This is a genomic window from Halanaerobaculum tunisiense (assembly GCF_054657635.1).
The window spans coordinates 57,672-115,342 of record NZ_BAAHYI010000001.1; the positions used below are offsets into that span (position 1 = coordinate 57,672).

Genomic DNA, 57,671 nt, shown 5'->3' on the forward strand with positions numbered 1-57,671 from the left:
GACATAATCTAAATCTGTATGCTTTTTCTCTAATAGTCATTGAAAAAGTGCCTCCTTTCTATTATAGTATAATTGTACTTTATAAAACATTCTTTTTCAAGTTATTTATATAAAAAACTATAAAAGAAAGGATGATAATATGGCTAGACCTAAAAATGAGATTAAAAGAGAACAAATTAGTACTACTATTGATGAAGAATTAATGAGTATTGTTAGAGACATTAGTAAAGATACTGGTATTCCAATTAATAGGCTTATTGAAGATGCTGTAAGAGAAAAATACCAAAAATAAAAATCAAAACCGTCCACTCTTACCACAGGGCATTATCAAGGGAAACCCTTGCTATAATAAATTCGCCACAGTGGTTTGCGAGTGGACTTACCTCTATAACTTCTTATCAACATACATTGTATTTGACATACTCCCCGCCCATTCATAAATTCATGAGCGAGGATTCTTAAGACCTATCAGGTCTCTTCCATAGCAAACTTCGTGGACTACCCCGCCTTCTGAAAAGGACTAGCATTCCACTTGCTATGACAACACAGATTAGAATTATACCTAATACCTGTGGGCGATGCCTATAGCATGGTAACCCCCACCCTGGCTATTGATGAAAGGCCGGGAGCATGTAACTGTTCTCAGCTCTCAAAATTAAGCTATAAAGCAGGGCGATTGTTGCCCTACCGCAAATTCGCCTTCTACTTGAGAAACCTCAAGATACTTTTTCCAAATATTAATTGCTCCTACACCATCACGATGATACTCAAAACCACATTCTGAACACTTATAGTTACGATTTTTAGGTTTATATCGATTACCACATTTAGGGCAGGTTTGACTAGTATATGCTTCATTTTGCAACTTAACTTCAATCCCCACTGATTCAGCTTTATATTCTATTAAATCATAGATTTTTCCTGCTAACCACTGGTGTAGCTTCTGGTTTATTTTTGAACTATAATTTATATCGGCTCTAATTCCTTTCACATCTCCGATTACTATCGTACTAACTTCTCCTTTAATACAAGAGCCAATCAAGGATGATGTGTATTTTTGCAACAAATCATTAATCTTGTTTTGACTCTTTTCTAAAAGTTTCCGTCGAGCCCGATTTAATTTCTTCCATCTGTTTGAATACTTCTCACATCGACTCATCTTCTGTTGTAGTTTATTTAATTCTTTATTTCTATACCTAAGATAAGAATTTAGTTCGCCTCCATTATAGATTTTAACTTCTTCTCCATCAAAAGTTACTAGCGGATGGATTACTCCTAAATCTATAGTTAAAATTCTATCAGTCTGATAGTCTATCTTTTTATTTTCAATATCTACTATTATATGCAATTGGTATTTATCTAAGTTGTTATTATAGATTAATTCGGCGTATTTTGGTTCTTGATTTAAAGAAGAAGTTTCAATTTCAAATGCTGTTCCTTTTCTACCATTAGATAGTCTTAAAATTCCATTATCTTTTAATTTTATTGCAGATTTTTTATAAATAACTTTGTTATATTTCTTCGTTCGATAAGGTGGTTTGCTGTTTTCAACTTTATCTTTAGATTTAAAATAAGATTTTAAATTGTCATAGTATTGTTGAACAATTCCTTGTTTAGTTTGAGAATGTAGCTCAAAATCTTCCGAGTATAATTTAATTAACTTTTCCATATCTCCCTTTTCTAACCAAAAGTTTTTATTTTGTTTTAGCTTAAAAATAGTAGAAACAACCTTTGAATAAATCCTTCCACTCTGTCTAGCTAATCTATAAGCTAATTCTTGTTGTTGACTAGAAACGCAAATTATATAAGTTTTGTCCATTTTCTCAACTCGCTTTTACACTAAATTTAGTATATCACAATTCCCTACTTGCTAAAAATAATTAGAAATTATTTTTTCGACAATTCATCCCTTCCTCTGTATACTCTTTTCCTGTATCTGGATCAGTCACAGTTCCTGAAAAAGCTACTACTGTATTTACATCTTTAAAGCCTTGTTTCTTAATATACTTGTCAAAAGCTAACTTATATCTAACTGCATGTAGCCTAGAGGACGTTACTACCATAGCTTTTGCCTTACCCTTACCATTAATTTTATCCTTAGTAACTCTATTATAATGCTCAGCCGTATGTACGAATAAAATATTTTTTATCCTCTGGCATAAATTTATCGCTCCTTTTATTCTATAACCTATCTAATTACAAGCTTAATATTAATTTTAGCCTAAATAGTATTATAACATAGAAAACAAACTTTACAAAAGGTACATTACTCTACATATAATAATCCCCAAGCTTATTCACTCGAGATTTATATAAATTAATTGTAGCATTTTTTAAATATTACCTCTTTACTAGATTTTACTCTATAATTTTAAGTGATTATCAGCTTTCTAAATTAAATAATTAAGGTGTAATTTAACTAATTTACCTTTCTCCATCTCTACTCCTCTTTTTAGTTGCGTCAAGTCTCTAATTTCAACTACATTATATGTGGCAGTTAGCGACTTGTCCAATTTATTTTAAAATATTCTTGCTTTATGTTACAATTGTTTCAATCCATACCTGAAAATAGTATAACTATCATTATTTGAGGTGGTATTAGAACAGGTTTCAAAGATAAACTTGTCTATTTTATATGAAGTAAGTTAAAAAGGACAAACAGTCTTTTTTATTATACCCATCTCAGAAACATTTAACTAATTTAGATATTTATTGTTGTATAATGTCGAAAATAAAATTTAAAATGAAGGGGGACATACAATTGGCTGTACTATTTAACAAAAAAGTATTATCCAAACATCTAAATGGCCATGAAATAGATAACCATGAACAAAAACTTAAAATCATAACAGATTGGCAACGAAATCTAGAAAATATTAAAGGAGTTAATGAACAAAGACTTCAATCAGCTTTCCTAACAGGTTTTTTTAGAGATGTTTTAGGATACCAAACAATAAATCAAGCTAATAAAAATAATAATTATAGTTTGAGAATTGAACCATCAACAGAAGTAGACTCTTCTCATCCAGATGGGAGCCTTGGTATTTTTACAGGTTCTGAAGATGGTAAAACCAAAGCAGTTATTGAGCTTAAAGGGCCAAAAATAAGCCTTGATAAAAAACAAAACCGTTCAGGTAAAGACTATGGTACACCTGTTGAACAAGCTTTTAACTATGCTACTAAACATGATGGCTGCAAGTGGATTATTGTCTCTAATATGATTGAAATTAGATTATACAAGTACACTCGTGGTCAAGGTCATTACGAAGAGTTCTTAATCAACAATCTAGATCAAGAAAAAGAGTTTAAAAAGTTTCACCTTCTACTATCTAAAGATAACTTGCTTAATCCTGAAAAAGGAAAAAGCTTGACATTAGAGTTGAGTGAAGAAACAGTACAACACGAAGAAGATATATCAACTGAATTTTATAACTTATATAAGCGTGTTAGGATAGACTTATTTGAACACCTTAAAGAAAACAATCCTAATCATGATGAAGAAATTCTACTAGAAAAAGCTCAAAAGTTTCTTGATAGAATTATCTTCATCTGTTTCTGTGAAGACCTAGCATTACTCCCAACTGATATAATACATAAAGTCATTGAGCAACAGAAAAATAGTTTTACCCCCTCCTCTACCCCAGTTTGGGATGGCATTAGAGGACTATTTAAATCTATAGACGAAGGTAATCCTAATCATAATATAAACGCTTACAATGGGGGATTATTTAAACATGATGAAGTTTTAGATAATCTCATAATTCAAGATGAATTCTTTGATGTAATAAATGAAATTTCTTCTTATGATTTTGATAGTGATTTAGATGTTAATATTTTAGGACATATCTTCGAACAGTCTATCTCAGATATTGAAGAATTAAAAGCTAATATTCAAGACAATGACTATAATAAACAAGAATCTAAACGTAAGAAAGATGGTATCTTCTATACTCCTGAATATATTACTAAGTACATAGTAGAAAATTCAATTGGCAAATATCTAAATGACATTAAAGAAAATCTAGGCTATAATGAATTACCTGATATTGAGTCTGCCTCTACCCCACAGGTGGAAGGTAAATATAAAAAACAACATCTTGAATTCTATGAAGAATACGAAAAAAGACTAAAAGAAATCAAAATACTGGATCCAGCTTGTGGATCAGGTGCTTTCTTAAACCAAGCTTTTGACTATTTATTACAAGAACATCAATGGATCCATAAGCAAATAGAATTTATTAAAGATGAACATGGGCAACGAAGTATCTTTGGTTTATCTTCTTTACAGAAAAGTATCTTAAAAAATAATATCTTTGGAGTTGACCTTAATGAAGAATCAGTAGAGATTACTAAACTTTCCTTATGGCTTAAAACTGCTAATAAGAATAAACCATTGGCCAATCTTGATGATAATATTAAATGTGGAAATTCTTTAATTGATGAACCAGAAATAGCTGGGGATAAAACATTTAACTGGAAAGAAAAGTTCCCTGAAATTATGGCTAACGGTGGTTTTGATATAGTAATTGGTAATCCTCCTTATGTTAGACAGGAAAAAATCAAATTTATAAAATCTTATTTAGAAAATAGTTATCAAATTTTTAGAGGACAAGCAGATTTATATTGTTATTTCTTTGAAAAAGGATTAAATCTTTTAAATCAAAATGGTTATTTAGCCTTTATAAGTTCTAAAAAATTTACCAGGGCTACATATGCAGATAAATTACGAAATTATATTTTACAATATCAAATATATTCTTATACAGATTATGATAAAAAAGTTGTTTTCAAAGAAGCTACTACTGATCCATGTACTATTATTATAAAAAAATCTCAATTTAATAATAATCATACAATAAATTATAATAATAAATACTTTATTCCACAAAAGAATTTAAGTGAAGATGGATGGAGTTTTATAACAAAAAGAAAATTCAAACTTAAAAATAAAATAGAAGAGAAAGGCATGAAATTAAAAAAATGGAATGTAAAAATAAATTATGGAATTAAAACTGGATATAATAAGGCATTTATTATAAATGAAAAAATCAAAAATAGATTAATAGAAAAAGATCCTAAATCTGAAGAAATCATTGAACCCTTACTTAGAGGAAGAAATATAGACAAATATGAAATAAAATCTGATTACCAATATTTATTATTTACTGGTTATGATTTAGATATTACTAAAAAATATCCAGCCATTTATAAATATCTGAAACAATTTGAAGAAAAATTAAAAAACAGATATGATCAAGGAAAAAACTGGTGGAATTTAAGAGAATGCAATTATTATAATCTTTTTAAAGAAAATAAAATAGTTTGGATGGAATTATCGGATAAACCTAAATTCGCTTTAGATACTAATAATTTTTATAGTTTAAATGGTTCTTTTATTATGACAGGGAATAATTTGGAATTTTTAATTTCTATTTTGAATTCTAAATTATCTGAATGGTATTTCGAAAAAATCTCTAATAGTTCTGGGGTAGGAACTACTCAATGGAGAAAATTTCCTATAATTAATTTACCTATACCTCAAGTTAATTCAAAAAAACAGATTCCTTTTATTAATAAAGTTCAAACAATAACTAATGGAAAGAAAACTTTAACAAAAAAACAAAAATTAGATTTCATAGATTTAATAGATAAATACACTTCTCAAACCGGGCCAACTCTATCAACTATAGTAGAACAAGATGGATTCTTCAATAAGATTTACTCTGGTAGGGCTAGAAAAATTAGAGATATGACAGTTAATATTAATGATAATATTATAACCATCTACTCTGATAAATCAAGTTCTGGCCAATATGAACTAATGAAATTTGAAGTTAAAAATAAATACAAACGTCAGTATATTAAATACTATCTTGAAAATTTAACAGAAGAACAATTAGAAGAATTTAATGAATTCAGTGGTGGATTAGTTAAAAGAATTCTACAAATTCAACTTCCAGACTATGATAAATATCAAGTAGTTCGTAAAGTAGTAAATGAATGGAATCAGCTACAGAAAGAAATTGAAGACTTAGAAAACAAAATAGAAAAGACTGATCAAGAAATAGATCAAATGGTTTATGATCTTTATAATCTAACAGATGAAGAAATTAAGATTGTTGAGGAAAGTTTAGATTAAAGTTCATTGTTCTTGATAAGTACTGATCTAAAACTATCCTACTCTTGAGGAAGTTGGCCAACTTAATAGTTGGCCACTGTATCTCTAAATTAACTATAAAAAACTATTAAAAATCTTGCTTGAATATTTTATTTTTCTCTGAATATTGAGCAATAACTTTCTCTTCTAAATTAAATTCTAGCTCTCCATGATTTCTATTAATCCATGTATCTCCTTCATTAGCAGTAAATATGTATTGAAACCTATACTGATCTGATAAATCATTCAATAAATTCATTGTAGCAACAAACTGATTTTTAGCCACACCATTAAAAACTCCATCATGAATTAAAAACCTAGGCATTCTTCTATTCTGTTTTATGGCATTAAAAAGCACAGTTAAATCATATACCAGCACACATCCTCTTGCCTTACCCCATCCATCACTATCTGATGACGTTGCTTTTATTGAAAATTTTGCTTGTCTTCTTCCTGAGTCATAAGAAATATTAAAAACACCTTCTGTATCATAACTATATAAAGAATAATAAATTTGATTAAATACTTTCCTAATATTATTAACTTCATCTTGAATGGAATCAATGAATTTCTTTATTTTAATATTAAGTTCTGCTTCTTCTTTTTCAATAGCTAACAATTCATTTTCTAAATCATTATATAATTTCAATTTCCCTTCCAATTCATTAATTTTTTCTTTCTTTTGGCTAATCCTATTCATCGCTTCAGTTAAATCTTTTATTGCTCCTTTATTATCTAAAATATTAAATAACTCACTTCTTTCTTTATCTAATTCTTGTATCTTTTCTTTTAAATTAGTAGCTTCTTCCCTTAAATTGTTAATTTCTGACTTTAAAAACTTTCTCCGTGAAGACACTAACTTTTTCTTAAACTCAATTGCTTCATTTAATGTCTTTCTAATATTAAAAGCTAGTTCTTCATTAATTTCTTGATACATTTCTTCAATTTCATTAAGAGAAATATTTATATCGAGATCAAAATTTGATTCATATTTTTTTGCTTTCTCTAACATTGAGTGTCTTTTAAAAGTTAATTTTTTTATTTTTTCAGTTATTTCATTAGCTTGTTTTTCTATATCAGAATAACTTTCATCTAATTTATATAATTTTATTTTTTCTTCAAGCTTATCCGTTTCTTGTTTTAAATTTGCAATTCTAGAATTTACATTATCTATTTCTTCTATCCCATATGTATTTTTTATAACTTTCTTTATTTCTTTTCTTGTATCTCGCTTTGCTTTATACTTTTCTTTTAGTTTATAGTTTTTTCGTGCTAATGTATTATCAATCCCCAATAAAAACAAGTTATATGGTATTAGCTCAAGCTCAGATGTATAATGTATATATTTAATAGGATTTTTCTTAAATCCATTTTTCTCATTTCTTGTAAATATTTTTATAAGCCTTCTGAACCATTCATTAGAATATACTCCAGAATAATTCTCATCTTTAAAAAACAAATCACAAAATAATTTTTTTAGATTTTTAATTTTATATTCTTCAAGTTTTCCTCCTTTAATTCCATATAAAATTCTACTTCTTTTTTTAGTGGTTCTTTTTACAATATGAATTTTTCCTTCAATTTCTATTTCTAAAACTACATAATAATCATCCATAATATCTTTAGCTTTATAAAACTCCTGACCTTTACGATAAGATGATAATAAACAAAAATTTATTAAATTAACTAAAGTCGTTTTACCTATACTGTTAAGTGAACTTTTATTTTCAGCTTTATTAGGATGTTTTCCATATATTATATTAATTCCATCATTAAATTGAATCTTATCAAATAATCCTCTGGGTTCTGAATAAATTGACTTTAAATAAATCATCTTTCTATTAACCTCACCGTATAGCCAGAAACTTCTATTGCTTCTATACAATAAAGAAAAGTAAGAGCATTGTAAAAAATATCTATATCTGGATTTTGATTTTCTTTACAATATTCTTCTAGAATTGATTCTATTAAAACCCTTCCATTCAATATCTTTTTTACAATATATGAACCTACTACCAATATGTTCATATCTAAATTTTCATGTTTAGTTGGTACTAACAAAAAAATCCCTCCGATTTAAACTAATAATATTAAAAATATTTTTCTTCTTCTATTTTTTCACCCCAAGTACAATCTTCAAAGAAAAAAAGTACTATAGCTCGAGCAATACGTTTATATTTAGGATTAGATTCTTTAGAATTAGGAGTATATTGATCGAATAAATTTAAGAGTATATCAAAAGTCTTATCTTTTTTTCTTCTTAATCTTATATATCTATCACGAATATCTCCATGAACATCTTTTTGATCAGATGGATTAAAATTAGTAAAAACTTCATCTATTAATTCTATATATTCATAAGCATTCTTTAAATATTCATAAACATCTTCTTGTTCAAAATCATTAAAGTTTAATTTAATTTTTTTAATTATATCAACGAATTCTCCATCTTTAAACTCTTTTTCCTTTTTATTATTTAAAATATATTCAAAAATATCTTTTATTATCCCTAAATCTTCTTCAGCTTGCTCGCTAATATAATAATTATTTTGTTCATTATTTATTCCGCCCTGCATAGATGGACTATGATCAAGTTTATTTTCTTTTTGTAAATTAGAACCCATAAACTATTTATTCCCTATTCCACTATTTTTCTTGTCACCAAAAATAATATTATCCTCAAGCTCATTATCTTTTCCAATATTTTTATCATTAGAAGAACTATTATAAGTAACCTGTCTATTATTATTTCCTCCTTGCATAATTGGACTACTTTCAAAACTACTATGGTTTATACTATTTTTATTTATGGGTTTAGCATTTGATAATATTTCATTAATAGTCTTATTATCATCAATAAAAGCTTCTAAATACTTTTCTGATTTTGTAGCATATTCTGGAGCCTCTTTTAATTCATTCACAATAGCTTTATAATCCTCTTCAGATAAAATAAAATCTTTCAACGATTTTTTTAAATAATCAACAGTTATATTGGCGCCTTTTTTGATCCCATCCCAAATTACCCCACTTAGTAATGTTGAAGTTAAAAAATCCATAATTATATCCTCCTCTGATAGTATAATAAATTAATTAAACTTTCTTATATTTAAAATATCTTCTACAAGACTCTATATAAACCCCATTGAATATCTACTAAAAATTTTTTAATGTAATATCTTTATGGAAAATAATTCAATAAAATCTACCTAATTTTAATCAACATATTTACAATATCTATTTTAATTTACAAATGAAAACAAAGTTTTTTCTAAAACTACTAATATTATAACATTTTAAAAGTAAAAATAAACCATTATAGCGAAATTTATGTATAAATTCTAATATAATAAGAATAAAATTTCAGAAATATAAAAAACAACAAACTGAAAAAAATAACAATACAGCATAACATTTATTCATTACCTATTTATTATCAATTAATAAAATTAATCCGCATTCCAACCTAAAATAAATGATATTTCCCTAAAATTCTGATATACTTAATTATAAAAGTAACCAATAATTCAGTTAATCTTTATATTGGAAAAAGTAGCTATCTACACTAGAGTATCTACTCATCACCAAGTAGATAAAAAATCACTTGACTTCAAAGAAAAAGAACTAAAAAACTACTCTAATTATGTATTAGATATAGATAATTTCGAAATATTCTCCGATGCAGGATATTCCAGCAAAAACACTAAACGTCCAGCCTATCAAGAAATGATAAATGAAATTGAAAATGGAGAATTCACTCACTTACTGGTCTGGAAGATAGATAGAAGCTCCAAAAATCTACTTGATTTCGCTCAAATGTATGAAGAAGGGTAACCTTTGTTTCTAAGAACGAACAGTTTGATACTAGCACAGCAATGGGCGAAGAAATGTTAAAAATAATCTTAGTATTTGCTGAACTAGAAAGAAACTTAGCTTCTGAACGTGTTACTTCTATTATGATTGATAGAGCTGAAAAAGGACTTTGGAATGGAGCACCTACCCCTTTAGGCTATAATTATGATCAGTGGACTACTAAAACCATCTCTCAAATATTAAGAAATCCAATTTATAAAGGTGACTATCGATATAATTATAAAGAATCTGCTAGAGGTAAAATAAAAGATAAAGAAGGATGGGTAGTAGTTGAAGATGCCTTCCCTGCTATTATATCCAATCAACAATAGGCCAAAGTTAACAAAATGCTAGATGAAAATTATATTGGTCAACGCTCTAATCGAGAGAAAGCTAAAAATGTTCATATCTTTAGTGGATTAATAGAATGCCTACACTGGGATCAAAACTTTCTTGCCTCCCCTGAACAAAACCGGAAGTCAGAATTTAAACCAAGCATTTATCGATATCAAGAGTATGCCCTAGGAAAAGCAGCTCATTCCGACTGCCCTGTTAATAATGTGATTTCAGAAACTAATCTAGGGCCATTCATAAAGATGATTGTAGATGATAAGAAGGTTATAGAGATAGAGTTTATCAATGGACTTAAACATAGATTTATATGGCAAGAAGATGCTAAAGGTTTAAAAGTATAAACCCTTACTCTCCCTCTACTCATAGGGAGAGCTTTTCTATATTATTTTATCATGCTAACTATAATAGACAGATAGCCGTATGTACGAACAAAATATCCTTTATCCTCTGGTATGAACTTATTGCTCCTTTTATTCTATAATCTATCTAATTACAAGCTTAATATTCATTTCAGCCTAAATAGTATCATAACATAGAAAGCAAACTTTACAAAAATTATATTAAACCTAAAATCAAAGTTAGGAGTGGATAATAAATTAAATTATAATAGTAAATACTAATCTATAAAAGCAAAGGAAGTGGTCAATTTGAATTACTTAAAGTATATTAGCCTTTTATTGTGTTTTTGCCTACTAGTAACTGGGATTGTATTATTTAGTACTGATATAGATTTAGTAAATAATTTAGAAAAAAATATACCCTATCAATTCTCTTTTTCATTATATCCTGGATTTAATCAACTATTAGAACTAGCAGGATATAACCCAACTACTGAAACTAAAAAAGAATTAGAAACTAAACTTATGAACTCTAAAAAAATAAAACAGAGACTACAAAAGAAGGGTAGAAAAATTTTATCAGATGTTGGCTATAAACAGGGAGTTGCTTATTTAAATTTAACACCAAACATTTATAAATTAAATACTTTTGAACAGTTAGAAATCATTGAATTATTGATTAATGAGGCTTCAAGTGTATCTGGAATAAAGTATATACAATTTCTAATTAATTCACAGAAATTAAGTTTATCACCTTTTTTAGATGTTACACAACAGATTAAAGCAAGAGAGAAAGCTGCTAAAATAGCAATCATTATTGATGATTTTGGAAATAGAGCCCAAGGAACTAAAAAAATATTTGCATTAAAACAAAAAATTACATGTGCTATTATGCCCTTTGAAAAACAATCTACTACTGAAGCCAGAAAAGCTATCAAACAAGATTTTGATGTAATTATTCATTTACCTATGGAAGCAGAATTAGATCGACCTAATTGGTTAGGGCCAAAACCAATTCTAACAGAGTTATCCGACCAAGAAATAAAGACTAGAATGAAAGAAGCTATAAATGATATCCCCCAAGCCATAGGATTTAATAACCACACTGGAGATAAAGCTACTGCTGATAGACATGTTATGGAGATGATTTTGAAAGTTGCCAAACAGAAAGGTTTAATAGCTATAGATAGTAGAACTACTCCTGATACTGTTGTGAAAAAAGTAGCCCACAAACTAAATGTACCAGTACTGGAAAGGGATGTATTCTTGGATCATCAAAAAAACTATGGATATATTCGCAAAGCACTTTTAAAATTAGCAGGAAAAGCAATTAAACAAGGACAAGCTATTGGAATTGGTCATGTTGGCCCTCATGGAGGTAATGTAACAGTTCTAGCTTTGCATAATATTCTACCTAAATTAGATCAAACAGGAATCAGATTTGTAGGAGTCAAGGATTTAATAAATCAGGTTAATTAAAGATCATTATTAGATTATTTCATATTTTTCTAACTTATATATCAAAATTTATTATTTATCTAATCAACCAGGATAAACAACGAAATATATTGAAATAAAGATTAAGGAGGATTAACAATGAAACAAAAAATTACCACTTTAATTATAATTTTAATAATAAGTACTTTCTCATTAACTGTTATTGCTAATACACAAAATTTAAAAGTCCACTTTATTGATGTAGATCAAGCTGACTCTAGTCTAATTCAACTACCTAACAATCAAACAATGTTAATTGATGCTGGAAATAATACTGATGGCTCACTGATAACTAACTATATTAAAAAATTAGGCATTAAAAAGATTGATTATTTAATTGGAACCCACCCTCATGAGGATCATATTGGAGGACTAGATGATATAATTTCTAAATTTCAAATAGGCAATATCTATATGCCTAATGTTACTCATACTTCTCAAACTTACAAAGATGTACTAACAGCAATCAAACTTAAAAATAAAAAAATCAAAACCGCTAAAGCAGGACTTAAACTATTGGAAGATAATAGCTTGAATTTAGAAGTAAAATTAGTTGGGCCAACCCAAAATCACTATACTAAGCTCAATAACTATTCTGCTGTTACTAAAGTAAAATACAATAATACTTCTGTCTTATTTACTGGTGATGCTGAAGCTAAAGCAGAACACCAAATGATTAACTCCAAAGCTGATATTAAAGCAGATATATTGAAAGTTGGTCATCATGGCAGCCACTCTTCTACTAGTAAACTATTTTTAAAAAAAGTAAAACCTAAATACGCAATACTATCAGTAGATAAACATAATAAATATAACCATCCTTCTCAAAAGATCATATCTAGATTAAAAAATAATAACACAAATATTTATCGAACTGATCAACAAAGAACTATTATTGCTACAAGCAATGGAAATAAAATAGATTTTAATACTAAACCAATCGATTATTCTAAAAAAACAACAACTAATTCTAAACCAAATATTAAAATTTCAGATCTTAGTCTTAGTAAAGAAGTAGTTACAATTGCTAATAAAAGTAATAAACAAATAAACATTTCTCATTGGAAGTTAGTAAGTGACACAGGAAATCAAACTTTTGTTTTCCCTAAAAAGACAACACTTGCAGCTGGAGAAACCTTAAAAGTGATTTCTGGCAGAGGTAAAACACCTGGACCAAATACTATCCTGTGGACAAAACGATATATCTGGAATAATGATGGTGATTCAGCTAAGCTTTATAACTCTAATGGACAGTTAATTTCTACTCATTATTAAGGAGGGGAGAATAAATGTTAGTTATTGATAGATTTGAAGGAAATAAAGCTATTATTGAATATGAAAATCAAACATTTGATATACCTAAAAAAATCTTACCTACTAAAGCTAAAACAGGAGATATAATTGAAATTGTTATTAATAAAGAAAGGACTAACAAAAGACAGAAAGAAATAGATGAATTAAAAGAAGATTTATTTGAATAATTAATAAAAGGGGGGGAACAAAATGGGAGCAAATAATAAGGCAGAAGTTATTGTAAGAGGTATTAAATCTAAATGGTTTGAAGATAATTTTATTGATATGAAAGTTTATTTTAGTAGTGAAATAGTCCCTAAAAAGGATGCTGACTTCATTGGATTTTATATTGAAGCTCCAAGATCTGCTATCACACATATAGGAGTTGTTGAATCCATAGATAGAAATAATAAAAACAAAGTAATTTTTCATCTAAAAGCAATAATCAAATTAGATAATCCTATAGATCCTGGTCACCAAATTCGTAATTTTGAATATAAAACTTTAGAAGATTTAGGGATTAATAAATTAACATTACTTTTAAGCGAATTCTCAACAGCTGAAACAGATTAAGCAAAAATCATACTGGGCCAACTTCTTTTTTTATTAGTTGGCCCAACCAATACATTACTATAGCTTTAAGTTTACTACTTATTAATGATATTGAACACTAGTTTCTTGCTCTACTTGTTGTTTAATTCCTTGTAGCATACTCTGACTATTAGCTCGTACCTTCTTTTTTAAAATCGGATTTAATAACGGGGCCAACATTGCTACACCAAACTCAAAGTTAACTGTCAAAGTAATCTTCGTCCCTTCGGTAGTGGACTCTAAATTCCACTCTCCAGCAAACTCCTTTAAATCACCTTCTAACTGGTGATAAATTATCTGGTGCTCAGCATCATTGAACAAATCCTTCTCTCGCCAACTGATCTTGCGGCCATCTACTTCTGTCTCCCAACTAGTTACTGTCGACTTCTCCCCTCGTTCTAGCACCTCAATACTAACTACATTCTCCATAAACTCTGGATAAGACTCCATATCCTTAGCTAATTGATAAGCTTGGTCTAGACTACCAGCAACAGTAATCTCCTCTACTACCTGAGGCATATAAGTTCCTCCTTAACTAGCTAATTGAACTACATTTTGTAATGCTTGATCTAACTTAGTTACTATCTCCTCTAACTGCTCCTGATCAATAATCAATGGTGGTTCCAGTCTAATCACTTGTTGTTGGTTTAAAGTATAAGAAACTAAGATACCCTGCTCAATCAACTCAGAGATCAACATTCCACTATAACCTTCATCTTTTAACTCAAGTCCTACCATCAATCCTCGCCCTCTTACTTCACTAATAATTTGGGAATACTGCCGGGCCAACTTCTCTAACTCAGCTAACAAATAAGTACCTAACTTATTAGCTTGAATCGCTAATTCTTGTTCTTGGATCTCTTCAATAGCAGTTACAGCAGCCCGACAAGCTAAAGGATTACCACCAAAAGTTGAAGTATGTAAGAAAGGATTATCAGCTAAAGCAGACCAGACTTCTGGTGTAGCTACAAAAGCTCCTACCGGCATAACCCCGCCTCCTAAAGCTTTAGCTAAAGTCATAATATCAGGTGTGACATCATAGTGTTGACAAGCAAACAATTGACCAGTTCTGCCTAATCCAGTCTGGACTTCATCTAAAATCAGTAAGCAATCATGCTGATTACAAATTTCTCTGACAGTTGGTAGATAATCCTGTGGTGGTTCTACAACCCCTCCTTCGCCTTGGATCGGTTCTAAAATAACTGCTGCTGTATCCTCATTAATCAGATCTGCTAAAGCTTTACTATCTCCAAAGGGTACATGATCTACATCTGGTAATAACGGTTCAAATGGTTCTTTAAACTTTTCTCTACCAGTAGCACTTAATGATCCTAAGGATTTACCATGAAAAGAATTATCAGTAGCTATGATCTGACTTCGGCCTGTAGCTACTTTAGCCAACTTCAAAGCTCCTTCTACTGCTTCGGTACCACTATTACAAATAAAAGAGTACTGTAATTCACCTGGAGTCACTTCGGCTAATTTCTTGGCTAATTGGGCCTGTGGTTGATTAAATAACATCTTACTAGATAACGGCATTAAATCTAATTGCTCCTTCACAGCAGCAACTACTTGCTGTGGTTTATGTCCTAAAGCAAAAGTTCCGTAACCACCTAAACAATCAATATATTCCTTCCCTTCAACATCTTGAACAATACAACCTTCAGCTGACCATTCTAAAGTATCTAGCCCCATCAGTTTAAATAACCGGGCCAAACTAGGATTAACATAATCTTGATAATCATTAATCGTCTCTTCTATTATATCTTCCATAAAAAATTCCTCCCTTTAGAACACTTGTTAGTGTATCCTCAGGAAGGAAAAATATTCATCGTTAGTCTTTAGTCGTGAGCTGTGTGTTGTGAGCTAATTCAAATTCAAAACCATAGATCTAATTCAAACCCTTAAAATATAGTAATTTTAAAGGTTTTGAATTGGCTGATACACAACACACGACTGTGTCACCTTTGGTGACACGATATATCAATACTGAGCAGGAAAATTGATTTTCAAGTAGAAGTAAACAAGTACAAAAGAATAATAAGGAGGTTTTTAAATGGCTAATTGTGATCAATTAGAAAAAAATAAAGAACAATGCACCTGTACTAATACTTCTTGTGCCCTATATGGCAATTGTTGTGCTTGTGTAGCTAGACATCGAGCTAAAGATGAAATTCCAGGTTGTTTCTTTTCTCCAGAAGCTGAAAAAGAATGGGATCGATCTGTAGAATTTTTCATTAAATCAAAATCTAACTAGTATCAGGATTCTAGCTATTGTTATGATACTTTTAATAGCAGATAATATTATCTGCTATTAAAAAGTATCTCCTCAATCTGAGCTAGATCTTTTTGTAGCATATACTTCCGAAAAGCTTTACTCTCTGCTACTAAAGCTTGTAACCTCTTTTGATATTGCCTATCACTTACTTGTTTAACTCCCTTTTTTAAAACTAGGTTGGCCCTAGCAATAAAATCCACTTCTATTAAGCCTTTAGCTTGAAGCAACTTCAGCCCTAACACGACTGTCGCTTCTTTTTGAGCTGTTAAAGAAGCTAGTCTATAGATATCAGTCTCTCCTTGGTGCTTATTAATTACATTTTTAACTAAACCCATTAACTTCTTAATAAATTGTTGCGTGGATTCTAGTTCTGTCTCTGAATAAGCCAGAATAATTTTTTGTGGTTCAATCTTGCGGATTAGATCTTGAAAGACCTTAAGTTCAGGCGGACAAGATAGTAATACTAGTGTATTTGCTTTTTCCCCTTGGTAACGGTTAATCACTTGATAAGAATAATCCTTAACTCCTTCGTAATAATAAATAGCCTCTGTAAACTGGGGTAAAGAATCTCCTAACTCTCGCCAGTTACGCCAGTCTTCTAATTGACAAGCAATTATCTCTTCTGTTAAATCACCAGTCTGCTGAATAACCTCTTCAATTACTAATTGTAACTCTCTTCTCCCCCGCCACTCATTGACTCCTAGTGAATAAACTAAATCAACTTGATCACCTAATTTCTCGGGCTCGGCTCGCCACCAAACTGCTGAATGACGATCGGTTCCATCATCTAAAGTTAAATTTAAATGTTGGCCCTCACTAAAAGAACGAGTAGAGACTACATCTACAGCAGAAGAATAAAAAATCGGTTCTGGATTTTTCTCCCCAAAAGGGGCCAACTGCCTTAGTTCCTCGTATACCTCTAAAGATAGATCTTTTAAACTTAATTTATCATCGACTTCAATCTCTCTAACTGATCCTAATTCCTTCTTTTCTGTTGTTAAAACTTTTGTTAGCTTAGCTTTGAAATCAGCTAAATCTTCTTTAGCTAAGGAAAAGCCTGCTGCCCCAGCGTGACCTCCATAACTAGCTAGAAACTCAGCACATTTTTTTAAGGCATTATTAATATGAATCCCGTCTATTGATCTAGCCGAACCAGTAACTGTCTCTCCATCTTCTGTAAGAGTCATCAATAAAGCTGGTACATTAAACTTCTCCACTAGTCTTCCAGCTACAATTCCTACTATGCCTTGATGCCAATTAGGTTGATATAAAATAATTGATTCTAAATCATTTTTATCCTCTACTAAACTCAAAGCTTCTTCTGCCATCTGATTACTTATTTCTTTCCGACGGCGATTGATCTCATCCAGTTCTTTAGCCAAATCTTTAGCTTCCTGTCTGTCACTACTAAGTAATAATTCAACTGCTTTACTAGCTGTATCAATTCTTCCCGTAGCATTAATCCGCGGCCCAAGCTGAAACCCAATTTCTTCTTCCGAAAGATTAAAGGGCTCTAAATCACAAACTCTACATAACTCCTGGATTCCTACCCAGGCAGTAGTAGCTAACGAATCTAATCCCTGCTGTAATAAATAACGATTTTCGCCCTGTAAGGGAACTACATCAGCTACAATAGCTAAAGCTAAAGGATCAATTAATTGCGCTGCTTTTTTGGGTTTATCCTCTCTCTCCAGTACAGCCTGGGCTAAAAAATAAGCCATTCCTGCTCCAGGCAGATCATAAGCCTGATGATCGGCAGGTAATAATTTAGGGGCTAAAATTGTATCTGCCTTAGGTAATTCAGCTGGCAATTGATGGTGATCAGTTACAACCACCTCTAAACCTAATTCCTTAGCTAAAGTTATTTCCTCCTGATTGGAAATTCCACAATCACAAGTTAAAATCAAGTCTACTTCTTGAGTAGCCAAATCTTTAATAACTTCCTGATCCAAACCATAACCTTCAGTAAATCGGTTAGGGATATGATACTGCACCTCGGCTCCAATTTCTCGTAACATAGTAACTAAAATAGTAGTAGAGGTAACTCCATCAACATCATAATCACCATAAACACAGATTTTTTTATCTTGCTTAACAGCAGCCACTAATAAGTTTACTGCTTCTTTTAAATTAGGAAATTCAGCTGGAGTAGTTGGAGAATAAGATTCCGGATATAAAAAATCTGCTAGTTTTTCTGGCGTATCAATTCCTCGTCTGAATAATAATTTAGCTAATAACTGATTCCCAGCTAATTCCTCTACTAACCAGTCGGGTAAATCTAGATTAGCATTATAATCAACTTTTAATTTCATCTTAGCACCACCTAACACTAGTTTAAAACATAAGTCATAGACTTTCTAAAATTCTCTTCAGACATAAAAGAGTAAAAAAACCGTGCCTAGCTCTATTTATTTTTTATATCTCGGACAAGGATTCAGCCATCCTTTCAACTTACCATACTTAATAAAATTCTCATAATATTTTATCTCCTCTAGTAATATATCTTTAAAAATATTCCTGATTCTATCATTGACAGTACACTGTTTAAGAGACTTTACATGCACCACACTTGCCCCCTGTAACCCAGTAAGTACAGTGCGATAGATTTCATCATCATTAAATAATTCATTACACTCAAACCCGCCCATTGTTTCGGCCGGCTTTTTAGGTAGTGTCAGACCAAACTTTTTACATTCTATTTCTAATAATTTAATTTGCTCTTGTAAAATATCTATCCCTTCTTGGAGTATCATTTGTAAATCTTGATCACTAGCCAAATTAAAAAATTTAAGAGTCTGCCTTTTATTATCATACCGATAAGTTATATGATCCCATAAATGAGCCGCCTCAGCACAAGAAATCTTCTCCTCAACATTTTCTGGAGTATTAGAATATAAAGGTGGATTATCTAACCATCCTTTTAATTTTAAATATTTATACAGCGGATTTATTTCCTTTATTGTCTTAATTAACATCTTACTAATTATCTTTCTTATTCGATCATTAGTAATAGTAGTTCTTGAAGTCTGTAACATATTCTCAATATGTTCTTGCATATAAAATAAAGTATCTAGAGCAATCATTTCATCTCTAAAAGGTTCTTGATTCTCAGGCCAATTTGAAGCTGCTCTACCTTTTTCAGGACCCCGAATTGAATGTTCCTTTAATAGATTTTCTAAAGTTTTAACATTCTTTTTAAAACTTTTAGCAAATGTCTGTAATATAAGTTTTAAATCTTGATCATGAACAAATTGTTCCCATAACTCTAATTTCTCAATTGCATCATATTTAGATTTTAAAACATCCCATAAATTAAATGCTTCCCGAACATTTAAGTCTTCTTCAGTTGTTACTCCACTACTTAACCAATCCCACAGCAATTTCTTAACCTCCTTTTATATTTATTATCACAAAATCAGTTATCAAGTATTATAATAATTTACTTTAAAGCTACAAATAATAATTAAAACAATAATCGGAGGTAATTATATGCCAGGTAATATACTACAAAAGATCACAGAAAAACCAGTAACAACCCAAGAGGTTACTCAAGATATATTACTAATCCAATTTCCTATTGTTAATTCCTTATTAATTGGAGATCCTAACGCTGAAAATAATGAATGGGCTCTTGTAGGAGTAGGAATGGCTCACACTGCTAAAAATATTTTACAAATTGCAGAAGATCGGTTTGGTCCAGGCAGTCAACCACAAGCAATCATTTTAACTCATGGTCACTTCGATCATGTGGGAGCTATTACTGAATTGCTTAATCAGTGGGATGTTCCAGTTTATGCCCACAAAGCAGAAATACCATACTTGACAGGTCAACAAGATTATCCTCCTGCTGACCCTACTGTAGATGATGGATTAATAGCCCAAATATCACCTACTTTTCCCCACCAAAGTATTGATTTAGGAGATCAGATACAGCCTTTACCTGATGATGGTGGTGTTCCGGGCATGTTTGGTTGGCGTTGGATCCACACCCCAGGGCATACTCCCGGTCATGTTTCCTTATTTAGAGATAAGGACCAAATCCTCATTGCTGGAGATGCACTTACCACATTACAACAAGAATCAGCTAAATCCGTACTAACAAAAGAAAAAGAGCTCAATGGCCCACCAGCCTACTTTACTACTGATTGGAAAACAGCAGAAGAATCAGTAAAGACTATCCAGGAGTTAAATCCTAAACTAGTTATTTCTAATCATGGGTTACCTATTAAAGGAAAAGAGTTAAATAACCAATTAGAAAATATAGTAAATAATTTCTCAAAACTAGCTATCCCCGACCAAGGTCGCTATGTTGAAAACTAAAAATCATTAAGCTAGTTAACGGAAAATCTTTCTGTTAACTAGCTCCTTCTTAAAATTCCAGTTCATCAATTTCCTCCCAACTAACATCTAACTCCAAATCCTCTTCGGCTAACTTAATCTCCAAAGCTTCTTGACCATGACAAATCGGACGGTATTCACAATAATGACACCTTTTATTATCGACTCCAAAGAATTCATCATACTCCCGATTCTTAATTTCAGTCATTAGATCTATTAACCGTTCCTCATCCCGGCTGAATTGAGCTTGATTATAATATAATTCTAATTTTTGATTAGGAAACCGAGGATTCCAGTAAACCAAAGTAATATCCTCAGGCTGCCAAGAGTCTGTCGGAGCATAAGCCCCGCCTGCTTTAGTAAGTAAATATCTATAAACTAAAGTCTGTAAACTATCGGCCCAGTAATCTTCCTTTAATTGATGTTCATTTGTCTTCCAATCATAGATTACTGCTTGACCAGCAGGACTAATATATAATAAATCATACTTAGCTAATAACTTTAAATCCCCTTTAGCAAATCTAAGTTCCTGTTCAGGTAATAATCTTCCTTCTTCTGTATAAGGCCTAAATTCAGTTAACCTTTCCAACCAAGAAACTAATTCTTGGGACATTAATTCCTTGGGATCAACTATCTGGCCATGGGTATAATATCTTTCCGCTAAAGTATGAAATTGCTGTCCTGTCTCATATATTTTTTTATCTTCCTCATCTCTCACCCAATCACTAGGCCAGTATAATCCATCTATATAACGGCGTCTAAACTTTAATTTACAAGTTTCGTAAGTCTGTAAAGCAGAAGCACTAAAGTATAAATCTGTTAGAGAATTTGTTAACATCACCTAACTCCTTTCCTAACTCCTAGTCCTCTTTACTATTAGATTCTATATATCGGGCTAAGACCTTAAAGGTCTGACTCAATCCCACTTCTTTGAAATCACCATTTCTCTTCTCTCGCTGGCGATAACCACTTAAGAATAAACTACGCCGAGCTCGAGTAATAGCTACATACAATAATCTTAACCGTTCTTTAATCACCTCTATTTTAGACTGAAAAACTGGATCAACAACTATATCTTCATCAAGTCCCCGGGCCAACTGGGCCTTGGCTAAAGCAACTGGATTGGATTTATCATCAGCTAAATACCAACACTCGCCCTTGAAACTATCATTTACCGTCGCCGGATAAGACTCAGCCACAATAGAAGTAATAAAAACTGCGTCCCACTCTAATCCTTTCGACTTATGAGCAGTTAAAACAGTTACTACTCCTGGCTCGGCTGTAAAACCGCGGACATCATCTAATTTCTTAGCTACACTAGCAAAAGACTGATCCAAATCAGCTAAATTGTCGACTATATCTGCTAGTTTCCAATTGGGATGATCCTGCAGGTGATCTTTAACTTGTAAGGCCATACCTTGCGCTAAAGCTAGTGCATCTTCTTCTAATTCTAACTCTTCAGCTAAAAATAAAATCAATTCCTCTGGAGGAAGATTAAGACTTGCTGTTAGCCACTCTTGAATTTTTTCTACAGCCTGTCTAAAAGCAGTCAGTAATTCTTGATTACCAGCTAATTCAGCTGGAAACTCCACTACCGGCAGTTCTCCACTAGGATGATAGAGTATCTCTTGGACAGAACGTTCAGCCAAAAGTTGAGAGATTAATTCTTGCTCTTGCTCACTAAATTCAACTAAAAAATAATTGGTCAGTAGATCAATTAATCGTTGGCTTTGATGAGAGTAAGCTAAATACTTAATAGCTAACTTTAAAGCTGTAATTGTCTCTTGGTAAGCCTGGTCAACTCCTCCTACTCCTTGACAAGGGATCTCTAACTCTCTTAATACTTCTAGTAGATCACTACAATAATAACCACTAGGAGCAATAATAGCTGCTGTCTCTTCCGGATGTTGTTCTATATAAGCCCCTGCTTTATTAGCTATAGCTCTGATCTCTTCTTCTTGGGTAGCAAATTCCTCAACAAAAATAGGATAACCTGCCACCTGAGGATTAGGATGGGGATCATCTTGACTAACTGGTTTAATCTGCTGTAAAGCTAGAGCATCTTGGCAGGCAGTCTCAGGATGTTCCTTTCTGGACCACTCCACTAAATAATTAGCTAGATCAATAATCGGTTTTGCACTACGACTGGAATACAGGATAGATTCCTGATCTACTCGATCACAGAAAGAACGAAAATTAGCTGGATCAGCAGAAGTAAAGGTCCCCATAATGGATTGATTAGAATCACCTACCCGGACTAAATTACCCTCCTCACCAGCCAATAATTTAAGAATCCGCTCCTGAACAGGATTGGAATCTTGGGCCTCATCTTCAAAGACATAACTCCATCGTGTCTGTAATCTATGGCAGAGTTCTTGATCTTCCTCTAGTAATTGCCAAGCATTAATAATCAAATCATTAAAATCCAACCAACCATTCCGTGATAACTCTAGATTATACTCCACAAAGATCTCTAACGCCCAAGCTAAATAGGAATTGCTAGCTACCTGCTGTTGTAACTTAGCCGCCTGCTTACGAGTCAGACCTTTCATCTTAAAATGTTTGATCAGAGACCTAATAAATTTGATAAAGTCTTTATCCTGCCAGATCCCAGCTGCTATAGAAAACCATTTACTACTCCGCGAACAATCAATTATCCGCTCCCATTTATTCTTATTCTGGCTTAACCACTCTCGAGCTAACCTTTCAATTATATCCCACTGTCTTCCTTGGTCAACTACCTGAAATTCTTCATTAATCAATAAATAATCAGGTCTTTCCTTGAGGATACTCATTGCCAAAGAATGGAGGGTTTTCACTTCATATCCTTGTCTAGTAGGTAACCCTCTAGCCTCTAAAAATTGATCAATCCGGGACTTAAAATTAGAGACAGCCGAATTCATATAAGTAACTATTAAAATCTTACCTGGCTGAACTTGCTTATCGGCAATTAAATCAGCCGCCAAGTAAGCTAAAGTAAAAGTCTTACCTGCTCCCGGAACCGCTGGCACAGCCAACTTACCTCCCTGGTACTCGGCTACTTTATCTTGACCTGGCCGTAACTTAATATCTGCTATATCATCCATTGTTCATCACTCCCTTACTATCAACTATCAATTATCAACTATAAACTGTAAACTAACTCAACCACTCTCTAAGTTGGCCCATCTGCTCCCAACCACGACTATTAAAACTACTATCAGCTAGGTAAACACCAGCGGTAACCTTACTTAATAAACTCTGTAAATAATCACTTAACTGTTCTTTTTTCAGCACCTGAGAGATACCATCACCCCAACTAGGGTCTTCAACTTCTCGGGATAAAATATAAGGATTACTTAACTCCTTGCTACCTCCTAGTAACCATAACTCACTAGAAATATCAACTAAGAAAAGATACTTAACCTCTTGTAAATAAGGAACAGATAATAAAGTATAAGGGGTAGCCAACAACAATTGCTCCTCTAAATCTTCCGGTTCAAATAACATCTCAGCTGCTAACGTCCCATCATTGATCATCTCTACAAATTTAACTCCTAAGTCCTCTTCTTGATACTGGCTAAATTCTTGCATCACTTCTTTAAAGTTAGTAACTGACTTAATTAACTGCCGACAGGCCAAAATATCCTCTTGACTAGGCGCTAAAGTAGATAAGAAACCGCCAAAAGCAGCTCTAAAGAAATACTCTAGTTTACACTCTTGCTCCTGCCACTGGTCAATCCAGTCTTTAAATTCTTCATACTTTTCCGCCTGCTTAAATCCTATTTCTGACCTAAGACTTACTTCATCTATTGCTGGTAATTGCAAATCATGCTCCTGAATAGCTTCAGCTAAGATTGAACTACGGACGGGATCAAAATCCAGGATCAAATGCAGAGTCTGGACTATAGCTGAAAAGCTAAGTTCTATCTCCCAATCTTGATTAGCTAAGACAGTCATTACAATCAAGGCCTGAGCAAAGCGATTCTCCAATAATAATCTATTCTGGGTTAGATTAAGTAACTCATAATCCTGCTCTTGACAGTGATTCTCTAAAGTAAACTCTAACACTTTATCCGTATAAGGAGCTACTAGAGCAATCTCGCCAGGCTTAACTCCTGCTTCAATCAACTCCTCTACCTCTTGACAGATATTAGTGATCATTGCCCCCCGTAACTCGGTCTCTATCCAATCAATAATAAAATCACTGCTAGCTAATCTCTCTCCGGCTAGGATTTGACTAGCTAGCTGGTCTGCTAATTCTCTCGCCTCAGGAGCAGCAGTATGAGATTCCTCTAATTCTACTACTTCATCGGCCATTGCTCTAAAGTTATCCGCAGCCAACTTAGGAGCTGAACCAAAGAAGCGACCAAAACCTGCTTCAGGATTATAGGCTATATACGTCTGGTCCACCTCTTGGTTTAACTGTAAAACTAAATCCTGGGCTGTAGGGACTAGCTGTTCGCTATCATCTACAAGTAAGTAATTATATCTTTTAGCTAATTCCTGGTAGTACTCAGAAGTAGCCAATAGATATTGATTATATAAGTCAATCACTAGTGAATAATCCAGACAGCGCTCTTTAAGACATAGATCCCGAAACCAATTCATAACCTCTAGACTAGCCTGGAAAGTCTCTTTTTTAGTTTGGTCGTTGTTGGCCCAAGCCATTAATCTGTCTTCAATTTCAGTAAAAGAAAGATCATTCATAGCTGCATAATTTAGATTATCAATCAACTGGAGAGCAATCTGAGCCGCTGTAGCATTAACAGAGATAAATTGACCTTGCTCTCGTTTATTCTCTACTAGCTTACTCATTATATAATGGGCTGGTTCAACAGTCATCAGCACAGGGGCCAAAGTCTGTCTGCCCTGCTCTAATTCCTTTTCAATCAAATGCCAGTACTTCTTAACCTCCTGCTGGACAAAACTAAAATAACTATAAATCTGTAAACCACCACTAACTTCTAAATCAACTTCAGTCCGCCACTTTCTAACATTAGTAGCATTAGTAACTAAGGTTAAAATATTATCTGTTGTATCCTTTCTAGCTAATTCTTCATAATGTTCGCGTAAAATAGTTGTCTTGCCCGAGCCAGTTGGCCCGGTATATAACTTCTTCATAGCTAACACCTACTTGAGTTTGTTTTATATATTCTTCTTAGCTCAACTACTTCCTGTTTAAATTATTGCTCATAAGTTACCTTTAGTTTAGTCACATTATTTTTCCCTGATAATTATATTATATACCTTAACTTACCATCTGACAAACAATCGATTCAAGGTTTCTTCCTTGCTACAATAACATTTCTTGCTTACAAAAAACAAATTAATACCAGCTTTAGCTGGTATCCACCACATATAACCAAAGTAATAAAATTACTACAATTGATTTTGAAGAAACTATAAGATACAATAGGAACATAAGGAGTTGATGGGATGAACAGAAAAATAATACTTACAATCTTACTAGCCTTACTCTTAATCTTCACTGTAGCCTGTCAGGAAAATAATAATTATGATCAAGCAGCTCAACCAACTGTTGCTCAGGAACAGCTCGCAAGCAAAAGTAAGCCACAACCGACTCAACAAGATACTCCAGATAAAACAAGACAGGTCATTAAAACAGCTACTATCAGACTAGAACAACAGACACTTACTGCAACCGAAAAGAAAGTCCGCCAACTAGTTAATAACCATAATGGATATATTACTAGTTCTCGTCAAGATAATAATAACAAACAAAAGTTTCTTCACTATGAAATCAAAGTGCCCCACGAACAGTTAACTACTGTAATCTCTAAAATAGAAGATTTGGGTTACTTACAGAGTAAGCAACTAAGGAGTCGAGATGTAACAAAAGAATATATTGATCTTCAGGCTAGACTAAAGAATTTCAAAGCCCAAGAAAAGAAGTACTTACAACTATTAGACAAAACAGAAAAAGTAGCAGAAATTCTTAAGGTAGAAAAAGAATTAAATCGGATCAGACAAAATATTGAACAGTTACAAGGCAGACTTAATTACTACAATAATCAAGTTAAGTTATCTACTATTAACCTTCACATCAGCCAACCAGAACCTATTCTTACTCAACAGTTAGGGACAAGATTAATCACTAGTCTTCAGAGAGCTGTACAAGGGTTTATAAATAGTATCAACTCAATTATTATCTTTATCGGTAGCTTAATTCCTTGGGCCAGCTTCTTAGTACTACTAAGCTGGATAGGCTATAAAATATATACTAGACTTCGCCAGTAATTCTTGACAGCAGATTAAAATCTGCTGTTTTTTTATTCCACACCTAACTCAGCCAGAATAGTTTGACACAACCTAATATTATACTCCTTTTCTTCAGCAGCTAAAACCTGTCTTAACTCCTTAAATCTAGTTAATAGATCAGTATCTTCACTACTTACTCTTACTTCGCTAGATAAAGATTTACCACTCCCAGTTGGCATAATCCCTAATACATCTTCACCGGCAAAAACTTTAGTTAAAATTTCTCGTTGACCAGGCCGGAATTTATCATGACCAAAATATTGTTTTAATTTTTCTTGCGCCTGATCTATTAATTCCATATTTCCACCCCACCTCTACTACCAAATTACTAATTATCATTGATATAAAGTGTAACTTTGCAAAGTTACACTTTAGTCTCTACAACCTTAAAATTCATTCCGGAAAGCTTGCAAGCAAGCTTTTTTCCGTGATACTTTTTTCACGATAAAAAAGTATCCAAAAAATCTTAGGAAAGAGAAATGCTCTCTACCATTAAAAAAATTATTCAGCTATTAAATAATAACAAAGCTTCAATTAACTTCCAGTTTTCAATCTTAAGGCGCTTCTCTTTCCTGATTAAAATTCAAAAAAAATTAAAAGAATATTAAGCTGATTTCTTTTTTATTAGAGAACAATCAGTGCCCTATAGTTAAAATCAGAAAGTAATATATGAACTAAGACTATCTAAATATTATAGCAACTTTTTACTAGCAGAAAACATTGATTGTTCTCACTTGAAATCTTTTGGTAACTTTTATATTTTGATAAAAGTTACTCGGAAAAAAAGCTACTTTGTAGCTTTTCCGAAATAGCTGTTGAAGTTTATTTTTAAAAAGTACATTTCTTTTATTATACCAAATCTGCCTACTAATTTGTAACCAAGAAATGAATTATGATATAATATTAGTGATTGGAGGGTTAATATGGCTAAACAAAAACAAATCTTGGATATTGCCAGTTACGCAGGAGAGATCATCCTAACTAATGGAGCAGAGATTTATCGGACTGAAGAAACAATTAACTCTATCTGTCAAGCTTACGGAATGAAGTATGTCCAAAGTATAGTCACGCCTACAGGAATCTTCATTTCTATTGATCAAGGCTATACAAAAGTAAGTAGAATCCATAATCGACAAATAAATTTAGATACAATTAGTCAAATCAATGATTTTTCGCGGCAATTGACTACAGAAACTATAGCTTATCAACCAGCAATGACGCAATTAAACCAAATTGAATCCAGTTCAAATACATATAGTCTCCCGCTAGTTATTTTAGCTAGTTCAATAGCTTCTTCTATGTATGTTATTCTCGCCCAAGGCAGTTACCTAGATTTACTCCCAGCCTTTATAGCTAGTTTAGGCGCTCAATTATTTATTAAACTCAGTGGTTTCTTCAAAGAAGTTAATTTCATTCCTGAATTAATCGCTGGATTTATTGCGGGTTTAATTACTAATTTATTCTACCAGTCTGGAATCGGAGAAAATTTGAGCATTATTACTGTTAGTGGCATCTTATCTTTTGTCCCCGGAGTAACTGTAACTAACGCGATCCGTGATGCTATTAATGGAGATTTAATTTCTGCTACTAGCCGGGGAATAGAAGTTATCTTAGTTGCTATCAATTTAGCAGTAGGGGTAGCTATGGCTCTAGGAGTCTTCTACTAATGGAAATTGGATTACAATTAATTGCTAATTTTATTCTAGTCTTAGGCTATGGTATTGTCTATCAAGCCCCCACAGAGAGTCTTCCGTTACTAGGAGTCACTGGTACACTTAGTTGGGCGGGGCTTTTAATTTTACAAGAATTAACTGGTAATCTAATCCTAGCATCTTTTATCGGAGCTATTATCGTTGGAGTTTGTGGAGAATTATTTGCCCGCATCAAAAAACTACCAGCTACTGTCTTTATTATCGCAGGTATTTTACCTCTAGTTCCTGGAGTACCTGCCTACCAAACAATGATGTATCTAGTCAATGAAGAGTATATATCCGCTCTCAAAACAGGGCTAGAAACATTTATGATTGCTGGTGCTATCTCCTTTGCTATAGCTATTGTAGGAACTGCTGCTAAATATTATAAAACTAAAACCTGATTTAAAATGGATTCAAGGTTAAGGCCGAGACTTAAGATTTGATATTCCTTAGCCTTGACCTTATCCTTTAACTTTATAAAGAAGATATAATTTCTTGTAATGGCGGTAGACCTAACTGATTTAATAACTGATCAAGTAATAGAGATAATTGATCAATTATTTGCTGTATAAAATCAACCTGAGGCAACTCAACTCCTAACTGTTGTAAAACAACCCCAACAACAGCTATTGTTAATAGCAAACTAATAACCTGGATTAAAATACTAGTAATTTTTCTGATTAAATAAAAGCTAACACTAGCTATAATAGCTATTACAATTAATGATTGTAGATTCAAATCCATACTATCACCTCTTTTATATCTTGGATTATCTTTATCCAGTCTACTATATTTATTATAGTTAGCTAGCTATTCTCCTGCTTATCTGATCTATTTTCTAACTCCTTACTCTGTTAAATTATTGGCCCATCGGTTAATCTTAGCTTGCACTAAAGCATTAAAAGTATCAGGAGCAAAACTACCATTGGGGCCTCTATTACCTATCTTTTTACCCGTTAACAACTCAATTCCGTCCTCCACATTACTGATACAATAAATATGAAACTCATCTTCGGCTGTAGCCTGGAGTACTTCCTGACTTAACATCAAATTAGATACATTTTGCTGAGGTACTAATACTCCCTGACTACCAGTCAAACCTTCTTCTTTACAAATCTGAAAGAACCCTTCTATCTTATCATTTACTCCACCTACAGGTTGAATTTCCCCTTGTTGATTAATTGCCCCAGTAACTGCTAGATCCTGTCTGAGAGGCACTTCAGCTAAGGCAGATAATAAAGCGTAGAGTTCAGCACTAGAAGCACTATCACCATCAATTGCAGAGTACATCTGTTCAAAACAAATACTAGCTGATAAAGATAGACAATTATCTTGGGCAAATTTGTTTCCTAAATAAGCAGCTAAAATAAATACTCCCTTATCATGTATCTTTCCACTTAGATTTATTTCCCGTTCAATATCAACCACACCTTGTTGACCCTGATAAGCTACAGCAGTAATCTTAATCGGTCGTCCCACTTGATAATCTCCTCCATCAAGCACTGATAAACCATTCACCTGACCTATCTTCCGCCCGCTAGTCTCTATCATAATTTTATCTTCTTTATATAACCGGTGTAATTTATCTTCATATCTTCCTTGTCGATACTGCCGCTTATCTAAAGCCTGTTCTATTTCTGTCACAGTTATTATCTCTTTATCCTCTAACCTAGCTATAGTATCTGCCTCATATAATAAATCTATAATCACATCAAACTTAGTCTTTAGTCTAGTCTGGTCATTATTAACGCGAGCAGTATACTCAATTATTCTTTCTACAGCTTGATAATCTAGATGATATAATTCTTTATCCTGACTCTGTTGAGCAATAAACCGGGCCAACTGATAATTATTTTCTTGTTTCCAGTCCATTTCCGCAGCAAAATCAGCCTTAATCTTAAATAGTTGTTTAAAATCTGGATCATATTTATACAGTAAGCGATAAAGTTCTCTACTACCTAATAAAATAACCTTGACATCAAGTGGTATCTTTTCAGGGTCTAAAGTAACCAACGGAAATTTTTCATACTCTTGACCAATATTCTCTATCTTTAGTTCTTCATTTTTTAGGCTTTGTTTTAAAGCTTGCCAAGCTTTAAAATTAGTTAGTAACTTCCTAGCTTCTAAGATTAAATAACCACCATTAGCCTGCTGTAAAGCCCCAGGCTTAATATTTAGTAAGTCAGTCTGGAGTTTATTGCCCTGATTATCATACTCCATTCGACCAACTAAATTATAATAGGTTGGATTGGTCTCTACTACTACTGGAGCCCCTTCTAAATCACTATTATCAACTACAAGATTAACTTGATAGCGAGTTAATTCATCCTCCGTCTGCGGAGCATCATTAAATAGGAGAATACTTTCTTGTTCCTCTTGTTTAAAAGAATCTAAATTAGTAAGAATATCTTCCTGTAATGCCATTAAATAATTAGTTACGGCCCTAAATTCATCATACTTAGTAAATAACGGATCTAAATATTTAGTAATTAGTTGCTCAGCTTGCTTATGCTCTAAATTCTCTACTTCTGTCTGATACTCCTCTTTAATCTTCTTTATTTGCTGTAAGGTATCATCTATTTTCTCCTGGATTGATTGAGTTGTCATCTCAATTTCTTCTTTATCCGTAACTGATAATTGATTATAATCACTTTCACTCATTGGACTGCCATTAGCAGCTAAAGGAATTATAGCAAATCCATCCTCTTCTCTTTCTAAAATAAATCCTAAGTCCTTTACATCTTCTTCTAGCTGCTCCCATAAGAGATCACTTTGACTTTTATACTGCTTCTTGATTTGTTTTTTGCGTTGTAGATATTCTTCACTAGCCAAAACTTGTTTAATTTGAGCCTCAAATTGATCTATAGTTTCTTCTATATCAGCTTTAAATTCCTTTCCTAAACCAGCTGGCAAACTTAGTACCTGGGGCTGATTAGGTTTAGCAAAATTATATACATAACATAAGTCATTAGGTATATCTTGTTCTTGGGCCTGTTCTTTGATCCGAGAAGTTATGTAATCTCGTTCCTCGCTACTACATAAATTTAAAGCAAATACATTATAACCTCTCTGCTTAACTTGCAATCCAAAATCAATTGCTTCCAGAGCTCGATCAGCACCTAAGGCAGTTAAAACTGGCTCTAAATCGGCTGTTGTTGTAAAATCAAACTGACTTAAGTCACAATTTCTTCTTAGTTCTTCTGGTTCTAACTCAGATGTTACCATCTAACCCCCTCCTTCCTAGTTATAACATATTTACCAAGGATAAATTTTGGGAATAATATCTGCAAAAAAATTTACTAGACAAGAGTAAACATTACTCTTGCCTGCTATAACTTTGCTGAGCAATATAAATTAATTTATCCCCTGGTTTAACTTGTTCATCACTAGCAGGATTAGTAAGTATTTCAGTATCTCGCTTAATACCGATTAAGATAAGCCCTTGCTTTTCCTTATACTTAACAAATAAATCCAAAAATTCCGTTTCTATATCCTCTTCAGAGGCAGCTAACATATATATTTGGTTACCACTTTCATTCGACAGTAATTCCCCAATAATTTTGGACGTACCACTGTATAAAGCTGACCTAACTAGTAACTGACTACTAATAGCATCTTCTACTATTATTTCATCAACATTAGCATTTTTAAGGTGAACTTTATTTCTACTATCACTAATCTCAGCTACAGTATAAATTTCTCGATTTAAATTTTCAATATTTAGCACAGTTAAAACAGTTTTAGCATCGTTTTCCTTTTTATTAAGTACAATTGCTGCCCTAGCTTTCATTACTCCAGCTTTCTTAAGTACCTCCTCATTATCCATAACTCCTTTGACAAAATGGATGGCTTCTTGGTCCGGAAAAGGATTCCTTTCAATATCTGCTACTAAGACTATCTGCTTTTCTAAATTTTCATTTATTATATGATTAATAATATCTCTTACTTTCTGATTCCAACCACAAATAATCAAATGGTCTTCATAATTAGCCTTCACCTCTCCAAACTCCCTTCTTCGTTTAGTCTCAATAAAAATATCAGCCAATTTTGCGGTGATCCCACCAAAGGTTCCAATCCCTAACATCATGACTAAAATAGCAATTGCCCGGCCTAAAAAAGTTTCGGGATACATATCACCATAACCTACAGTAGTGGCAGTTACAATTGCCCACCATAAAGCATCACCAAAAGTCTCAAAGTAAGCTCCTTGTTCGACTAGTACAATACCAGTAGCACTAACTGGAAGTAGAGTAATTACAATTAAGACTAATCTGCGTAATGTCTTATTATTTAATTCTGTCTTGATCTTCTTTACATAACGACGTAAAAAGTTAAACATTCTCTCCTCCTTGCTTAGGGGCTTAACTTTCAGTGAGATTTTCCTGCGACTTTTTTTGGTCTCTAAGTTCCTGACGCTGATGAGCAAACCAACTATGATGGAGATCTTCCTCGATTAAATTACTCCATAGTACTTCCTTTAGTTGTTGCGAGTTAGTTTGCTGAATCAGCTTCCTGTAGTCTTTAATTGCTCTTCTTTCTAAAGCCAGATTAACACTAAATAAATTTACTGTTCCTCCCCAAGAAGTTAAACTCCCTGTCGTCGCTCCGAATAATAATCCTAAATCAGTTCCTAATTCACTTGATTGGCCTCCTAAATGCCTGATCTCTCGCTCTAAAATCAAGACGTGATCTTTTTCTACCTTAGCAAATTTATCTAGTACCTTCTTGATATAATCATCTTTACTCTCTTCTTTTTGTTTTTTGTATAATTGATATTGATTGATCTCCAAAAAATAAAACCAATTTAAAATTTTGATTAACCTTCTATCTTCCATAGCTTGCCTCCTTACATGGATAGAACCTCAATTTATATCTTGTTACGTGGCAAATCATTTTATACAAATAATGCTAACATAAAAATAATTTAAATCCTCACACTAGTAATAAGCTTGTGTAGTTAACTATACTAGCTAAATACAGTGAGGTGGCAAAATGGGAAATGACCGTTATGATGCAGTAATTGTAGGAGCAGGACCAGCCGGTGCTAGTGCTGCCCTTAAATTAGCTCAAAATGACTTATCTGTAGCTTTGCTAGAACGAGGAGAAGAACCAGGTAGTAAAAATATGTTTGGAGGCAATATCTATCGTAAACCAACAGCTAAAATAGTACCTGCTTTTTGGGAAGAAGCCCCCCTAGAGCGACCAATAGTAAAGGATGAATTCTGGATGATGGATAAAGATTCAGCAGTTAAAGTAGGATTTACGGGATTAAATTTTAAAGAGCCACCCTATAATAAATTTTCCGCTATTAGAAGCAAGTTTGACAAATGGCTAGCCTACAAAGCTGTTGCTGAAGGAACAAAATTATTTACTAGTACACTAGCTACTGACTTAGTGTATCATAAAACAGGCTTATTAAATAAAAAAGTTGATGGCATCAAACTAGATAGTGGAGAAATCATCCGGGCCAACGTAGTAATCTTAGCTGAAGGAGCTAATGCTATTCTAACTAAAAAAGCAGGCTTAAGAGGTCAATTAGAATCATCAAGTATGACTCTATATATCAAAGAGGAGTTGGCCCTGCCAGCTGATAAGATTGAATCACGCTTTAACCTAGAACCTGATGAGGGAGCTACCATTGGTGCGATTGGCTATCCTACTTCCGGAGTAACTGGTAAAGGAGGAATCTGGACCAATCAAGAATCAATTTCCTTAATTATTGGTGGTTACTTAAACCAAATTAATAGCAAAGGACTAACTCCTTATCAGATGTTAGAACATTTTAAAGCCCATCCTTTAATCAAGCGAAGAATCGAGGGAGCTAAACCTATCTCCTATAAAGCACATATTATTCCTAAAGGAGGCTACGAGAAGCTACCTCAACTCTATGATGATGGAATACTCGTCATTGGAGATGCTGCTATGATGATTAGCGGACGCCGCGGCACTGACCTAGCAATGCTTAGTGGTCTATATGCTGCTGAAACTGTAGCTCAAGCTAGAGCAGCCCAAGAATATACTGCTAAAATCCTAAAAGGCTATCATAAACGAATTATGAATAGCTTTTTTATGAAAAATATAGAACAGAGTAAAAGTGCTAAACAATATTATAAATCACATCCTGACGCTGACTTCTTACTTGCTAAAACTGTTAATGATGCAGCCTATCGCTTCTTTGAAGTCCAACTTAAATCTACTACAGACAAAATGCAAAATATAAAACAAGAAATCTTTAACATGCAACCTATTACTAAAACACTTAAAGATCTCTACTATGGTTGGAAAGATTGGGGGGCATTCTAATGTCTAACTTCAGTAAAAATGAAGAATCACCACTTAAATACGTTACCATTAAGGCTGCTAAAGAGTCCCATATTAGTATTAGAGACTCCCAAATCTGTCGGACAGAATGTGAAAATAAACCATGTACTTACTATTGTCCTACTAGAGTCTACTCTTGGAATGGAGAGAAAAATAAAATCAGAATTGATCATACAAGATGTGTAGAGTGTATGGCTTGTCCTTATGGATGTCCCTACCAAAATATCAATTGGGAATTTCCTGCTGGAGGATACGGAGTGAATTATTATTTATAGGAGGAGACTGATATGAAAAAAAAGTATAAAATAATGGTTGCTGTCTTTGCTACTGTTCCTTTTTTAATGGTCTTAGGAAATTCAATGTTGATTCCTGAGTTTCCTACCATTAAGTCTAAATTAAATATTAATCAGTTCCAAGTAGGATTAATGATTACTCTATTTTCTGCTTCAGCTGGTTTAGCAATCCCCTTTTTAGGCTATCTCTCTGATCGCTATGGGAGAAAGAAAGTGTTAATTCCTGCCCTAATAACCTATGGCTTAGGAGGTGTAGTAGCAGGAATTACAGCTGTTACACTAGGTAAAAAAGGGTACTATATTATATTGTTAGGTCGAATTATCCAAGGCATTGGAGCAGCTGGTACCTATCCTATAGTCATAGCTTTAGTAGGTGATATCTTCCAGTCAGGAGAACGAAGTACAGCACTAGGAATTGTTGAATCAGCTAATGGATTAGGGAAGGTATTAAGTCCCTTATTAGGAGCAGCTGTAGCTTTAATCGTCTGGCATGCCCTCTTTTTTTCCTATGCTTTTCTAACAATTCCGATTGTAATAGCTGTCTATTTTTTTGTGGAAGAACCAGACGGCAATACCAAAGAGGAAAGTCTAGGGGAGTATCTAAAGCAGATCAAAAATATCTTCCAAGAAAAAGGAGTTCCTCTCTTCTTTAGTTTATTAGCAGGAGTAACTGTCTTATTTATTCTTTTTGGAGTCTTATCCTATATTTCTGATTTATTCGAGACTAAATATGATATTACTGGACTTAAAAAAGGGTTAATTATCTCCTTACCTATTCTATTTATGTCTACTAGTTCTTATCTGTCAGGACTTTATTTAGAAAAAAAGGGTAAATACTTTAAACATTCTATGTCCTTAGGTTTAACTATTGCTGCTGTTGCTTTAACTATTCTACCTTTCTTAGACGGATTAATTCTTTATCTAACCTTAATTGGAGTCTTAGGAATCGGTAATGGTCTAGTGCTACCAGCATTAAATACACTAGTAACTAGCACAGCTGCTAGCACCCACCGGGGAGGAATCACTTCAATTTATGGTAGTTCTCGGTTTATAGGAGTGGCTTTTGGCCCGCCTACCTTTAGTCTATTAAATCAGATCAGTACAGTAGTCATGTTTATTACCGCAGCAGCAATTGCTCTAACAGTAGCTTTACTAACCTTCTTTTTAGTCCAAGAAGAAGTATTATTAGCTGAAAACTAAAAGAGGATTCATTCCTCTTTTTTCTTCTTTTTTTTATTTATATCTCGATACTTACTTAAATAGTGACTATAGGTATCAAATAAATCAATCTGCAATCGCTGAGGTTGATTCAACCATAACCAAATAAAGATTAACGCTACACCACCTAATATCCACCACATATTAGCACCTCTCTATAACAATTTAATAAGATTGATTCTATAAACTACCAACCACTTAGCAATAAAGAGTACAACCGATAAAAAATAGCTGTTAAACCGCCAGCCAATAATGGGCCAACTGGCACACCATTAAAAAAGACAACTCCTACTATAGAACCTAATAATATCCCCACCACCAATTCCGGCTCACTATCCAACAAATTAATCCCTAGCCCTACTACCTGAGTTGCTAAGATACCGCTAATCAAGGCGAAAATACCTAGTATAGACTTATAACTGCTCATAATATCTTTAACACCTAATTTTCCACTAGCTAAAGGAGATAAAACTGCCATTAACAAAAACAACAAGCCTAATTTAATCCCGCGACCATCTAGTATCTCTAACACAAGATTAAATCTAACTAATTTAAGCATCCCTAAAATTACACTAGCCACTACCAATAAATTAGATCCGGCTAATAGTCCTAAACTTAGCATAAAAATTAATAGAAGATAGCTTTCCAGAATTAACTCCTCCCTCCTCTTAGTTTAGCAAAATACATTTATAATATATGATTTTCCAATCCAAAATAGAATAATCACTATCTCCTATAATTACTATTCAATCCAATAAGTTTTGATTGCAAATCTACTATTACATAAGTTACAATTAAATTTGACTAAGCAAAAGGGAGGAAGAAAATGAAAAAACACTTCTTTATTATCTGTTTATTACTTTTATTAGTTAGTTATTCTGGCATTAAAATTCTTGCTCTTGATAATATAATTATAAATAATTCACCAACTAACCCTGTCCAACCTCAAGACAATAATCGAAAAAATCATAATCAGCAACCAGATCATCCTGTTAAAGAAAAGAACCAAGATCAAAATAATAATCAAGACCCTTCTCAAAAGAGACCTGTAACTAACCCAGTAGAATATAAAAATGGTACAGAAATCATTACCCAACCACAGAATAAATTAGTCTTAGTCAATAAAAAAAGAAGTCTACCAGCTGATTTCAGGCCGCAAAGCCTTGTAATTCCCAATATCCCTTTTTCTTTTACTAAAGAATTACCGAAGAAAAAAATGCAACCTATAGCAGCACAAGCTATAGAAAAATTATTTAACCAAGCTAGCCAGGAAGATATCAAACTAGCTGGTATCTCAGCTTATCGATCTTATCAACGACAAACAACAATCTTTAATTATAAGATACGACAAAGAGGAGAAAAAATAGCTAATAAAACTAGTGCCCGTCCAGGAGAGAGTGAACATCAAACTGGACTAGCTATTGACATTTCTAGTCCAAATGTCAATTATCAACTTGTAACATCCTTTGGAGAAACCAAAGCAGGTAAATGGTTAGCTAAAACTGCTCCTCAATACGGATTTATTATTCGTTATCCCCAAGAAAAAACTCAAATCACTGGTTATCAGTACGAGCCATGGCATCTGAGATATGTAGGGACTGAACACGCTTCTAAAATCGCTAATAACAATTTAACCCTAGAAGAATATTTAGTTGATAGAAATAAAACTAACAAAAAATCTTAATCAAAACAGAAAATCAAGGGCGGAATTCTCGCCCTCTACATAATTACTACTACTGCTCTTTAGATTGCTTAGATTGAATTAAGTACTTATAACCCCGCCAAATCTGATCAACTACTTTCTCACTAGCTAAATTATCTTCCCAATAACTTCGATAATTCTCCTGAATCACTTGTTCCACTTTAGGATCTAAATCTTGTTTCCTAAATTCACTTAATTCTCTATAACCTGCTTGGTTAATATAAGTCATAAGCTCCTGCTTGATTTCTGATTTCAACTTTACCTCCTTCTTCCAAATAGACTGTAGTGGTAAATAGGCTGGTACTACTCGTAATTTTTTAGCTAAATAAAAATTCTTTTTTTGGTTAATAAATTTAGCAAACTTATAAACTGCTTTTGAATGATCATCTCCTTTATATTGCTGTTGTCTAAAGAGAAGTAATCCAGTAACTAAAGCAGTAGTTACCTTATCTTGCTGAGAATTAAACTTTGGAATCGGTAGTAACGTTAAATTCTCTTGCGAATTTTGCTGATAAAAACTATTTAACAACCAACTATTGACTGGTGCTACTATCCCAGCTTTATCTTGTAAAAAATAAGACATAATCTTTTTATTCATCTGGTCTGGTTTTCGAGGAAAGACTTTACTCTTGCGTAACTTATCTAATAACTTAAATACATTATGTAAGCTATCAACTGCCAATGCTACATCTTCGTCAGGAGAAATTAGTTGTTTATTTCTTAATAATTGATAAATTAAATCTGAATTATAAGGATTAAAAATAATACAACTTTCCTTATCTAAATTATTAATTTCTTTAGCAACCTGAACAAACTCTTGAATAGTCCATCCTGTAGTACGAAGCTGATTTAAGTTCAAACTAGTCTTATCTAATATAGATTTATTTCCTAACCATACTCGGGGGAATATCCAATTAGGTAAGCCCCACAATTGTTCTTGATAACTAAAAGATTTGAGTGCAAATGGGCTATATTTTTCTTTATCTCCTTCATCTAAAAGTAAACTAACTGGTATCTGTAATTCTTCACTTATTAATTTGGTCCCAAAGATATCATTATAAACATCTGGGGGATTGCCTGCTTTAAGGGATTTGTTCAATTTTTTGGGTCCTTCTAAAAAGGACAATAATTTATAATTAACTTTTATATTAGGATATCTCTGATTAAACTCTGTAATTGCTTCTTCTAAAAATTGTTGATATCTCTTATCTTGACCAATAAATAATCGGTAATCCCAATAAGTGACCTGATATTCCTGGTTAGGGTCTATTTCAGCTTCTGGGTCAATAGTAAAACCTTGCTTGAGATAAAATTTGAAATAATAAATTAGTCCTCCACTAATTAAAAAAATTAAGATTATTACTCCAAAAATCAAAAACCAATTTTTCTTATTTAATATTTTAAGCACAATCAAATTCACTCCTTTCTTACTTTAAATTTAAAATATTAAATACATTATCATCAGCTATTAAATCATCCCGTAATCCATAAATATACTTAAGTTCTTTCATAGCCTGCTTAGTAGCAGCACCATACATTCCATCGGTATAGCCAGGTTTAAACCCTGCTGCTCTTAAACTTTCTTGCAGTAATAAAACATCTCTACCGACTTGCCCTGGGCGAAGATGGTGAGTTATATCAATAGAATCTCTCCTACCAATAATTTTAACCCGAGTTCCAACCTCCACCCACTTATAAAGGACCTTTACATGACGATTATACATCCGAATACAACCATGACTAGCTGCAGTGCCAATTGAGCCTGGTTTATTAGTACCATGAATTCCATATTTACCCCAAGGTACATTTAATCCCATCCATCTATCTCCAAATCCTCCTCCCCAACCTGCATCCTTATGTACTATTGCCCATTCACCTACTGGAGATTTAGTTTCTGGTTTACCTATAGCAACTGGAAAAGTATAATGCAATTCCCCATCTGAAAATACCTTTAATTGCCTTTTATAACCATCAATTAAAATAAACACCTCTCCTGGTGGAGGAGTTATTTCATTACTTGAAGTCACAATAGATGGCTTTTTATCTAAAACTTCAGCTAGGTTAAACCACGTTTTTTGAGTAACTATACCTGTCCCTGGTAAGTCATTAGCATATTGAAATTTCTTAACTGCTAAATATGTATCCCAATCATAAATTGCATTTAATTCTTGGTTATAATATCCTAGTTCTTTTAATTCTCTCTGTAACTCCCAAATATCATTTCCTTTAAGTCGAGGAGTTTGTAATGATATCTGACGCATTTTTTGACAACTACAATCAGGAACCTTTGCTAAAGCAGTAGAAGACAGAAAAACAATAATCAAAACAAACAAAAGTAATCTCTTTAAATACAACCTCCCACCTCCAGTCAATTTAATTCTTTTATCATAATTCTCTTATAGAATAATATTAAAAATCATTGCTAAATAGTATCAATAGTGAGTATAGGCAACTCAGCTACAAATTCTAATTAACTTTTCATAATAAATTCACCGATTCCTCACACTCATAAATATTAATTACTATCTTAAATTTATGTATTAGAATAGAAAAAATATTCTACTTTGGATTATAAAATCAAATTCAATCTTTTTTTAACCCCAGAAATAATCAAAATTAAGATAGGAATTATGATTTGAAATGGTAGAGCATAATAGGGATAAATATCTCTACTCCACTTAAACATTACAAATACATTATCATAAATCCAGATTGCTGTTGTAATTACTATTGTTAACATAGGAAGTACATAAGGTTTATAATCATGCAAATTAATCAATTGAGTAACTCCCATTACTGCTCCATAAAGACAGATGATAATTTTTATTGCTCCACCAATCAATAAAACCACATTAATTATAGAATCAATATCTAAATAAGGAACTACTTTTGTAAATATCGCAGGAGGAAAGGTAGCCCTAGCAAACATATCTGCTCCTAAAGCCATTATTTCAGCTATGATCAATAACAATAAAATAAAACCGATAGTTGTAATAGATAAATAAGTAGTCTTTAATAAGTTATCTTTCTTATTAGAAAAAGGGAAGATCATCAAAAAAACAACCAGCTCTCCAAACGGAAAAGTCAAAACTGAAAAAGAAGTTTTTAAAATAGGTATCCAACCATACTCTAAAAACGGAAGAAGATTATTAATATCATATAAAGGAATTAATAAAAATAGAACTAGAATAGATAAAAGTATTGATATTGGAACAAAAAGTTCGCTAATTCTAGCTATGACTTCTAAACCATTTTTGGTAGCATAGGCAATGAGTAAAGCTAAAGCAGTAATTACAAAAATAAGGGGAGTTTCAGGATAAACAATTGCTGTTGAATATTCTCCAATGTTTCTCAAATTAATAGCTGCTAAATGAGTAAAATACCATATATATAAGATTGCTACTATACTTCCTAAGTATTTTCCAAAAGTTACTTGCAAAATTTCTATTAAAGTCTTATCCGGGTTTAAATTAGCTATAATAATATATAAGCCCATTAGAATAAAACTACCACTCCAGGCTATCAAATAAGCTAACCAAGCATCCTGTTGAGCACTTCCTAATACATTAATAACAACTGAAGTACCAAAAATAAACCCACTAATCAATAAACCTAATTGGAAATTAGAAATCCTAGGCTCATTCATAATTCACCCTCCCAAAATCAATCTAACTATTTTTCTGGTAATAATAGTTGGGTTAGTAGGAGCTTTATCAATCATCTGTAAGAAACTAATCATAAATCCCAGGAACAATAAAAAAAAATAAAGAAACATCACTCTGCCTCGCTTTTCCTTCTTTATTAATCCAGGTAGATCAACTAAAACAACAATAAAAAAAGCTACAATTAACCCTACTAATAACATAATAAACCTCTTTCTCTTAATTATTTAGGTTCGACTCGTTGTTTGATTAAACCTGAGTGTCTAATCTTCCAGGTTACTTTTATCTTAATTGGAGCTTGACTAAAAATACTATTCCAATCCTCCTTTATACTATGCCAATAATCTACATACTCTCTGTGTACTATTTGAGAAAAGCCAAAAAAATCACTATTATACTTCTTTTGCCCCAACTTAATCACTTGCCGTATATTTTTCTTAATTACCTCCTCTCCTTTCTGTTCTAATTTATTAATCATCTCTGAATTAGTTAAGTTGCCTCTCCCTTGTTGCTCTGCTAACTTTCCTTCTGCTTTAACCTCTACCTCAAAAACAGGTTTACTCTGCTTTAACTTGACATTAATCTTACTAGTGGACTGAGAAATCTCCATAGCAACTTCTTGATCTTCATCTAATGGATTAGAAACATTAATAATTCCACTTTTTATTTTGTTCTGCACAAATAGAAGTCCTCTAGTTAATATAGGATCTAACCAACCAATCAACTTATCTCTCTTAAAAACAGCTGCTCCATGAACCTTTAAATCTTTTACATTAATCTGTTTTTTATTTTTTATTTCTTGACCGACCTCAACCATTCCAATTGCAGGAGAAAAACCAAAGCTTTTTAAATTATTTAATAATTCAACCAAATTAATGTGCATCATTTTTGCTAAGGAAGCTTGATTTGTTAATACATCTGATAAATGAAGCGCAGGAAGACTTTCCAAATCACTTTCTGCTTCAAGCACCTTCTTGGCTGCTATATTTTTACTTATCATTATCTTTGCTTTAGGTGTTAACTCATGATCTCGCTCAAAAAAATCAAGCACCTTCATCATCCCTTCTTGGGCCAACTCCTCTCCAACCACTATCAACTGTAAATGGCTCCAAAAAGGCTTCCGATTTATTATATTATTTAAATTTCTAACTGCTGAAAAAACAGTATCACCGGTAGCAGAATAAGTCCAGAAAGCTTTCTCTTGACTCCCTTGTTGTCTAGCGGCTATAGTGTTAGCTTTAACCAATTGAACAGTAACTTCTATCTTATCCTCTTTAATTTGGTCAAGTCCTACTGCTATTACAATACTCATATCAGTTAAATCTTGATTATCCCAACAACCTACTAAAGTTGGTAACAATAACAAAATCATTAATATTAAAACTATTTTTTTCTTCATCTCTTAATCCTCTCTTTTTCTAATATCAAATTCCATTCTATGATTAGGTTGTTCCCTCTTCTCCTCCATCAAAGACATTGGTCTCATCCACATAGACCAAATAGGAACTCTAATAAAGCTATCCTTTAGATCCATTCCTTTAACAGGGGTTAAAGGGGCTAAATAAGGTACACCACAAGACCTAATAGTACAAAGATGGATAAAAAAGGCTAGTATTACTAAGGCCATCCCCATAAAACCTAGAATACTAGCAACAATAAGTACTATAATCCGTACTATTGGCAAAACTCCCCTTAAAGAAGGAAGGATAAAGCTAGTAATAGCTGTTAGAGCAGTTATCATTATTATTGGATTACTAGCAATCCCTGCATCAACAGCAGCTCGGCCGAGGACTAACCCACCTACAATACTCACTGCTTGTCCAATAGGTCTAGGCATTCTAACGCCTGCTTCCTGTAATAATTGGAAAGCTAGTCCCATTAAGAAAGTCTCTGTAAAGGCAGAAAAAGGAATTCCTTCTCGAGAAGAAGTAATTGTTAATAATAATTTAAAAGGAATTAAGTCCTGATGAAAATTAACAGAAGCTACATAAAAACCAGGTAAAGCAATAGTTAATACTATCGCTATACATCTAAACATCCGCGTCAAAGTAGCAAAAAAAGGGCTTGTATAATAATCTTCACTGGAATGAAAATTTTCAATAAATAAACGAGGAACCGTCAAAACAAAAGGGGTTCCATCACATAAAATAGCCACTCTACCCTCTAAAATTTTACCAGCAACTACATCTGGCTTTTCAGCATTTCCTACTGTAGAAAAGATAGAATAGGGGGCATCCTCTACAAATTCCTCGATATAGCCAGACTCTAAAATACTATCTGTTTTAATTTGTTTCAATCTTTGTTTAACAGTCTCAACAAGATCATTATGGGCCAAATCTTTAATATAACAGATACAAACCTCTGTGTTAGTATATTCTCCTAAAGTCATCATCTCTGATTTCAGTTTAGGACTCTTTACCTTGCGACGAAGAAGAGCTGTATTAGTCCGCAAGGTTTCAGTAAAACCAGCCCTTGGTCCGCGCACAACTGATTCAGTATTTGGCTCCTCTACTCCCCGAGATTCCCAACCTCTTGTTCCTATTCTTAAAGCAGTCTGCCTACCATTTATATAAATAATAGTATCACCAGCTAAAATAGCATTAATTGTCTCTTTAAAATCTTTAACTTCTTTAACTTCACCTACACTAATTAAATTTTCTTTTAGTATATTTAGTATAGTAGACTGATTCAATTCTGCATCTAATTCTGTCATTCTAGATTCTACCATTAGTGATTTTAAAATATCATTACTAATTAACTGTCTATCAACTAACCCATCAAAATAAGTAATCAATAGCTTAATCTGAGAATCTTTTCCCATATTAAACTTACGTAAAATAAAATCATTACTATCAGAAAATATCTGGTTCTGTAGTTTTTCTTTAATAATCCTAGTTGAGTCAGGAATTTTTGTATTTCGCTCCTTACTCTTAGAATTATTACTAGTATCATCTAAGTATTTTAACTTTAAGTAATTGAATAATCGAAATATTTTATTTAACACATATTTTACCTCCTCTTACTTAATTATATTATTTAACCAATCTATAATTTTATGCATAATCACCAACCCTTTATAGCAATTCCACAATAAAAAAGCTACCGGATAACTCCGGTAGCAATAAAATTGAAACTATTGAATTTTAATCCTATCATTTTTATAGACAGGAAGAATATCCATTTCTGGACTATTAGCTATAAACTCAACATCTTTTTCCTTCCCTAAACTAATTAAATTCTGTCCACTAGCCGACTCTTTAAGTACAGTCAATATCTGATCCTGATTATAGTCATAAAAATCACAAGCAGCTTGCGCTCTATCACTTAATGTTGTCTGTTGTATAGAGGATAAATAAGAGATTGCTTTACCAGCTGTAACAAAATCATCTAAGGCAAATTGGCCTTCTACCCCAGCACAACAAAAGACTACTTCTGACTCTTGTTGTAACCTAGCCACTACTGCCTCTAAATTCAACAAGGAAGCAATTAGCACTTCATTTGCTTCATCTAATCTAGCAAAACATTTAGTCCCATTAGTAGTAGTTAAAACTACTCTTTTGTCCGCTACCTGATCAGCTGTATAATCACAAGGGGAATTACCTAAATCAAAATAGTCTATCTTAACTCCCTGGCGCTCTCCTGCTACTAAATATTCTTGATCTAACTTACTAGCCAATAAATTAGCTTCCTGGATACTAACTACAGGTAATACCTCTAAAGCATCATTAGCTAAAGCTGTTACAATAGTACTAGTAGCTCTTAAAACATCAATTACTACTGTTACCTTTCCTGTTATAGCGCTATCAGTAATCTTGTCAGCAGAAAATACAACATCTAATTCCATCTTATCACACTCCAGTCAATTAAAATTACTAGTTACTTATTATTGTAGCTGATTACCAATCAATTATCAATCAATTACAAATCCATCTCGATAAATAAATTTTCTGTCTCTGTATCCTCTATAGTAGTCCTGAAAGTATCACCACGTAATCCATTCCGTAATGATTCTACAGCTAAGATTTCTTCAGGAGCTATATTACCCAAATTAACATTATTCCCCAAAAGATTAATAAAGTAAACTTGTTGTTTCTTTAGTGGAGTCTCCCAGATAATATCAGTATGATCTGGAGTTTCTAATAATAATTTCTTCAACTTAAACTCATCAGCTTGACCGTGCTGATCATAAATAGAAACACCAGTTCCTGATTCTCTAGCTTCAATAATCACCTTATCTGCTCCATCTGCTAAATCCTGTTTGAGCTGTTTGATCATCTGGTCAGTCTTAAATGATTTACTTTTATCCTTCTTTCCAATCTCTGATAAAACTTTAAATCCTAGATTTCTAGCTTGCTTAATAATCTTACTTCTTAAATTTGTTGGCAAATTAATAGTACCATCAGAAACTTCTATAGCTGTAAAACCTAACTCTTTAGCTTTCTGTAAATATTCCTCGACCTGATTTTGATTAACTGCTACCTCTAAAAAAGTCCCTCCAGGATAAATATCGATCTCTTGGGAAGTAATTAGATCAATTTTATCTTGTAAACTCTCTTTAGGATACAAAGCTGAAGTACCAAAACTCAATTTCCAAAAATCAATATAACTTGTAGCTAACTCTAATAAATCCTTACTTGCTCTTAATCCTAAACCTTTATCCAGAACCATAGTCAAACCATGTTGTCTTGGCTTTTGCTCTCTTCCTACTAGTGGAAACTCTAAATCCAGCCCCCAACCCTTCTCTTCCGTACTCACTGAACCACTCCTTATTAATTATAATTTCATCCCTAGAAAAATTAAAGCTACCCCTAAGATGATAACTGTCATCTGGAGCATAGAAAATTTACTAGCTAATCCTATCAACCCTATACTAGTTGCAGTAACCATTACTACTGGGCCAACTAATGCTAAAAATGAATTAATCTGAAAAGCAATAACTCGCGAATCAAACTTCAAGATAAGACAAGCTGCTAATAACTCAATTATCCCGGAGATAAATCTAATTACTGACATACTTAGTACAATTTTGTCCTTGACTAAAAACATACTGATCCCCACTTTTAGGATGTTATCCTTTCTTTTATTCTCAATCTCCTGATTTTTATCCACTACTCCCTTGCTTCAATCTATTTATACTCAATTCCAACTATAAACATGAATCAAAAAAGAAAAAAATGCCTTCCTGAGTCAGATTAACTCCTATCAGGTAAAGGCATTAATTAGTTTCTAATAACTTTATTGATATATTGTGTCGGGAATGAGTGTGGGTGTGGGGGGTAATTTCAAACTCTTGAATAATTAGCTTTTGACCTTACTCACACGGATTCCTCACACTGACACGATAGTATTAACTAGACCCTATCCACTATAAGTTCCTCTAAATCCAATCTAGGTCTCCGCTCAGGATTTTGATCAGGATAACCAATCGGCAGTAGAGAAACTACATCAAGATTATCATCTAAATCTAATAATTTAGTCACCTTCTGTTCATTAAACATCATCACCCAGCAACTACCTAATCCTAATTCTGTTGCTTGTAAAGTCATATTTTCAATTGCTATAGCACAATTTAAGTGCAAATATCGTTTTATTTCTTCTTCATCCCGTTCTTCACTTTTATAACTTGAAGGGTCAACTTTGGTTAAATCAGTTCCAGCAAATGCCCCTGCCTTTTGTAATTCAACAAATCTTTTCTTTCTCTCTTTAAGTGAGTTATAATCAACACAACAAACTATTATTGCTGGAGCCTCTGCTACAAAATCAAGAGTAGCCCCTTCTAATTTTTCTCTTATCTCTTCTGATTCAACTACAACAAATCGCCAAGGCTGTAAATTACTCCCGGATGGAGCCAATTGTCCTGCCTTTAAAACTTCATTGATTTTCTCTGTCGCAACTTCCTTAGATTTAAAATTTCTTATACTTCTTCGCTTAGCAATAGCTTCTTTAACGTCCATTATTAGCCTCCTTCTTAAATTATTATTCTTGCGCCTCTTCCCAATCAGCTAAAAATCTCTCAATACCAATATCAGTCAATGGATGTTGAGACATCTTCTTAATTATGCTAGCAGGAATAGTAGCAATATCTGCTCCCACTAAAGCTGCTTCTTTTACATGGCGAGGACTTCTAATACTAGCAGTTATAATTTCACTATCTAAATCATAATTAGTTAAAATCTGGTTGATTTCTTCAATTAACTTCATTCCATCATGAGCTCTATCATCTAATCTACCTACAAAGGGACTGATAAAACTTGCTCCAGCTTTAGCTGCTAATAAAGCTTGATTAGCTGAAAATACTAAAGTAACATTAGTCTTGATCCCTTCTTGCTCTAACGTATTAACTGCTTTTAATCCTTCTTCAGTCATCGGTATCTTAACTGCTACATTAGATGCTAATCCTGCTAATTCTCTTGCCTCTTCAATCATTCCTTCTGCATCTGTACTTATTACCTCAGCACTTACTGGGCCATCTACCAATTCACAGATTTCTTTAATTCTTGTATGAAAGTCTACATCTCCCTCTTTAGCTACTAAACTAGGATTAGTTGTCACGCCATCAATTACACCTAAATTATTTATCTCGTTAATCTGGTCTAAATTAGCAGTATCAAGAAAAAATTTCATAGTATCACTCCCTATAGTTTATTATACTAAAAATTAGGTCTTTTAATTGCTACTTTCTAATTCAAAACTAAAATTCTTTGTTACCGAAATAAAGGAAAGAAAGCCTCTCCTATGTTAATAGGAGGAAATAAATTTCCATAAACTGCATTTATAAATATAGTTTAATAATAGTATACTATTATTAATAAGTAGTAAGGATGTAACCTTGAGAAAGTATCTCGGAAGTAATTAAAATATATTTATTAAATCAACATTCCAGCAATAGTAGCAGTCATATAAGTAGCTAATGAACCAGCAATTAAAGCTCTAATACCTAAAGCAGCAATTTCGCCTCTTCGTTCTTCAGCTAAGCTACCAATACCTCCTACCTGAATTGCAATAGAAGAAAAGTTAGAAAAACCACATAAAGCAAAAGTGGCAATTAGTTCTGACTTAGCAGCCAACTTACCAGCTTCAAGCATTTCTGATAAACTAGCATAAGCTACAAACTCATTAATAGCCATCTTCTGACCTAGCAAACTTCCTACTTCCTGAATATCAGCTACTGGTACTCCCATAACAAATGATAAAGGAGCAAAAATATAACCTAAAATTTCCTCTAAACTAGTTCCTAAAAGATCTAACGGATAATTAATCAAAGCAATTAAAGCTACAAAAGCAAGTAACATAGCTGCTACATTTAAAGCTAACTGTAATCCTTCACTAGCACCTTCCGCTGCTGCATCAATCAAATTAGCATTATCAACATCTAAATCAATTTCTGTTTCACCGGAAGTAGCCGCTTCTTTAGTCTCTGGAACAATGATTTTAGCCATTACCAAAGCTGCCGGAGCAGACATAATACTAGCTGCTAATAAATAACCAGCGTCAATCCCCATACCAATATAACCAGCCATCACTCCACCAGCTACAGTAGACATTCCACCAGTCATTAGAGCCATAATCTCAGACCGAGTCATATCCGGTACATATCTTTTGACTACTAAAGGAGCTTCCGTCTGTCCTACAAATACATTAGCTGCAGCAGATAAAGACTCAGCTCCACTTAGATTCATAACCTTTTTCATAATTTGAGCCATAATTTTGACTACTTTTTGAACAACACCTAAATAATATAAGACCGACATTAGAGAAGAAAAGAAGATAATTGTAGGAATTACAGATAAAGCAAATGCACCTGAATCCATTAAGGAACCAAAGAGGAAATCAGCCCCATCATTAGAAAAACTTAGTATCTTAACCACACCATCACTTAACTTTTCAAAACCTGCCTTGGTTAGAGGGACTTTCAAAATAAGCAAAGCAAAAATTAGCTGGAGTGATATCCCACCAATAACTGGATGTAGATCGATTTCACTTCTATTTTCTGAAATAGCATAAGCAATTCCTAGTAGAACAAAAATTCCAATGATTCCAATAAATTTGGTCATATTAATAGCCTCCTTAGATTATATATTATTAGGGTAAAGAGGCTTATTAATAGTTATTGGTTATTAGACATCCCCTTATTCATTGAAAATATTATCTTAAATTCAAGTAATAAATTATATTAATTTATTAACAATAACTACTATCTTATAGGATATCTAACAGAACCTAAAATTCTATTAATAGCTACTTGTAGATTCTTGACCAGTTACAATTTCAACTCCTGAACTAGCACCAATCCTATCGGCTCCAGCTTCTATCATATCTTGAGCATCTTTTTTATTTTTTATGCCTCCAGAAGCCTTAACTCCTACTTTTTTTTCTACAATTTTCTTCATTAATTTAACATCTTCTAACGTTGCACCTGCGGTACCAAAACCAGTAGAAGTCTTAACAAAATCAACTTCTGCTTCCTTAGCAAGCCGACAAACCCTCTTCTTTTCTTGTTGTGTTAAATAACAAGTTTCAATAATCACTTTAGTTATGGCCTGTCCCGCTGCTTCAACTACTGCTTTGATATCTTCTTTAACTAAAGCCCAGTCTCCAGACTTTAAAGCTCCTAGATTAATTACCATATCAACCTCTTGTGCTCCATTTTCAATAGCCTTTTTAGTTTCATAGGCTTTTACTTCTGAAAGAGTATTTCCTAAAGGAAATCCAATCACTGTACAAACTTTAACAGAACTATCTTTTAACTCTTTTCTAGCTAATGATACATAATTCGGATTAATACATACAGAAGCAAATTGATATCCAATTGCCTCTTGACATTTTTCTATAATTTCCTCTGCTGTAGCGTCAGCACTTAATATAGTGTGATCAATAGTACTAGCTATTTCTTCATTTTCCATTATTTCACCTCTTTTAAAATCCAGTCTGAACTAACATAAAACCTAAATAAATGCCCACCACTCCCATAACTGCTCCCAATGTAGGAGGAGCAGGGATTGGTAGTTTAAGAAAAGAAAATAAAGCTCCTACTGTCATACCAGATAAAGTAGAAACTAAAACATTTCTCATCACTCTTCCTCCTTATTAATTTACTACTAGCGTATATTAGTAAGAAAATTTATTCAATTAAGCCATTTTATATAAACTATTAGCCATACAATTTAGTTACAGTATCCAATACCATATTCGTCATTCGATCTACACCCTGTTGAATTTTCTCTTTATCTGCTCTTACTTGAGTAAAGACATGATCTGAAACAGTTAATATTGTTGCCGCCCTTAAATCATACTTAGCAGCTAAATTATACAATGCTGCTGTTTCCATCTCCACTCCTAAAACACCATAGTCAGCTAATTTTTCAAGAACATCTGTATAGTATTCATTCTTACCATAGAAATAATCAGAAGTAACAATTTGCCCTACATGAGTTGGTATTTCTAAATCTAGAGCACTTTGATATAAATCATTGATTAATTCAAAGTCAGCTGTAGGTGCTAAATTAACATCAGGTTTTAATTGATTAATAGTAGTACCTGAACTAGCAGCTGATTGGCCAATAATTAAATCTGCTTGGTCTAAATCCTCTCTCAACGCCCCACAAGTTCCAACTCGAATTAATGTTTTAGCTCCTAACATCTGCAGTTCCTCTAAAATAATAGCAGTAGAAGGAACTCCCATTCCAGTTGTCTGAATCGAGACTTTTACTCCATTAAACTGACCAGTAAAACCATACATCTTCCGATAATCAGTATATAATTCAACATTATCTAAAAACTTATTTGCCATATACTCAGCTCGTTCTGGATTACCAGGTAATAAAACAATATCTGCTACCTCTTCTTCCGAAGCTTCAATATGAATTGGCATAACTAAAACACCTCTCTATTTAAATTTAAGTTTTTGGTTTAATCGTCTAAATCCTCTGCTCCAAATGCTCCCCATAATAATTCACTAATTTCTTTAGTAATTGAATCACCAGCTAAATTAGCCATAATCACTTTAATATCCGGGCCAAACTCACTAATTACCTGCCGACAAGATCCACAAGGTGATGTTGGCTGGTCTGTATCAGCTACTACAGCTAAAGCTTCAAACTCCTGGTGTCCTGCTGAGACTGCTTTAAAAATAGCTGTTCGTTCAGCACAATTAGCTAAACCATAAGCAGAATTCTCAACATTACATCCAGTAAAAATTTCTCCTGTACTTGTTAATAAAGCAGCACCAACTTTAAAGTTAGAATAAGGGGTATACGCATTCTTTCTTGTCTGCCGAGCTTCCTCTATTAACTTTTCTTTTAATTTCTGATCCATTATATTTTCGCCCCCCCCTTAGTCTATAATTTCATAAATTAATGGTGTTTCTTCGGGTTGCTCAGCCCTAATTTGATAGGCAGATAATAACTTTTCTTTAGCTTCTTCTAACTTAGCATCATCATTATAATAAAGAGTAGCTAGCTTATCTCCTGCTTCCACCTTAGCTCCTACTTTATTAGCTAATTTAATCCCTACTGCTAAATCAATAGTTGACTCTTTAGTCTCTCGACCTGCTCCTAATAATAAAGCACTTAAGCCTACCTCTTGAGCTTCAATCCGCTGAATATAACCTGACTTCTTAGCCTCAATATCCAATTTGTTATCAGCTTGAGGTAATAGTTTTGGATTATCAATTACTTTAGCTTGACCACCTTGTTTAGTGATCATTTCTTTAAGTTTAGCTAAAGCACTACCATCATTTAAAGCCTGTTCTAACTTTTCTCTAGCTTCTTCGCTATTATCTGTTATACCACCTAAAACTAGCATCTGACTACCTAATGTTAAACATAACTCTGTTAAGTCAGTTGGCCCTTCTCCTTGCAAAGTCTTAATTGCTTCTGCTACCTCTAAAGCATTTCCTACTGCCAAGCCTAATGGTTGATCCATATCAGAAATAATAGATCTTGTCTCGCGACCTACATTATTACCGATCTCAACCATTGTCTTAGCTAATTTTTTCGCCCCCTCATAATCCTTCATGAAAGCTCCACTACCTACTTTAACATCTAAAGTAATAGCATCTGCTCCCGAAGCAATCTTTTTACTCATAATACTACTAGCAATCAACGGAATAGAATCAACAGTGGCCGTTACATCTCGTAGAGCATATAATTTTTTATCTGCTGGGGCCAAATCTCCTGTCTGACCAGCTACAGCTAAACCTGCCTCATTTACATTAGCAATAAACTCCTTTTGAGTCAAGGAAGTGTTAAATCCAGAAATAGATTCTAACTTATCAATAGTTCCTCCAGTATGGCCTAAACCACGACCTGACATCTTAGCTACTGGTGCCCCACAAGCAGCAACTAAAGGTGCTAATACTAAAGTGGTTGTATCTCCTACCCCACCAGTACTATGCTTATCAACTTTAGTACCTTGAATTGGATTTAAATCAATCATATCACCTGATTGAGCCATAAGTTCAGTCAAAAAAGCTGTTTCTTCCTTATCTAATCCTTGAAAGAAGACAGCCATAGTCCAAGCTGATAATTGATAATCAGGAATCTCCCCTTTTGTATATCCTTCAACTAAAAATGATAATTCAGCTCGGCTTAGTTTCTTACCTTCTTTTTTTCTTTGAATAATATCATATGCTTGCACACTGATTCCCCCTTGTTCAAACTAATTAATAGACATTTTTATATTTCCCAATTATTTCTTAAATATTAATTGAGATATTAAACTACAGCCTACAGTTAAAATAAAAAATTATAGAGGGTTATATGTAAGTTATATTTTAATTCTAACCGTAAACTAATGATAATTTATCTTTTAAATAGATTAACTTTATTATTTGTTATTAGCTTATAAGATTAATCAGTCGTAAGTCGTCTGACCTCTTACAATGTTTATTCTAATACATTCAGAATCTTTTGTCAAGTTTCCTGTTTAAATATTCATACAACTTTTATAAAATTTTAGTGAATCAGTCGTGAGCTATGTGTCGTGTGCTGTGTGCGGATGCTTTTTATCACGAAAAGTTTCTGTGAAACTTGTAGGATCAGCAGATTTTCACGGAGAGTCCAAAGGACTCGTAGGAATTCAAAACCTTTAAATTCAAAATCTAACCCCTTAAGCAGATAGCTGATATAAAGTAAAAAAGTGCTAACTGGACTTCAATCCAGCTAACACTTTACTAAATAAATTATGCTTCTAATGATTCGTCTTTATCCTCGTCACCATGTAACAGATTTCTCACAAAGCCTGTAACATTTTGGGTTAAATCTTCCATAATATCATAAAATACTGGTACTATTACTAAGGTCAAGAAAGTAGCAAGCAATAATCCACCAATTACTACAATTGCCATTGATTGCTGCATTTCAGCTCCAGCTCCAATTCCGAAAGCTAATGGCAACATCGCTAACATTGTAGTCATAGCAGTCATCATTACCGGTCGTAATCTAATTGGACCTGCATTTAATATTGCTTTTTCTCTTTCTTCAAATTCACGTCTTGTATTAATATAATCAATTAATACAATACCATTATTAACTACAATACCTGATAACATAATAATTCCAATGAATCCATTAATGCTCAATGCTACTCCAGTCAGGGCTAAGGCTGTAACTGCACCTACTAATGAAATAGGAACTGTAAACATAATTACAAAGGGATGGACTAAAGATTCAAATTGAGCTGCCATAACCATATAAACTAATACAATAGCCATTAACATTGCCTGACCCAATTCTTGAAAAGAGTCACGCATATCTTCAGCATCTCCTTTATAATTAACACTATATCCCTCAGGTAAATCTAAATTATTAATTCTACCTTGCACATCACTTAACACAGCACCTAAACTACGCTGATAAGTATCAGTAGAAATAGTAAATTTACGTTCTTGTTCTTCTCGTTCTATAGCATTTGGCCCTGTAGAATACTTTATGTTAGCTATTTGAGTTAACGGTACCGTTCCTCCTTGAGGTGACTTTACCTTAACATCTAATAATTTATTAATTGAATCACTTTGCTCATCCAATAATTTCAACCTAATATCATATTCTTCTCCATTCTCCTTATACTTACTTATATCTGACCCATCAACAGCTGTCTTTAAAGTAGAAAATAATTGCTGTTTAGTAATCCCTAATTCATTTGCTAAATCTTCCTTAGGAATAATTTCTAACTCTGGTTTACTAGCTTTGGGAGTAATTGCAATATTTCTAGTTCCTTCAGTCGCTTCAACTTCATTTTCTATCTTTTTAGCTAAATTTAGTAACTTATCCAAATCAGGACCCTTTACATTAATATTAATTGCTCCACCACCTTTACCTTCTTTACCCATCATCGAAGTCTGGGGAACAACGTTAATTTGAGCCCCTGCTAAATCTTTTAAGCGAGTCCGCATAACTTCTGCTATCTCTGTAACCCCTCTATTTCGTTTTTCTAAATCTATTAAATCAACTTCCATTTCTCCTTCATAATTATTATCATTAGAACCAGCTTCATTCGATATACTTTCTATTTCAGAAATATCTTCAATTTTTCCTTTGGCTCGTTTTACAAATTGATCAGTCTTTTCTAATTTAGTTCCCTGAGCCAATTCAAAATAAAGGTTTACTGTTCCTCGATCAGATTTGGGCATAAACTCAACTTCTAAAGGGATTAAATTAGTTTTCATCCCTACCCCAAATAAGATCAATACAATTATTAAACCTCCGGCCACTACATAACGCCACTTCAAACAACTACGTAATATTTTTTTATAAATCTTAGTAACCTTACCTTGGCTAGTATTTTCCTCGTCTACTTCTACCCGTAATAATTTAGAAGATAACATTGGAATAAGAGTCAAGGCTACTACTAATGATGATAATAATGAAAAAGCAACTGTCTTAGACATAGGAGTAAATATCTCGCCAGCAATTCCATCAACAAAAACCATCGGTAAGAATACAGTTACTGTTGTCATTGTCGAAGCAAAAATAGCTATTCCTACTTCAGAGGCACCTTTTTTCGCGGCCTGAATTCTATCTAAACCTTCATGATGGTGGCGATAAATATTCTCTAATACCACTACCGAGTTATCTAATAACATCCCTACTCCTAAACTTAAACCACCTAAAGTTAAATTATTCAAACTCAGACCATCAAAATACATCATAGCTAGTGTAGCAACTACAGAAACAGGAATGGCAGTTGAGATAACTACTGTAGTTCTAAAATTACGCAAAAATAAGAACAAAATAACAACTGCTAAAATAGCCCCTGTAGCAAAGTTTTGCTGTACACTAGCAATTGAATCTCTAATAAATCCTGAATTATCAGAAATTACTTTAACCTCAATATTATTAGGAACTTCTTCCTTTAATCTTTTAATCTTTTGCTTAACTCCATCAGCAACTGCTACAGTATTAGCATCATTCTGTTTTTTAATACCTAAAGTGAGACTCCGTTTCCCATCTAAATAGCTATATTGTTCTATTTCAGCATGAGTGTCTTCTACTACAGCAATATCAGATAAATTAACTTGTTCTCCACTATTTTTTGTAATTTGAATATTTCTAATTTGGTCTACACTTTGAAACTCTCCTTTTCCTGTTACAACCAGCTCTCTATTACCATCATCTACTTTTCCTATACTCATATCTGAATTCGAACGTTCAACACTAGATGAAATATCATCAAAAGTTAATCCATAAGCATCCAATTTTTCTTGACTAACTTCAATTTGAATTTCTCGATCCAATCCCCCGGAAATATTGACTGATGCAACTCCTGATATCTGTTCTAAATGCGTTTGAAAGTTATTTTCAGCCAAATCTTTTAAATAAGTTAAATTACTACCAGATAAAGACACCTTAACAATTGGACGATTAGCTGGATCAAACTGCATAATCACCGGCTCTTTTGCTTTATCAGGTAACCCATCTTTAATCATATCTATTTTATCTCTAACGTCAGCTTTAGAGGCATTAATTTCACTACCCCAATCAAATTCCAAAGTAATTGTCGACACATTCTCTTTACTCGTTGAACTAATCGTATTTAATCCTTCAGTTGTAGCAATTGATTCTTCTAATGGTTCGGTTAAGGATTCTTCTACCTCTTTGGGACTAGCTCCAGGATACTGTGTCTGAACTACAACAAAAGGCAAATCTAAATCAGGCATTAATTGAACTTGCAATCCAGTAAAAGCTACCCCACCAATTATTACAATTAATAGTACAAACATTGTAATCGCTATTGGACGATCAACAGAAAAATCGGAGAACTTCATTATTGTCCACCCCCTCCGACAACTCGTACTTCATTTCCAGCGGATACTTTTTGTGAACCAACAGTAATAATTTTATCTCCTAGATTAATTCCTGATAAAACTTCCACTTTTTTAGAATTAGTAAGTCCTATAGTTACTTCTTTTCGTACTGCTTGATTATTTTGAACTATAAACACATAATTTTTATTATTCTCTTGCAACAATGATTGTTTAGGAATAACTAATTCCCCCGCACTACTTTCAGTTTCTATTGTAGCCTTAGCATACATTCCTGCTTTAATTAATCTTTTACTATTATTAATTGTAATTTCTACTAAAAATCCTGAATGCTGTTGATTCATTTTAGGGCTAATCTTTTTAATCTTCCCCTGTAATTTATTATCTAAAGCATTAAAATCTACTTCTACAGATTGACCCTTTTCTAAATCATTTATATTTTGCTCACTAACAAAAGTTTTAAGTTTGATTGGAGTTAAATCAACAATAGAAACTGCAGGTTGAGAAGCTGCCATTTCTCCTGTTTCAATATCTACTTGAGTTACTATACCAGAAATTGGAGC

The 57,671-nt window shown here is 32.9% G+C and carries 58 protein-coding genes (2 of these 58 cut by a window edge); 18 read left to right on the plus strand and 40 right to left on the minus strand.

All coding sequences use genetic code 11. The features are described from left to right. A protein-coding gene (tnpB, locus tag ACYQ3D_RS00260) for an IS200/IS605 family element RNA-guided endonuclease TnpB (RefSeq protein ID WP_459834864.1) crosses the window boundary here: on the minus strand, positions 1-40 show its 5' end (the start). The gene continues 1,073 nt to the left of window position 1, outside the view; the window shows 40 of its 1,113 coding nt (coding positions 1-40); its start codon is at positions 38-40; its stop codon lies off the left edge, out of view. Between the two features lie 99 nt (positions 41-139). Here tnpB and ACYQ3D_RS00265 point away from each other — a divergent pair, with 99 nt between their 5' ends. Further along, entirely contained in the window at positions 140-292 is a 153-nt protein-coding gene (locus ACYQ3D_RS00265) for a ribbon-helix-helix domain-containing protein (RefSeq protein WP_459834866.1), read from the plus strand. A 363-nt stretch (positions 293-655) separates the two neighbouring features. Here the strand turns inward: ACYQ3D_RS00265 and ACYQ3D_RS00270 are convergent, their stop codons facing one another. Both ACYQ3D_RS00270 and ACYQ3D_RS00275 read right to left on the minus strand, forming a co-directional pair. After that, positions 656-1,819, minus strand: coding sequence for an RNA-guided endonuclease InsQ/TnpB family protein (locus ACYQ3D_RS00270; RefSeq protein ID WP_459834868.1), 1,164 nt, complete (start codon positions 1,817-1,819; stop codon positions 656-658). A gap of 61 nt (positions 1,820-1,880) precedes the next feature. Then, positions 1,881-2,063, minus strand: a complete 183-nt coding sequence (locus tag ACYQ3D_RS00275) for a hypothetical protein (RefSeq protein WP_459834871.1) — start codon at positions 2,061-2,063, stop codon at positions 1,881-1,883. Positions 2,064-2,761: 698 nt separating this feature from the next. Between ACYQ3D_RS00275 and ACYQ3D_RS00280 the strand changes: the two genes are divergently transcribed. Then, positions 2,762-6,139, plus strand: coding sequence for an Eco57I restriction-modification methylase domain-containing protein (locus ACYQ3D_RS00280; protein WP_459834873.1), 3,378 nt, complete (start codon positions 2,762-2,764; stop codon positions 6,137-6,139). A 106-nt stretch (positions 6,140-6,245) separates the two neighbouring features. On the opposite strand, the gene ACYQ3D_RS00285 is transcribed toward ACYQ3D_RS00280, so the two are convergent. Genes ACYQ3D_RS00285 through ACYQ3D_RS00300 form a run of 4 tightly spaced genes read right to left on the minus strand, consistent with a single transcriptional unit; the run spans position 6,246 to position 9,213 of the window. Next, positions 6,246-7,991 (minus strand): DUF2326 domain-containing protein, encoded by a 1,746-nt coding sequence (locus ACYQ3D_RS00285; protein WP_459834876.1) that lies wholly within the window; start codon positions 7,989-7,991, stop codon positions 6,246-6,248. Then, positions 7,988-8,218 (minus strand): ABC-three component system middle component 6, encoded by a 231-nt coding sequence (locus tag ACYQ3D_RS00290; RefSeq protein WP_459834878.1) that lies wholly within the window; start codon positions 8,216-8,218, stop codon positions 7,988-7,990. The genes ACYQ3D_RS00285 and ACYQ3D_RS00290 overlap by 4 nt, the downstream gene beginning before the upstream one ends. 29 nt (positions 8,219-8,247) lie before the next feature. After that, a complete protein-coding gene (locus ACYQ3D_RS00295; RefSeq protein WP_459834881.1) occupies positions 8,248-8,781 on the minus strand; it encodes a hypothetical protein in 534 nt (177 codons plus the stop codon). A gap of 3 nt (positions 8,782-8,784) precedes the next feature. Further along, positions 8,785-9,213 (minus strand): hypothetical protein, encoded by a 429-nt coding sequence (locus ACYQ3D_RS00300; RefSeq protein ID WP_459834883.1) that lies wholly within the window; start codon positions 9,211-9,213, stop codon positions 8,785-8,787. Between the two features lie 484 nt (positions 9,214-9,697). Between ACYQ3D_RS00300 and ACYQ3D_RS00305 the strand changes: the two genes are divergently transcribed. The 7 genes from ACYQ3D_RS00305 (at position 9,698) to ACYQ3D_RS00335 (ending at position 14,061) form a co-directional block, all read left to right on the plus strand. Beyond that, entirely contained in the window at positions 9,698-9,988 is a 291-nt protein-coding gene (locus tag ACYQ3D_RS00305; protein ID WP_487247282.1) for a recombinase family protein, read from the plus strand. Positions 9,989-10,041: 53 nt separating this feature from the next. Continuing rightward, positions 10,042-10,338 carry a recombinase family protein gene (locus ACYQ3D_RS00310; RefSeq protein WP_487247283.1) on the plus strand — a complete coding sequence of 99 codons (297 nt, stop codon included), beginning with the start codon at positions 10,042-10,044 and terminating at the stop codon, positions 10,336-10,338. A 15-nt stretch (positions 10,339-10,353) separates the two neighbouring features. Continuing rightward, complete coding sequence (locus ACYQ3D_RS00315; protein ID WP_459834885.1) at positions 10,354-10,701, plus strand: hypothetical protein; 348 nt, start codon at positions 10,354-10,356, stop codon at positions 10,699-10,701. 297 nt (positions 10,702-10,998) lie between these two features. Continuing rightward, the gene (locus tag ACYQ3D_RS00320; RefSeq protein WP_459834888.1) at positions 10,999-12,177 is read left to right on the plus strand and encodes a divergent polysaccharide deacetylase family protein; all 1,179 of its coding nucleotides are present in this window, start codon (positions 10,999-11,001) and stop codon (positions 12,175-12,177) included. Positions 12,178-12,294: 117 nt separating this feature from the next. Continuing rightward, entirely contained in the window at positions 12,295-13,470 is a 1,176-nt protein-coding gene (locus ACYQ3D_RS00325) for an MBL fold metallo-hydrolase (RefSeq protein WP_459834891.1), read from the plus strand. A 14-nt stretch (positions 13,471-13,484) separates the two neighbouring features. Continuing rightward, a complete protein-coding gene (locus ACYQ3D_RS00330; protein ID WP_459834893.1) occupies positions 13,485-13,676 on the plus strand; it encodes a DUF3006 domain-containing protein in 192 nt (63 codons plus the stop codon). Between the two features lie 22 nt (positions 13,677-13,698). Beyond that, entirely contained in the window at positions 13,699-14,061 is a 363-nt protein-coding gene (locus tag ACYQ3D_RS00335; RefSeq protein ID WP_459834896.1) for a hypothetical protein, read from the plus strand. Between the two features lie 81 nt (positions 14,062-14,142). On the opposite strand, the gene ACYQ3D_RS00340 is transcribed toward ACYQ3D_RS00335, so the two are convergent. Continuing rightward, positions 14,143-14,598 (minus strand): type II toxin-antitoxin system RatA family toxin, encoded by a 456-nt coding sequence (locus ACYQ3D_RS00340; protein ID WP_459834898.1) that lies wholly within the window; start codon positions 14,596-14,598, stop codon positions 14,143-14,145. 12 nt (positions 14,599-14,610) lie between these two features. Beyond that, positions 14,611-15,852, minus strand: coding sequence for an aspartate aminotransferase family protein (locus ACYQ3D_RS00345; protein ID WP_459834900.1), 1,242 nt, complete (start codon positions 15,850-15,852; stop codon positions 14,611-14,613). A 283-nt stretch (positions 15,853-16,135) separates the two neighbouring features. Between ACYQ3D_RS00345 and ACYQ3D_RS00350 the strand changes: the two genes are divergently transcribed. Beyond that, positions 16,136-16,336: a DUF6485 family protein gene (locus ACYQ3D_RS00350; RefSeq protein WP_459834902.1), complete on the plus strand. Its 201-nt coding sequence runs from the start codon at positions 16,136-16,138 to the stop codon at positions 16,334-16,336. Positions 16,337-16,383: 47 nt separating this feature from the next. Here ACYQ3D_RS00350 and recJ read toward each other — a convergent pair whose 3' ends face one another. Together recJ and ACYQ3D_RS00360 are read right to left on the minus strand one after the other, a co-directional pair. Further along, positions 16,384-18,669, minus strand: coding sequence for a single-stranded-DNA-specific exonuclease RecJ (gene recJ, locus ACYQ3D_RS00355; protein ID WP_459834904.1), 2,286 nt, complete (start codon positions 18,667-18,669; stop codon positions 16,384-16,386). A gap of 96 nt (positions 18,670-18,765) precedes the next feature. Beyond that, positions 18,766-19,737 (minus strand): DUF3231 family protein, encoded by a 972-nt coding sequence (locus ACYQ3D_RS00360; RefSeq protein ID WP_459834906.1) that lies wholly within the window; start codon positions 19,735-19,737, stop codon positions 18,766-18,768. Positions 19,738-19,846: 109 nt separating this feature from the next. Here ACYQ3D_RS00360 and ACYQ3D_RS00365 point away from each other — a divergent pair, with 109 nt between their 5' ends. Next, on the plus strand, positions 19,847-20,677 hold the full coding sequence (locus ACYQ3D_RS00365) for an MBL fold metallo-hydrolase (protein WP_459834908.1): 831 nt from the start codon (positions 19,847-19,849) through the stop codon (positions 20,675-20,677). 49 nt (positions 20,678-20,726) lie between these two features. On the opposite strand, the gene ACYQ3D_RS00370 is transcribed toward ACYQ3D_RS00365, so the two are convergent. Genes ACYQ3D_RS00370 through ACYQ3D_RS00380 form a run of 3 tightly spaced genes read right to left on the minus strand, consistent with a single transcriptional unit; the run spans position 20,727 to position 25,798 of the window. Beyond that, positions 20,727-21,533, minus strand: coding sequence for a PD-(D/E)XK nuclease family protein (locus ACYQ3D_RS00370; protein ID WP_459834910.1), 807 nt, complete (start codon positions 21,531-21,533; stop codon positions 20,727-20,729). A 22-nt stretch (positions 21,534-21,555) separates the two neighbouring features. Continuing rightward, positions 21,556-23,781 (minus strand): ATP-dependent helicase, encoded by a 2,226-nt coding sequence (locus ACYQ3D_RS00375; protein ID WP_459834912.1) that lies wholly within the window; start codon positions 23,779-23,781, stop codon positions 21,556-21,558. A 52-nt stretch (positions 23,782-23,833) separates the two neighbouring features. Beyond that, the gene (locus tag ACYQ3D_RS00380; protein ID WP_459834915.1) at positions 23,834-25,798 is read right to left on the minus strand and encodes a PD-(D/E)XK nuclease family protein; all 1,965 of its coding nucleotides are present in this window, start codon (positions 25,796-25,798) and stop codon (positions 23,834-23,836) included. 315 nt (positions 25,799-26,113) lie between these two features. Between ACYQ3D_RS00380 and ACYQ3D_RS00385 the strand changes: the two genes are divergently transcribed. Further along, positions 26,114-26,935: a DUF4349 domain-containing protein gene (locus ACYQ3D_RS00385; RefSeq protein WP_459834917.1), complete on the plus strand. Its 822-nt coding sequence runs from the start codon at positions 26,114-26,116 to the stop codon at positions 26,933-26,935. A gap of 32 nt (positions 26,936-26,967) precedes the next feature. On the opposite strand, the gene ACYQ3D_RS00390 is transcribed toward ACYQ3D_RS00385, so the two are convergent. Continuing rightward, positions 26,968-27,255, minus strand: a complete 288-nt coding sequence (locus tag ACYQ3D_RS00390; protein ID WP_459835467.1) for a hypothetical protein — start codon at positions 27,253-27,255, stop codon at positions 26,968-26,970. Positions 27,256-27,879: 624 nt separating this feature from the next. Here ACYQ3D_RS00390 and ACYQ3D_RS00395 point away from each other — a divergent pair. Both ACYQ3D_RS00395 and ACYQ3D_RS00400 read left to right on the plus strand, forming a co-directional pair. Next, positions 27,880-28,623 carry a threonine/serine exporter family protein gene (locus ACYQ3D_RS00395; RefSeq protein ID WP_459834919.1) on the plus strand — a complete coding sequence of 248 codons (744 nt, stop codon included), beginning with the start codon at positions 27,880-27,882 and terminating at the stop codon, positions 28,621-28,623. After that, entirely contained in the window at positions 28,623-29,051 is a 429-nt protein-coding gene (locus tag ACYQ3D_RS00400) for a threonine/serine exporter family protein (RefSeq protein WP_459834921.1), read from the plus strand. Before ACYQ3D_RS00395 ends, ACYQ3D_RS00400 begins: the two co-directional genes overlap by 1 nt. Before the next feature lie 73 nt (positions 29,052-29,124). Here ACYQ3D_RS00400 and ACYQ3D_RS00405 read toward each other — a convergent pair whose 3' ends face one another. The 4 genes from ACYQ3D_RS00405 to ACYQ3D_RS00420 all read right to left on the minus strand — a co-directional run bounded on the left by ACYQ3D_RS00405 (position 29,125) and on the right by ACYQ3D_RS00420 (position 33,485). Next, a complete protein-coding gene (locus ACYQ3D_RS00405) occupies positions 29,125-29,394 on the minus strand; it encodes a hypothetical protein (protein ID WP_459834923.1) in 270 nt (89 codons plus the stop codon). A gap of 102 nt (positions 29,395-29,496) precedes the next feature. Next, complete coding sequence (locus tag ACYQ3D_RS00410) at positions 29,497-31,875, minus strand: Lon protease family protein (protein WP_459834925.1); 2,379 nt, start codon at positions 31,873-31,875, stop codon at positions 29,497-29,499. 91 nt (positions 31,876-31,966) lie between these two features. Next, positions 31,967-32,989 carry a potassium channel family protein gene (locus tag ACYQ3D_RS00415; protein WP_459834927.1) on the minus strand — a complete coding sequence of 341 codons (1,023 nt, stop codon included), beginning with the start codon at positions 32,987-32,989 and terminating at the stop codon, positions 31,967-31,969. Positions 32,990-33,011: 22 nt separating this feature from the next. Then, positions 33,012-33,485, minus strand: coding sequence for a ferritin-like domain-containing protein (locus tag ACYQ3D_RS00420; protein ID WP_459834929.1), 474 nt, complete (start codon positions 33,483-33,485; stop codon positions 33,012-33,014). Between the two features lie 157 nt (positions 33,486-33,642). On the opposite strand from ACYQ3D_RS00420, the gene ACYQ3D_RS00425 reads away from it, so the two are divergent. Genes ACYQ3D_RS00425 through ACYQ3D_RS00435 form a run of 3 tightly spaced genes read left to right on the plus strand, consistent with a single transcriptional unit; the run spans position 33,643 to position 36,464 of the window. Then, on the plus strand, positions 33,643-34,953 hold the full coding sequence (locus ACYQ3D_RS00425) for an FAD-dependent oxidoreductase (RefSeq protein WP_459834931.1): 1,311 nt from the start codon (positions 33,643-33,645) through the stop codon (positions 34,951-34,953). After that, positions 34,953-35,246, plus strand: a complete 294-nt coding sequence (locus ACYQ3D_RS00430) for a ferredoxin family protein (protein ID WP_459834933.1) — start codon at positions 34,953-34,955, stop codon at positions 35,244-35,246. Before ACYQ3D_RS00425 ends, ACYQ3D_RS00430 begins: the two co-directional genes overlap by 1 nt. 12 nt (positions 35,247-35,258) lie before the next feature. Then, on the plus strand, positions 35,259-36,464 hold the full coding sequence (locus ACYQ3D_RS00435) for an MFS transporter (RefSeq protein ID WP_459834936.1): 1,206 nt from the start codon (positions 35,259-35,261) through the stop codon (positions 36,462-36,464). A gap of 8 nt (positions 36,465-36,472) precedes the next feature. Here ACYQ3D_RS00435 and ACYQ3D_RS00440 read toward each other — a convergent pair whose 3' ends face one another. Next, entirely contained in the window at positions 36,473-36,625 is a 153-nt protein-coding gene (locus tag ACYQ3D_RS00440) for a hypothetical protein (RefSeq protein WP_459834939.1), read from the minus strand. A gap of 44 nt (positions 36,626-36,669) precedes the next feature. Then, entirely contained in the window at positions 36,670-37,134 is a 465-nt protein-coding gene (locus tag ACYQ3D_RS00445; protein WP_459835453.1) for a DUF441 domain-containing protein, read from the minus strand. Positions 37,135-37,308: 174 nt separating this feature from the next. On the opposite strand from ACYQ3D_RS00445, the gene ACYQ3D_RS00450 reads away from it, so the two are divergent. Continuing rightward, positions 37,309-38,166, plus strand: a complete 858-nt coding sequence (locus tag ACYQ3D_RS00450) for a M15 family metallopeptidase (RefSeq protein WP_459834942.1) — start codon at positions 37,309-37,311, stop codon at positions 38,164-38,166. Between the two features lie 49 nt (positions 38,167-38,215). Here ACYQ3D_RS00450 and ACYQ3D_RS00455 read toward each other — a convergent pair whose 3' ends face one another. From ACYQ3D_RS00455 to ACYQ3D_RS00545, 19 genes are all read right to left on the minus strand, one after another. Beyond that, positions 38,216-39,592, minus strand: coding sequence for an ABC transporter substrate-binding protein (locus ACYQ3D_RS00455; RefSeq protein WP_459834945.1), 1,377 nt, complete (start codon positions 39,590-39,592; stop codon positions 38,216-38,218). 19 nt (positions 39,593-39,611) lie between these two features. Next, positions 39,612-40,538 (minus strand): L,D-transpeptidase family protein, encoded by a 927-nt coding sequence (locus ACYQ3D_RS00460; RefSeq protein ID WP_459834947.1) that lies wholly within the window; start codon positions 40,536-40,538, stop codon positions 39,612-39,614. A gap of 215 nt (positions 40,539-40,753) precedes the next feature. Beyond that, positions 40,754-41,830 carry a GerAB/ArcD/ProY family transporter gene (locus tag ACYQ3D_RS00465; protein WP_459834949.1) on the minus strand — a complete coding sequence of 359 codons (1,077 nt, stop codon included), beginning with the start codon at positions 41,828-41,830 and terminating at the stop codon, positions 40,754-40,756. 3 nt (positions 41,831-41,833) lie between these two features. After that, positions 41,834-42,049, minus strand: coding sequence for a hypothetical protein (locus tag ACYQ3D_RS00470; protein WP_459834950.1), 216 nt, complete (start codon positions 42,047-42,049; stop codon positions 41,834-41,836). Between the two features lie 20 nt (positions 42,050-42,069). After that, positions 42,070-43,245 (minus strand): Ger(x)C family spore germination protein, encoded by a 1,176-nt coding sequence (locus ACYQ3D_RS00475; protein ID WP_459834952.1) that lies wholly within the window; start codon positions 43,243-43,245, stop codon positions 42,070-42,072. Positions 43,246-43,248: 3 nt separating this feature from the next. Next, positions 43,249-44,850: a spore germination protein gene (locus ACYQ3D_RS00480; protein ID WP_459834954.1), complete on the minus strand. Its 1,602-nt coding sequence runs from the start codon at positions 44,848-44,850 to the stop codon at positions 43,249-43,251. Positions 44,851-44,979: 129 nt separating this feature from the next. Then, positions 44,980-45,690 carry a 2-phosphosulfolactate phosphatase gene (locus ACYQ3D_RS00485; RefSeq protein ID WP_459834957.1) on the minus strand — a complete coding sequence of 237 codons (711 nt, stop codon included), beginning with the start codon at positions 45,688-45,690 and terminating at the stop codon, positions 44,980-44,982. 74 nt (positions 45,691-45,764) lie between these two features. Next, a complete protein-coding gene (gene comA, locus ACYQ3D_RS00490) occupies positions 45,765-46,601 on the minus strand; it encodes a phosphosulfolactate synthase (protein WP_459834959.1) in 837 nt (278 codons plus the stop codon). 18 nt (positions 46,602-46,619) lie between these two features. Next, positions 46,620-46,955 carry a YqhV family protein gene (locus ACYQ3D_RS00495; RefSeq protein ID WP_459834961.1) on the minus strand — a complete coding sequence of 112 codons (336 nt, stop codon included), beginning with the start codon at positions 46,953-46,955 and terminating at the stop codon, positions 46,620-46,622. 242 nt (positions 46,956-47,197) lie between these two features. Continuing rightward, entirely contained in the window at positions 47,198-47,800 is a 603-nt protein-coding gene (locus ACYQ3D_RS00500; protein WP_459834963.1) for a nitroreductase family protein, read from the minus strand. Positions 47,801-47,822: 22 nt separating this feature from the next. Continuing rightward, positions 47,823-48,470 (minus strand): fructose-6-phosphate aldolase, encoded by a 648-nt coding sequence (gene fsa / locus ACYQ3D_RS00505; protein WP_459834965.1) that lies wholly within the window; start codon positions 48,468-48,470, stop codon positions 47,823-47,825. Positions 48,471-48,712: 242 nt separating this feature from the next. After that, positions 48,713-49,900, minus strand: a complete 1,188-nt coding sequence (locus tag ACYQ3D_RS00510; protein ID WP_459834967.1) for a NupC/NupG family nucleoside CNT transporter — start codon at positions 49,898-49,900, stop codon at positions 48,713-48,715. 177 nt (positions 49,901-50,077) lie between these two features. Beyond that, positions 50,078-50,749: a deoxyribose-phosphate aldolase gene (deoC, locus tag ACYQ3D_RS00515; RefSeq protein WP_459834969.1), complete on the minus strand. Its 672-nt coding sequence runs from the start codon at positions 50,747-50,749 to the stop codon at positions 50,078-50,080. A 13-nt stretch (positions 50,750-50,762) separates the two neighbouring features. Next, complete coding sequence (locus tag ACYQ3D_RS00520; RefSeq protein WP_459834971.1) at positions 50,763-50,918, minus strand: XapX domain-containing protein; 156 nt, start codon at positions 50,916-50,918, stop codon at positions 50,763-50,765. Positions 50,919-50,997: 79 nt separating this feature from the next. Further along, positions 50,998-51,717 carry a DeoD-type purine-nucleoside phosphorylase gene (locus ACYQ3D_RS00525; protein WP_459834973.1) on the minus strand — a complete coding sequence of 240 codons (720 nt, stop codon included), beginning with the start codon at positions 51,715-51,717 and terminating at the stop codon, positions 50,998-51,000. Between the two features lie 38 nt (positions 51,718-51,755). After that, complete coding sequence (locus tag ACYQ3D_RS00530) at positions 51,756-52,160, minus strand: cytidine deaminase (protein WP_459834975.1); 405 nt, start codon at positions 52,158-52,160, stop codon at positions 51,756-51,758. Between the two features lie 18 nt (positions 52,161-52,178). Further along, complete coding sequence (locus ACYQ3D_RS00535; RefSeq protein ID WP_459834977.1) at positions 52,179-53,483, minus strand: pyrimidine-nucleoside phosphorylase; 1,305 nt, start codon at positions 53,481-53,483, stop codon at positions 52,179-52,181. 544 nt (positions 53,484-54,027) lie between these two features. Then, positions 54,028-57,111: an efflux RND transporter permease subunit gene (locus ACYQ3D_RS00540; protein ID WP_459834979.1), complete on the minus strand. Its 3,084-nt coding sequence runs from the start codon at positions 57,109-57,111 to the stop codon at positions 54,028-54,030. After that, positions 57,111-57,671, minus strand: partial view of an efflux RND transporter periplasmic adaptor subunit gene (locus ACYQ3D_RS00545; protein ID WP_459834981.1) — the final stretch only. Its footprint extends 717 nt past the window's final position; the window shows 561 of its 1,278 coding nt (coding positions 718-1,278); the start codon falls outside the window, past its right edge; the stop codon is at positions 57,111-57,113. Before ACYQ3D_RS00545 ends, ACYQ3D_RS00540 begins: the two co-directional genes overlap by 1 nt.

What these genes read in the sequence shown, in the direction of transcription:
- ACYQ3D_RS00265 (WP_459834866.1), top strand. Translation starts at nt 140, where the DNA reads ATGGCTAGACCTAAAAATGAGATTAAAAGAGAACAAATTAGTACTACT.
- ACYQ3D_RS00270 (WP_459834868.1), bottom strand. Translation starts at nt 1,819, where the DNA reads ATGGACAAAACTTATATAATTTGCGTTTCTAGTCAACAACAAGAATTA.
- ACYQ3D_RS00275 (WP_459834871.1), bottom strand. Translation starts at nt 2,063, where the DNA reads ATGGTAGTAACGTCCTCTAGGCTACATGCAGTTAGATATAAGTTAGCT.
- ACYQ3D_RS00285 (WP_459834876.1), bottom strand. Translation starts at nt 7,991, where the DNA reads ATGATTTATTTAAAGTCAATTTATTCAGAACCCAGAGGATTATTTGAT.
- ACYQ3D_RS00295 (WP_459834881.1), bottom strand. Translation starts at nt 8,781, where the DNA reads ATGGGTTCTAATTTACAAAAAGAAAATAAACTTGATCATAGTCCATCT.
- ACYQ3D_RS00300 (WP_459834883.1), bottom strand. Translation starts at nt 9,213, where the DNA reads ATGGATTTTTTAACTTCAACATTACTAAGTGGGGTAATTTGGGATGGG.
- ACYQ3D_RS00310 (WP_487247283.1), top strand. Translation starts at nt 10,042, where the DNA reads ATGTTAAAAATAATCTTAGTATTTGCTGAACTAGAAAGAAACTTAGCT.
- ACYQ3D_RS00315 (WP_459834885.1), top strand. Translation starts at nt 10,354, where the DNA reads ATGCTAGATGAAAATTATATTGGTCAACGCTCTAATCGAGAGAAAGCT.
- ACYQ3D_RS00325 (WP_459834891.1), top strand. Translation starts at nt 12,295, where the DNA reads ATGAAACAAAAAATTACCACTTTAATTATAATTTTAATAATAAGTACT.
- ACYQ3D_RS00330 (WP_459834893.1), top strand. Translation starts at nt 13,485, where the DNA reads ATGTTAGTTATTGATAGATTTGAAGGAAATAAAGCTATTATTGAATAT.
- ACYQ3D_RS00335 (WP_459834896.1), top strand. Translation starts at nt 13,699, where the DNA reads ATGGGAGCAAATAATAAGGCAGAAGTTATTGTAAGAGGTATTAAATCT.
- ACYQ3D_RS00340 (WP_459834898.1), bottom strand. Translation starts at nt 14,598, where the DNA reads ATGCCTCAGGTAGTAGAGGAGATTACTGTTGCTGGTAGTCTAGACCAA.
- ACYQ3D_RS00345 (WP_459834900.1), bottom strand. Translation starts at nt 15,852, where the DNA reads ATGGAAGATATAATAGAAGAGACGATTAATGATTATCAAGATTATGTT.
- ACYQ3D_RS00350 (WP_459834902.1), top strand. Translation starts at nt 16,136, where the DNA reads ATGGCTAATTGTGATCAATTAGAAAAAAATAAAGAACAATGCACCTGT.
- recJ (WP_459834904.1), bottom strand. Translation starts at nt 18,669, where the DNA reads ATGAAATTAAAAGTTGATTATAATGCTAATCTAGATTTACCCGACTGG.
- ACYQ3D_RS00365 (WP_459834908.1), top strand. Translation starts at nt 19,847, where the DNA reads ATGCCAGGTAATATACTACAAAAGATCACAGAAAAACCAGTAACAACC.
- ACYQ3D_RS00370 (WP_459834910.1), bottom strand. Translation starts at nt 21,533, where the DNA reads ATGTTAACAAATTCTCTAACAGATTTATACTTTAGTGCTTCTGCTTTA.
- ACYQ3D_RS00375 (WP_459834912.1), bottom strand. Translation starts at nt 23,781, where the DNA reads ATGGATGATATAGCAGATATTAAGTTACGGCCAGGTCAAGATAAAGTA.
- ACYQ3D_RS00380 (WP_459834915.1), bottom strand. Translation starts at nt 25,798, where the DNA reads ATGAAGAAGTTATATACCGGGCCAACTGGCTCGGGCAAGACAACTATT.
- ACYQ3D_RS00385 (WP_459834917.1), top strand. Translation starts at nt 26,114, where the DNA reads ATGAACAGAAAAATAATACTTACAATCTTACTAGCCTTACTCTTAATC.
- ACYQ3D_RS00390 (WP_459835467.1), bottom strand. Translation starts at nt 27,255, where the DNA reads ATGGAATTAATAGATCAGGCGCAAGAAAAATTAAAACAATATTTTGGT.
- ACYQ3D_RS00395 (WP_459834919.1), top strand. Translation starts at nt 27,880, where the DNA reads ATGGCTAAACAAAAACAAATCTTGGATATTGCCAGTTACGCAGGAGAG.
- ACYQ3D_RS00400 (WP_459834921.1), top strand. Translation starts at nt 28,623, where the DNA reads ATGGAAATTGGATTACAATTAATTGCTAATTTTATTCTAGTCTTAGGC.
- ACYQ3D_RS00405 (WP_459834923.1), bottom strand. Translation starts at nt 29,394, where the DNA reads ATGGATTTGAATCTACAATCATTAATTGTAATAGCTATTATAGCTAGT.
- ACYQ3D_RS00410 (WP_459834925.1), bottom strand. Translation starts at nt 31,875, where the DNA reads ATGGTAACATCTGAGTTAGAACCAGAAGAACTAAGAAGAAATTGTGAC.
- ACYQ3D_RS00415 (WP_459834927.1), bottom strand. Translation starts at nt 32,989, where the DNA reads ATGTTTAACTTTTTACGTCGTTATGTAAAGAAGATCAAGACAGAATTA.
- ACYQ3D_RS00420 (WP_459834929.1), bottom strand. Translation starts at nt 33,485, where the DNA reads ATGGAAGATAGAAGGTTAATCAAAATTTTAAATTGGTTTTATTTTTTG.
- ACYQ3D_RS00425 (WP_459834931.1), top strand. Translation starts at nt 33,643, where the DNA reads ATGGGAAATGACCGTTATGATGCAGTAATTGTAGGAGCAGGACCAGCC.
- ACYQ3D_RS00430 (WP_459834933.1), top strand. Translation starts at nt 34,953, where the DNA reads ATGTCTAACTTCAGTAAAAATGAAGAATCACCACTTAAATACGTTACC.
- ACYQ3D_RS00435 (WP_459834936.1), top strand. Translation starts at nt 35,259, where the DNA reads ATGAAAAAAAAGTATAAAATAATGGTTGCTGTCTTTGCTACTGTTCCT.
- ACYQ3D_RS00440 (WP_459834939.1), bottom strand. Translation starts at nt 36,625, where the DNA reads ATGTGGTGGATATTAGGTGGTGTAGCGTTAATCTTTATTTGGTTATGG.
- ACYQ3D_RS00450 (WP_459834942.1), top strand. Translation starts at nt 37,309, where the DNA reads ATGAAAAAACACTTCTTTATTATCTGTTTATTACTTTTATTAGTTAGT.
- ACYQ3D_RS00465 (WP_459834949.1), bottom strand. Translation starts at nt 41,830, where the DNA reads ATGAATGAGCCTAGGATTTCTAATTTCCAATTAGGTTTATTGATTAGT.
- ACYQ3D_RS00470 (WP_459834950.1), bottom strand. Translation starts at nt 42,049, where the DNA reads ATGTTATTAGTAGGGTTAATTGTAGCTTTTTTTATTGTTGTTTTAGTT.
- ACYQ3D_RS00475 (WP_459834952.1), bottom strand. Translation starts at nt 43,245, where the DNA reads ATGAAGAAAAAAATAGTTTTAATATTAATGATTTTGTTATTGTTACCA.
- ACYQ3D_RS00485 (WP_459834957.1), bottom strand. Translation starts at nt 45,690, where the DNA reads ATGGAATTAGATGTTGTATTTTCTGCTGACAAGATTACTGATAGCGCT.
- ACYQ3D_RS00500 (WP_459834963.1), bottom strand. Translation starts at nt 47,800, where the DNA reads ATGGACGTTAAAGAAGCTATTGCTAAGCGAAGAAGTATAAGAAATTTT.
- fsa (WP_459834965.1), bottom strand. Translation starts at nt 48,470, where the DNA reads ATGAAATTTTTTCTTGATACTGCTAATTTAGACCAGATTAACGAGATA.
- ACYQ3D_RS00510 (WP_459834967.1), bottom strand. Translation starts at nt 49,900, where the DNA reads ATGACCAAATTTATTGGAATCATTGGAATTTTTGTTCTACTAGGAATT.
- deoC (WP_459834969.1), bottom strand. Translation starts at nt 50,749, where the DNA reads ATGGAAAATGAAGAAATAGCTAGTACTATTGATCACACTATATTAAGT.
- ACYQ3D_RS00520 (WP_459834971.1), bottom strand. Translation starts at nt 50,918, where the DNA reads ATGAGAAATGTTTTAGTTTCTACTTTATCTGGTATGACAGTAGGAGCT.
- ACYQ3D_RS00525 (WP_459834973.1), bottom strand. Translation starts at nt 51,717, where the DNA reads ATGCCAATTCATATTGAAGCTTCGGAAGAAGAGGTAGCAGATATTGTT.
- ACYQ3D_RS00530 (WP_459834975.1), bottom strand. Translation starts at nt 52,160, where the DNA reads ATGGATCAGAAATTAAAAGAAAAGTTAATAGAGGAAGCTCGGCAGACA.
- ACYQ3D_RS00540 (WP_459834979.1), bottom strand. Translation starts at nt 57,111, where the DNA reads ATGAAGTTCTCCGATTTTTCTGTTGATCGTCCAATAGCGATTACAATG.